Source organism: Clostridium sp. LS (assembly GCF_002760435.1).
GTDB lineage: Bacteria > Bacillota > Clostridia > Clostridiales > Clostridiaceae > Clostridium.
Map to the genome: position 1 here is coordinate 1 of NZ_AUUU01000001.1, position 44473 is coordinate 44473.

Consider the following 44473-nt stretch of genomic DNA (forward strand, 5'->3'; position numbering starts at 1 on the left):
AGACTGTAAATCTGTTACGTTTCGTTTCGATGGTTCGAATCCATCTTCCTCCACCAAAAAGAATAAACTATGTTTATTCTTTTTATTAAATATAAGCAGAATAGTAGTTAGTTATAATATTGACTAATTATGGGTGCTGTGATAAAATATTTTTGAAAATTAAATTATGTAACTCTTATCAAGAGAGGTGGAGGGATAGGGCCCTGTGAAACCCGGCAACCTGTATTAATATAAGGTGCCAATTCCTGTAGATATATGATTCTACAAGATAAGAAAATGATTGTTAAAATCGCGCTCTTCTTATCGAAGAGCTTTTTTATTTTAAGTATGCGCATACTTCATTGAAAAAGTGAAATATTTTGATGGCTATTAATTTAAATAATATTTTTATAAAATTAAAGTTTCATTTATTTAATAGTTTGATAAATAGATGTATAGGTTTCAGGATGAGTAGAGTTATATAAAAAAATATTAGTAAATATTTAAGTTAAGGAGAGAAAAAAATGAGAAGATTATTTACTTCAGAATCAGTTACAGAAGGACATCCAGATAAGATGTGCGACCAAATTTCAGATGGTGTATTAGATGCCATTTTAGCACAAGACCCAAATGCCAGAGTAGCATGTGAAACTTGCACAACTACAGGAATGGTTATGGTAATGGGAGAAATTTCAACTAAGTGCTATGTTGATATTCCTAAAGTAGTTAGGGAAACAGTTAGAGAAATTGGTTATGATAGAGCTAAATATGGATTTGACTGTGATACATGCTCTGTTATGACAACAATAGATGAACAATCAGCAGATATCGCAATGGGTGTTGATGAAGCTCTTGAATCTAGAAAAGGTGAAAAAGATGATGTTGAAGCTATAGGTGCTGGGGATCAAGGTATGATGTTCGGTTTCGCTACAAACGAAACAGATGCATATATGCCATTACCAATTTATATGGCTCATAAATTATCAAGAAGACTTACAGAAGTAAGAAAGAATGGGACATTAAGTTATTTAAGACCAGATGGTAAAACTCAAGTAACGGTTGAATATGAAGATGAAAAGCCAAAGAGAATAGATACTATAGTAATATCTACTCAACATGATGAACATGTATCCTTGGAACAAATTGAAAAAGATTTGAAAGAACAAGTAATTAAAGCTGTTGTGCCAGCAGAATTATTAGATGATAAAACTAGATATTTCATAAATCCAACAGGAAGGTTTGTTGTTGGGGGGCCTCAAGGGGATTCAGGGTTAACAGGAAGAAAGATAATTGTCGATACATATGGTGGATATGGTAGACATGGTGGTGGAGCTTTCTCAGGAAAAGATCCAACTAAGGTTGATAGATCAGCTGCATATGCTGCAAGATGGGTAGCTAAAAATTTAGTTGCTGCTGGAGTTTCTGATAAATTAGAAATTCAATTAGCATATGCAATAGGAGTTGCTAAACCAGTTTCAATAGAAGTAGAAACTTTCGGAACAGGTAAAATAGGAGAAGATAAGATAGTTGAAATAGTAGAGAAAGTATTTGATTTAAGACCAGGAGCTATAATTAGAGATCTTGACTTAAGAAGACCTATCTACAAACAAACAGCTGCTTATGGACATTTTGGTAGAAATGATCTTAATTTACCTTGGGAACAATTAAATAAAGTAGAAGAAATAAAAAAGTATATATAGATACTTAAGTGAAAACTATTCTTATGTGCATGCTGGCCGAACTTCGCCACATATTTGTTTCATAGGATCATGAAAATTTCACTGGAAGTTACTAAAAGGTAGGTTATTCTATTTATGCATGTTCTCGATATTTATCGTGGCAGGCAAAATAGAACAACCTACCTTTAAATTACTTCAGCAGGTTATTTTCAAATTCCTATTATTCAAAGGTGTAGCGAAGTTCTCTGTTTGTATATTATGTAAATACATTTATGATATAATTAAAGATAGATAAACTTGAATAGGTCATTAAATAAATATACATAAAAGATTTGGAGAGATTCTATGGAAGTTCTAAATGGTTTTGTTGAAAACATTGTTTTTAAAAGTGAGGATACTGGTTATGTCGTTTGTAGAATTAGGAATGATAAAAATTTAATTAGTGCTGTTGGCACAGTTCCTTTTTTGAAGGAAGGACAAAATGTAAAATTAACTGGATACTGGACTGTACATAAGCAATTTGGAAATCAATTTAATATTCAAGAATATGAGGAACTTCTACCAAATTCATTAGATGGAATAGAAAAATATTTGAGTGCAGGAATAATACATGGAATAGGCCCTGTCACAGCTAAAAAGATAATAGAAAAGTTTGGTGAAGAAACTTTAGATATAATGGAGAATAATATTGAAAGGCTAATGGAGATAGAAGGTATAGGAGAGAAAAAATTTCAGATAATATATGAGTCATATATTGAACAGCAAGGATTAAAAGATATAATTCTATATTTTCATAAACACGGGGTAACAAATAATCAATGTGTCAAAATTTATAAGAAATTTGGACCAAACGCAAGGCAGATAGTATGTGATAACCCTTATATATTATGTGATGAAATATCAGGTATTGGATTTAAAACAGCGGATAGAATTGCTATGAGCATAGGAATTGAAAAGAATTCTGATTTTAGAATTCAAAGTGGAATTAAGTATGTAATGAATCAATTTTGCGCTGCAGGTAACACATTTATGCCTAAAAACAATATAATAGAAGAGTGTGAGAAAAACTTACTGGTTTTTAAAGAGTTAATTGAAAAAAATATATATGATATGGCAGCGAAGCAAAAAATTATTGTGGAAAACGTTGATGGCAGTGAAGTTGGATTTTTACTTCAATATTATTATTGTGAACTTGGTGTAACAAGCAAAATAATAACTTTGGGATTGCAGCAAATACAAACTATAAATTCAGATGTTGATTTTGAAATTGATGTATTTGAAAAAGAGCAAAATATTAAATTTGCAGAATCTCAAAGAGAAGCAATAATTGGCGCATTTAATAATGGGATAGAAATAATTACAGGTGGTCCTGGTACAGGTAAAACTACAATAATAAAAGCGATAATACATATTTATGAGAATAATGGTATGAAAGTAATACTTGGAGCACCAACAGGGAGAGCAGCAAAGAGAATGACTGAATCAACTGGCCGGGAAGCTAAAACAATACATAGGCTATTAGAAATGGGGGTTTCAGAAGATGATGAATCAGTTTTTGAGAGAGGAGAGTCATCCCCTTTAGACTGTGATGTAATAATAATTGATGAAGCATCCATGATTGATATCATTCTAATGCAGAATTTACTTAAAGCTGTAAACTTAGGTACAAGATTAATAATTGTTGGGGATGTCGATCAATTGCCATCTGTTGGCCCAGGAAATGTATTAAAAGATCTTATAGAGAGTGAATATATAAAAGTAGTAAGGTTAAGAGAAATCTTTAGGCAGGAATCAGAAAGTTTAATTGTAGTAAATGCACATAAAATTAATCAAGGGGAGATGCCGGTATTAAATCAAAAGGATAAAGATTTCTTCTTTATTAATGAGGAAAGCCAAGAGAGAATTGTAAATACCATAATAGATTTAATAAATAGGCGATTGCCTAAATTTAATAAATCCTGGGATAAGTTGAAAGATATGCAGGTTCTAACACCTATGAGGAAAGGAATACTTGGGGTTACTAATTTAAACACTAAACTTCAGGAAATGTTTAATCCGCCTTCAAAGGATAAAAAAGAAAAAACTTCTCGAGATATAATTCTTAGAGAAGGAGATAAAGTAATGCAAACTAAGAATAACTACACTTTAAAATGGATCAGGGTTAGCGGCTTTGGCGAAAGTGAAGGTGTTGGGGTTTTTAATGGTGATTTAGGTTTTATAGAAAGTATAGATGAAGAAAGAAAAATTTTAACTATTATATTTGATGAAGAAAGAAAAGTACTTTATGATTTTAACTTTTTGGATGAATTAGATTTGGCGTATGCAACAACAATTCATAAAAGTCAGGGAAGTGAATTTAAGGTTGTTATTATTCCTGTATTTATGGGATCTCCTTTTCTAATGAATCGTAATTTACTTTATACAGGAATTACAAGGGCTAAACAATTAGTAGTTGTTATTGGATTTCAAAAGGCATTAATGTATATGGTTAATAATACAAATAGTATAGAAAGATATTCTGCTTTGAAATATAGAATTAGGGATATAATAACAAAAGATGAGTTTGAAGATTAATTGAAAGGAGATAAGGGTGTATGAGGAATATATGTAAAGTAACTCTAGAAGATTTAAAATACGCTTTTGATAAGATAGATTATTGGTATAAGAAAAACATAAAATTTTTAACTATAATTACAGTTCCGTTTAATACATCATGTATTTTTTCAAATATAATATATAAACTCACTCAAAATGACAATAAAGTACTATACGTCTGGGGAAAAAATGGAGAGAACAAAGAGCTGATAAATGTAGTAAGAGAATTTGATTCGAATATAACTCATTCTTACATTGAAAAGGGAAACTCAAGTACAAATCTTACTTTTACACATTATAATAATCTGGTAAAGATTGATGATCAATATGATTTAGTTATTTTTGATGACATAACATATTTTTCAAATCTAAGCAGTGTAAGTGTAAGGGAGATGCTAGAGAATTGTGGAAGTCTTGGGGAAAGAGTGTTGTTATACAGCATAGAAAAGATGGCATTAATTGGTGACAAGTTTGAATTGGCAGCATATAATTACAAAAAACCTTTTGTAGAACCTAGAATACTAACAACTAGAATAGATTTGAATTCAGATATACCATTTACTCTTTATGATTATCTTAAGTGGTTCAGAGAAAATAATCACAAAGTAGCTATCTATGTACCTAGTAGAGAGAAGCTTAATATAGTCAATGATTATTTTATTAATAAGTTAAAGCTTTCAGATGTAAGAATAATAAAAGTTTCAAGTAACGATGATATTAAAAAATGTGAAAAAGTATCAAAATACAAGGATAAGGCAATATTTATAATAACTAATAAAATAGAGGAGTTACTTGAAAATTGTTATATTGATGATGCTGTGGTTTTATTTTCTGATAATGAAAGGTATAACTATAAAAAGTTTATATATATTTGTGGCCAAATAAGAAATATAAATTTAAAGTTACCAGAGGTTCTTTTAGTATCAAATGAAGTATCAGAAGATATGGAAAAGGCAAAAAGTATGGCAAGAGATTTCAATAAAAAAGTATGGGAAAAACGTTTAATAGAATTATAAGAAAGTTATGGGAAGGATTAATTGAAGTAATATACCCAAGGGAAAATTACTGCATTATATGTAAAGAGGATGATTGTTTTGGGATATGCAATCACTGTAAACAGAGTATAAAAATTATAAGTGATTTATATCAGGATGAGATAATAAGCTATGGATATTATGGAGGGGTGTTAAAGGATTTAATACTTAAATTTAAATATAAGAGCAATTTTACAGCAGGGGATATACTCACGGAATTATTAGAAGAATATATTATTAAAAACTTAGATTATAAAAAATATTTAATTACATATATACCTTTATCAAAAAAATCTAAAAAAATTAGAGGATTTAATCAGTGTGAGTACATTGCGAGGAAAATAGCGCGAGATTTATCTATTGAAGCTCTGGAAGTTTTAGTAAAGGATAAAGAAACAAAAGAACAAAAAACACTGAAAAGAGACGAACGATACGAAAATATAAAAAATGCTTTTAAAGTGAAGAAAGGAATAGAATTGAAAGGTTGCAGTATTATACTAATAGATGATGTGACTACTACGGGAGCAACCATTGGCGAAGCATATAAATTATTAATAAAATCTAAAGTAAAAGACATAAAACTCTTGACCTTAGCTAAAAGTCATATATAATATTAATGTAAAGCTAGGTTTGTGGTTGAAAGTCGAAGCTAGTCGCAGGCAAAACGATCCACGTAATTTAGACAAAATGTCTAAGGAGCATGGTGCGGTATAGAAGTAAGACCTGCCAGATTGTATTCTGAGAGGGTTAGTAGTGAGGGATTAAATTCTAATAGCGAAAGCTCCAGCAGGCGAGTGTGGGGTCAAAAACCAGGTCAACTAGCTTTACTTTTATTTAAACATAAAAATTATAAGTAAATTTGTAGAATATCTCTAATCTAGTACCTAAGATTAGAGTCATTTTTTGTACATAATTTTCAGAATTTACTGATAACTCTCTTGTTAAGTTTGCAAAAAAGTGATAGAATATTAATAACTTAAACATATTAAGTTTAAAAAACTTTTTCATATGAGAGGGGCTGGAATTGATGAAGGTTACAGTTATAGCAAAAAATATGGAGCTAACAGATGCACTAAAGGAAATAGTGCAAAAAAAGGTAAGCAAATTGGAAAAGTATTTTGAAGTAGAAGTAGAAGCTAAAGCTACATTAAGCGTTCAAAAAAATAGACATAAAATCGAAGTTATGATTCCATTTAATGGGGTAGTATTAAGAGGAGAAGAGGCAACTTCTGATATGTACAAGTCATTAGACTTGGTAGAAGATAAATTAGAAAGACAAATTAGAAAGCAAAAAACTAGATTGTCTAGAAAACATAGTGGATCATTAAAATTTGGTGAAATAAATAATATAGAAATTAATTCACCTGAAGAGGAACATGGTAATTTAGTTAGAGTAAAGAAATTTGGAGTTAAACCAATGAACTCTGAAGAAGCAATACTTCAAATGGATTTATTAGGACATAATTTCTTTGTATATCAAGATGCAGATAGCAATAAAGTAAATGTTGTTTATAAAAGAAAAGATGGAGACTACGGTTTATTAGAACCTGAGTTTATATAAAGAAAATTAAGAAATAACTGTCTAAGGTGCACAGTTTATGTGTGTACCTTAGATAGTTTTTTTGTTCGTTAAGTATGAATATTAATAAATCATGATTAATTTATTAATAAAAAATTAATATTAGTCATTTTATTTGGGAATTAATATAAAAATGATGAGTTTTATTGAAAATAGGATAAGTAAAATGGTATAATTATAGAATATGTAGTTTATAAAAAAATTAAAGATATATTTTGGAATAAAGATGAAATATACAATTTTGAAAGGATGACATTATGGGACTATTAGATGCCTTATTTGGAACATATAGTGAAAGAGAAGTCAAAAGACTTAAACCAATTATACAAAAAATAAATGATTTAGATGAAGAAATGCAAAAGCTTTCAGATGAGGAATTAAAAGCTAAGACTTCTGAGTTCAAGGAAAGATTAGCAAATGGAGAAACTCTAGATGATATTTTACCAGAAGCATTTGCTGTTATAAGAGAAGCGTCAACAAGAGTTTTAGGGATGAAACATTATGATGAACAGCTTATGGGAGGAATGGTACTTCACCAAGGAAGAATATCGGAAATGAAAACAGGTGAAGGTAAAACTTTAGTTGCAACATTACCAGCATACTTAAATGCTTTAAGTGGAAATGGTGTTCATATAGTAACTGTTAATGATTATCTTGCAAAAAGAGATATGGAACAAATGGGTCAATTATATGGTTTCTTAGGATTGACTACAGGAGTTATCGTACATGAGCTAAATAATGATCAAAGAAGAGAAGCGTATGCTTCAGACATTACTTATGGAACAAATAATGAGTTTGGATTTGACTATTTAAGAGATAACATGGTGGTTTATAAAGAAGAAAGAGTTCAGAGGCCATTAAATTTTGCCATAGTCGATGAAGTTGACTCGATTTTAATAGACGAAGCTAGAACTCCACTTATAATTTCTGGTCAAGGAGAAAAATCTACTGAATTCTATAAGGTTGCTGACTATTTTGCGAAGAAATTAGTTGCAGAAAGAGATTTTACAAGAGATGAAAAAGCCAATGCAGTAATGCTAACTGATGAAGGCGTTAGAAAAGCAGAAGCAACATTTAAAGTTAGTAACTATGCTGATGCTGAAAATATAGAATTGCAACATTATGTAACTCAAGCTTTAAAAGCAAACTTTGCCATGAGAAGAGATAAAGATTATATGGTTAAAGATGGCGAAGTAATAATTGTTGATGAATTTACAGGAAGACTTATGGAAGGTAGAAGATATTCAGATGGTCTTCACCAAGCAATAGAAGCAAAAGAAGGAGTTAAGATCGCAAGAGAATCAAAAACCCTAGCTACTATTACATTCCAAAATTACTTCAGAATGTATAAAAAGTTATCTGGTATGACAGGTACCGCATTAACAGAAGAAAATGAATTTAGAGAAATTTATGGATTAGACGTTGTTGTTATTCCAACACATAAACCAATAGCAAGAAAAGATAATCCAGATTTAGTATTTAGTACAGAGCTTGGAAAAATAAAAGCAGTTGCATCAGAAGTAGAAAAAGCTCATGCTAAAGGTCAACCAGTGCTTGTTGGGACAGTAAGTATTGAAAAGTCAGAACTTGTTTCAAGCATGCTCAAGAAAAAAGGAATACCACATCAAGTATTAAATGCTAAGTTCCATGAACAAGAAGCTGAGATAATAAGCCATGCTGGTGAAAAGGGAATGGTTACTATAGCTACTAATATGGCTGGTAGAGGTACTGATATTAAGCTTGGTGAAGGTGTAGTTGAGCTTGGTGGTCTTAAGATTATTGGTACTGAAAGACATGAATCAAGAAGAATAGATAACCAATTAAGAGGACGTTCGGGAAGACAAGGAGACCCAGGTGAATCAACATTCTTTATTTCATTAGAGGATGATTTAATGAGAATATTTGGATCAGAAAAGATTCAAGGTGTTGTTGAAAGATTAGGTCTTCAAGAAGAAGAAGCCATTGAAAGTAAAATGGTTTCAAAGGCTATAGAAAACGCTCAAAAGAAAGTTGAAGGTAATAACTTTGATATAAGAAAAACATTATTAGGTTATGATGATGTAATGAATATACAAAGAGAAGTTATTTATAAACAAAGATCAGAAGTTCTTGAAGGTGAAGATGTAAAAGAAGAAATATTATCGATGACAAAAGATATTATTGCAGAAGCTGTTAATATTCATATTACAGGTGAAGCAGAAGATTATAGGGAAGAATTCTTACACTTAATGGTGGCGCTACAAGATATTTGCATAGCACCAGGTACAGTTAATTTACCTAGTCTTGAAAATATGTCTAATGAAGAAATAATTGAAAATCTTTATGAAATTGCAAGAAAATTCTATGATCAAAAAGAAGAAGAATTTGGTGCAGAAAGACTAAGAGAAATTGAAAGAGTTGTACTTTTAAGAGCGGTTGATACTAAATGGATGAATCATATAGATAATATGGACCATTTAAAACAAGGTATTGGACTTCAATCATTTAAGCAAATTGATCCAGTTCAGGCGTATCAAATGGAAGGTAGCGAAATGTTTAATGAAATGATTAAAGCAATCAAGGAAGAAACAATTAAGCTATTATTCCGTGTTAAGATAGAAGTTGCTCCTGAGAGAGTAAGAGTTGCTCAAGAAACTGCAGCTATTCATGCAGATGCATCAAGCGCAGCTGTAGGACCAGGAGGACCAATAGGTCCAGGGAATCCAGGAGAACCTGGAGCTGGACCTTCAGGTGGACCAAGTGCAGGACCAGTGGCTCCTGTTAGAAATCTTGAAAAGCATGGAAGAAACGAATTATGTTCATGTGGCAGTGGAAAAAAATATAAAAATTGCTGTGGAAGAGAAGTTTAATTCAGTTAACAATTGGCAGTTAACAGTTAAGGTGAAAAACTCTAAGGAGTTTTTTTAAAGAATAAATAATGGTATAATAAATTCCGTAGAGATTTAAAAAATGTTGTTATTAATTAAGTAGCAATTAAAGTTAGATTTCTGCGGAATTTTTATCAACGTGAATTATTTATTGAATAGGATTGCGATAAGTATGATATAATTACAAAATAGTATGTAACGATTTTTATTATTTCATGTAATGAATAAGCATCTTGTTAGAAATTTTAAGAATAATTATAAATTAGAATTAAGGAAGTACTAAAAGGATTTCTTTATAAACTGTTAACTGCTACTTGTTAACTGTAAACTGATAGAATGGGGTGATTAGATGATTATCGAGCTTGAAAAAGAATTAGTAAAGCTTCCTAACATAAAAAAATCTATAGAAGAAATGGGGGCTTCACTTTGACAGAGGAGGTTTAGAAAAAGAACTTCATGAATTAGAATGTCAAATGCAAGAGCCAGGTTTTTGGGATGATACCAAAAGAGCAGAGGAAGTTACAAAGAAAAGTAAAGTCATAAAGAGCAAAATTGACAATTATGATAAACTGAAATTACAAGTTGAGGATGTTGAAGTATTGAAAGAGATCATGGAAGAAGATGATGAAGAGTCTGCGAATGAGATAATTGATACAATAAGGAACATAGAAACTCAAATTGAAGATTATAATATGAAAGTACTTCTATCTGGAGAATATGATAAAAATAATGCTATTTTAACATTGCATGTTGGTGTCGGTGGTACTGATGCTAACGATTGGACAGAAATGCTTTTAAGAATGTACACAAGATGGTGTGAAAAGCAAGGTTATAGTGTTGAAACCTTAGATTTACTTCCTGGAGATGAGGCTGGAATTAAGAGTGTTACGCTAAAGGTTAATGGAGAGTATGCATATGGATATCTAAAAGCTGAAAAAGGAATTCATAGATTAGTTAGAATTTCGCCATTTAATGCTAATGGTAAGAGACAAACATCTTTTGCTTCAATGGAGGTACTTCCAGAGCTTACAAAAGAGCAGGATATAGATATAAAAGCTGACGATTTAAAAATAGATACGTACAGGTCAGGAGGTGCTGGAGGACAGCACGTTAATAAAACTGATTCAGCAGTTAGAATTACTCATCTGCCTACCGGGATAGTTGTACAATGTCAAAACGAAAGAAGTCAATTTGCTAATAAGGATACAGCTATGGAAATGCTTAAATCTAAATTAGTTGAGTTAAAAGAAAGAGCGCATAAGGAAAAGATTGAGGATTTAACTGGAGAATTAAAAGATATGGGCTGGGGAAGTCAAATAAGATCATATGTATTCCATCCATACAGTATGGTTAAAGATCATAGAACTAATGTGGAGACATCAAATGTCACAGCAGTAATGGATGGTGAAATAGATATGTTTATTAATGCATATTTAAAATATCAATAAAGAATCAAATAATAAATTTAAGAGTTAAGCGGATAAACTTAGCTCTTAAATTTTTTTACTTTTTTCATAAATTTATACTGCTTTATAAAAGATATCAATTAATGAATATATTGTTATTAGAATTACGCAAACATATAAGAATATATTTAGTCCAGGTTTTAGTATTGACATAACGCCGCCAGCCACTAGTGCTGCCATAATAACTACACTGACAAATTTAAAAAAACCGGACTTGTTTGTCAAAAGCGTCGTGACAGATGAAAACATAATCAAAATTAAAGTTATAAAGTAAAATATATTTTTAAGGTTACTAGAATAGCTCATTATTTGAAATTCATTCAAAGCAATAACTGAAAGTAAAAATAACAGTGAAAAAGAGCATATTTTACTAACATTTTTAATCATAACTCCACCACCTCTGGTAAATATTTACATAATAATTATACAGTTAGTTTTTTATTAGGGCAATACATTTGTTGTATACCCATTGATAAAATTGAATGAAAATAATTCCTAAAAAAGTATAAATATATGATAAAATATACTCATAATTAAAAGAGGAGTTGAGTTTATGAATATTCTGATAGTTGAAGATGAGAAAGATATTAGGAATCTTATATCCCTGCATATGAGAAAAGAAAATTATGAAGTTTATGAAGCGTCTGATGGAAGAGAAGCTTTAACTATATTTGAAAATGAAAAGATAGATTTAATCTTATTAGATATAATGATGCCTAATGTTGATGGTATTTCGGTTATACAAAAGGTACGAGCTGTTTCTACTATTCCTATAATTTGCATTACTGCAATGGGAAATGACTCAGACAAAGTTTTAGCCTTAGGACTTGGTGCTGACGATTATTTAGTAAAACCTATAAGTCCAATTGAATTATCGGCTAGAGTAGCTTCTAATCTCAGAAGATGTTATAAGTATGCTGAACATAAAGATATAATATATTCAACAGGTGATTTAAAGTTATTTACTGAAACTTTTGAAGTTTATAAAGGAAATAAAAAGATAGATTTAAATCCGAAGGAATTTAAGATTTTGAAGTTGTTAGTTTCTAACCTAGGTAAGGTGTTTACTAAGAAACAAATTTACGAAGAAGTATGGGAAGATGCTTATTTCGGTGATTCCAACAATATAATGGTTCATTTAAGCCATATTAGAGAAAAAATAGAGGACGACCCTAAGAACCCTATATACATAAAAACCATAAGGGGAATAGGCTATAAGATCGAAAGGGTTACTATAAATGAACGGTAAAAAAATTAAACGAAGTGTTACAACTGAATTATTTTTTACATATTTTCTAGGATATATTGCAATTAATGTAATACTATTAATAACTGTTATAGGATCTATTGTTGCATATGAGGTTGTATGTAGTCCGCGCACATATAATTCGTATTTTGCAGAATTAGAAAACAAATTAACTAAAGACTATAGAAGCATAACAGATGAAGATTTGTCAGATATAAATGGTTTTATCATAAAAATAAATAGCAAGAATAACATTACCTATTTAAGAGGTAATGTTATAGAGGAATTCCGAACTTTAAATTTACAAAGTTACATGTATTTATTTGGAGTAACAAAAGACAATAAAAGCTCATTAAACGATGATCTTAGAACAATGTTTGCATTATCAGATTTTAATAATTCTATTATTGAGACCAAAGATAATACAAAATATTCATTATATACTAAGTATTTAAAAGAAGAAGATTCATTAGTTGTGGTAGGATTTCCTTACTCTGAAGTAACAAAACCAAATATAATTACTAAGCTAGTTCCACATAATATAATTGTAAAGATAATGAGTTTTCTTAATATAATGTTAATACTTTCTATTGTATACATTCTAGCGAAGGCAACTTCTAGTGCATTTATAAATCCAATAAAAACATTATTGAATGGAGTTATAGAAATATCCCAGGGTAACTATGATGTACGTCTTGATATTGACAAGAAAAATGAATTCCTTGAATTAGCTAATGGGTTTAATAGGATGGCAGAGACTATTCAAAATGAAAAACGACTAAAAGAGAACTTAGAAAAAGCTAGAGAAAGCTTAATTTTAGATATTTCACATGATTTAAAGAATCCCCTTGCATCTATTTTGGGATATAGTGAGACCTTAATTAATAATAGAGATTTAGATGAAGAAGAAAAATTAGAGTATCTAAATATTATAAATAAAAATTCCCAAAGGGCTAATAAATTAATAACAGATTTATTTGAATTTTCACTGTACGATAACTCTGATTATAAAATGGTTACAGTAAAAACAGATATGTCTGAATTTATAAGGCAGATTATTGCTAATTACATTCCTGAATTTGAGCATAAGAAGTTTGAATATGATTTTGATATAGCTGAGGAGCCTTATTACGTAATGATAAATGAAGAAAAATTATCTAGGGCTATAAATAATATTTTAGATAATAAAGTAAAATACAATACTGCAGGTAATAAAATTAGTATAAAGACTAAAGTTAAAAATAATTGCTTCTGCATCATTTTATCAGACAATGGTGAAAGCATTCCCGAAAAGTATAGGGAAACTATATTTAACCCATTTGTTAGAGTAGATAAATCAAGAAATTCTAAAACCGGAGGTACTGGACTTGGATTATCTATAACAAAGAAAATATTAAATAAGCATAATGGTAGTATAAGTATCATTAACAGCGAAGAGGGGACATGCTTTGAAATAACTTTGCCTCTTGTTACATTTAAAGCTAAGATGTAAGATATAAAAGTTAGTCAGTAACAGGAATTTATTATATACAATATTTAAGGTTATTTTAATATTATTATAAGAAGTATTTAACTAGGTATATTTATACTAGATATAATAAGTGATTCATAAATAAATCGGGATTAGATATACCTTGTTAACATAAAAGGAATTTACTAAAGAAAAGAATTAAGAAAGGAGTTGAATTTTTTGAAATCTGACAACGATTTAGATGAAGTTAAAATTAGGCATGTTATTATAATATACTTGATTAACTGTGTAGTTCTAATCATAACAGCAATTGCAATAATATTTAATTCGGGCGGAGAAATTAGCGGTAGCAATATGAATAACTTAAGTTTATTGTCAGGAATTTTACTGTTGGCTATGTTGTCCTATAAGCTTAAATTATCTAGAGAAAAGATAGGCTTTTTATATAAGGATTTTAAAAATAAAATCAACATTAAGGAAAGTATATGGATTGTCGCATTCTTTGTGTGTCTTAATCTAGGAGCAATCAGGCTTTTAACTTATATAATATACTTAATTAGTCCAACTTTTGCAAGCGATTTTGTAAATAATTTTTCACTAACTATTAATTCAGTAACTGATTACCTAATATGCTTTATAATTTCAGTTATATTATCACCCATAGTTAATGAAATTATATTCAGATTTGTGTTGTTTAAAAGACTCTCAAAGAAGTTTAATGTTTATGTTGGTATAATTGTATCTTCTATAATTTTTGCAGCTTTTGATTTTAGCCCGGAAATTATAGGGGCTTTAGCTTTAGGAATAATTAATTGCATTTTATATATAAAATATGAGAATATACTTATGCCTATGCTTATATATTTTATGAGCAATCTATTTGTAATGCTGCTTTATATTCCAACTACTGGATTTAAAACTGATAAAGTTACTTTAACTTTAAATAGTGTTTCAACTGATGCAATACTAGGAACAGTATTGTTTACTATAGGAATTATATCTTTTATCATATTTGTAATTAAAGGTAAAGTTTATTTAAAGTCAGGTTTTTGGGAGAACAAATGTATAGATGGTACAAACAAACTTTATAAATGATTATTGAAAAGGGGAAGTTATGGATAATAATGAAAATGAAATAGAGAATTTGAATTTAAGTGAGGAAAAAGAAATTCCTATTGTAAATCAAGAAAATGAGAAGGAAGATTTTATAACAAAGTTAAGAAAGAAAAAAGGGATATGGGGAATTTTGGGCGCTTTGCTTTTAGTTCTTGTAAAATTTAAGGCTGTTATCCTTTTCGTTTTGATGAAATTCAAATTTTTATTAATACTTTTAAAGTTAGGCAAATTTGCTTCAACTCTTATATCCATGCTGTTAATGATTATAGTATATGCGAAGATGTATGGATGGGCATTCGGACTTGGTTTTGTGCTATTACTGTTTGTGCATGAAATGGGACATTATTTAAGCGCAAAAATTATTAAGTTAGATGTAACACTTCCAATCTTTATTCCGTTTGTAGGAGCTGCAATTAGGATGAAAGAAGAACCAAAGGATGCGGCAACAGAAGCAAAATTAGCTATAGGAGGTCCATTACTTGGAAGTTTAGGGGCATTAATTTGTCTAGTATTATATTTTGTATTAGAAGAAGATTTTTTGATGGCTCTTGCATATTCAGGTTTTATATTAAATTTATTTAACCTTATACCACTTCATCCTCTTGATGGAGGGAGAACAGTTTCAGCAATATCTCCTAAACTATGGCTTATAGGAATACCAATAGGTATAATTGCACTTATAAAATTTTTTAATCCAATTATATTAATATTGCTTGTATTAGGTATTATCCAAGTTGTCACTGCATATAAAAATCCTGATAAATCGTATTATGAGGTTAAACCGCTAACGAGATTAGCATTTGCAGGAATTTATTTTGGATTAATGCTATTACTTGGTATTGGAATAACATATATTCATGGAATTCATTCTTCTATGCTTATTCAATAAATGACGGAGGCAATAAATATGTACTTTAGTGTTCCAGGTGCAAAAGATGTACTTATTAAAAACTTGACAGGTGAAGAATTGAAAGACATTTATTTAACTTATGAGGGATTAGATACACATCCTTTAAGAATATCGAGTATAGGTAGTAACAGTCAGGTATCTAAAATTTTGCTTCTAAATCATCTATATAGGACAACAGAACTTAGATTATTTTATTATAAGAATAATGAGAAATGTGAAATTGTAGTGTATAATGATTTGAGTAGAAATGATTTAAGAAAATTAATATTAGAAATAAGTAAAGAGAATGGTAAACTAAAGGTTAAGAGTAGTATAGAGGAAAAATAAATATAGTTTTGGGTTGAAATTTAATGAAGCTATAAAATAAATAGTATTACGAGATTATTGCCATTACTAAAAAATAGTAATGGCAATAATAATTTATGTGGTAAAATATTATTGTTATGTTAATTACAATCTATAGCATAACAATTAAAAGCATATGCACCAACACAGGATATGATAAATTATCTATAAACTTATTGTGTTTTATATGCTTAATACAAATCAGGAGGAAATTATGAATTCAATTGAAGAAATTATTGCAAAAGAGCTAGAAATAAAATTAAGTCAAGTTCAAAATGTTATTGGACTTTTGGATGATGGTAATACAGTTCCTTTTATTTCAAGATATAGAAAAGAAGCGACGGGGGGGCTTTCAGATGAAGTTTTAAGAAAGTTATCTGAAAGACTTACGTACCTAAGAAATTTAGAAGAAAGAAAAGCAGATGTAAAAAGATTAATACAAGAACAAGAAAAATTTACAGATGAAATAGGAAAGGCTTTAGAAAATGCAACGACCTTAACAGAGGTTGAGGATATATATAGACCTTTTAAACCTAAAAAGAGAACAAAAGCAACAATTGCTACAGAGAAGGGATTAAAACCTTTCGCAGAATTAATTTTAGAAGGCAAATTTAGTGGTGATTTAGAAGAAGAGGCAGCTAAGTATATAAGTGAAGAAAAGGGAGTAGCAAGCAGTGAGGAAGCTATACAAGGGGCATTAGATATAATAGCTGAAAATATATCAGATGAAGCTAAGTATAGAAAATATATAAGAGAATTTGTAATAAGAGAAGGAAACATAGAATCAAAGGGAAGCTCTGAAGAGCCAACTCCATATGAAATGTATTATGAATATTCAGAGGCAGTAAATAAAATACCACCTCATAGAATACTAGCTATAAATAGAGGAGAAAAAGAAAAAATATTAAGTGTTAAAATTACTGTTAATGAAGATAAAATAATTCAATATTTGGAAAATCAAATATTAAAAGGAAATGCTGTCTTAGATGAAAAATTAAAACTTGCTGTTAGAGATTCGTTGAAGAGATTAATTTATCCATCAATAGAAAGAGAAATTAGAAGTGAATTAACTGATATTGGCGAAGAAGGTGCTATTAAGATCTTTAAAGAAAATTTAAAAGCATTATTATTACAGGCACCTATTAAGGGAAAAGTAGTAATGGGATTTGATCCTGGATTTAGAACAGGATGTAAAGTTGCAATATTAGATGAAACTGGCAAATTCTTAGAAAACACAGCTGTGTATCCAACGTTACCTAAAAAGGATATTGAAGGAACAAAGAGAACTTTAAAGGCACTTATAGCTAGGCATAATGTTGATGTTATTTCTCTAGGAAATGGAACTGCTTCAAGAGAATCTGAAGCAGTAATAGCAGAAATGATTACAGAAATAAAAAATGAAACTGGCAGGGAATTAGCATATGTAATAGTATCAGAAGCAGGAGCATCAGTTTATTCTGCGTCAGAACTCGCAACTAAAGAATATCCAGATTTAGATGTTACAGTAAGGGGTGCAATTTCTATAGGAAGAAGACTGCAGGATCCACTTGCCGAACTGGTTAAAATTGATCCAAAAGCAATAGGAGTAGGACAATACCAACATGATGTTACGCCTAAGAAATTAGAGGAATCTTTAGCAGGAGTAGTAGAAGATTCAGTTAACACTGTTGGAGTTGATTTAAATATAGCAACACCATCACTTTTAACACATATTTCAGGAATAAATGCTTCAATAGCTAAAAACATTGTTGACTATAGAGAAGAAGTTGGACATTTTACCTCAAGAAAAGAGTTATTAAAAGTAAAGAGATTAGGACAAAAGGCTTACGAACAATGTGCAGGGTTCTTAAGAGTTGATGATAGCAAGGAGCCCCTAGACAATACAGCAGTGCACCCTGAGTCTTACGATATAGCTAAAAAGCTAATAGAAGTGCTTGGATATAATAAAGAAGACCTTAAAAACAATAAATTGGGCGATATTGATGAAAGAGCTGAAACTCAAGGCTTAAAGAAGTTAAGTGAGACTTTAGAAGTTGGAGAGATGACATTAAAGGATATAATAAAAGAGTTAAAGAAGCCAGGAAGAGACCCTAGAGAAGAAATGCCAAAGCCAATACTTAAAACAGGAATAATTGAACTTAAGGATTTAAAACCAGGAATGGTACTCGCTGGAACTGTTAGAAACGTATCAGACTTTGGTGCTTTTGTAGATATTGGAGTTCATCAAGATGGGTTAGTTCATAAGAGTCAATTGGCTAATAGATTCGTTAAACATCCTTTAGATATTGTTAAAGTTGGAGATATAGTAAAGGTTGCAATACTTGAAGTTGACGAAAAGAGAAAGAGAATATCATTAACTATGAAAGACATTGATGAATCTGTAGAAGTATAATGAAATACAAAGTTAAGGCCGTGTCTTAAGAATAAAATTAGTTTATTCTTAAGACATTTTTTTTATATAAAAATGAGTTTTTGTTTGAATTTAATAAAAACTTACATTGAAATTATTGACATACTAGCAAAATAGTTTTAAAGTTATTATAGTAGTACATAGTGTACTACTATAATATGAATAAGATATGGGGGAGATGTATGATTGAAAAAGTTTTAAAGAAAAATTCATATTTAAGTGCTATGCTAGGAATAGCAATACCAATTTCTATTCAAAGTTTATTCCAAGCTTCATTAAGTATTGTAGATCAATTTATGGTGGGACAATTGGGAGGAGATGCAATTGCAGCAGTAGGTCTTGGATCACGATATCCCAATATTTTTATAATAACTTTAAATGCCATTGGTGCATCAACTTCTATTATGATATCCCAATTTTGGGGTAAAAAAGATAAGGAGAATATAGGACGCTCATTTGGTGGAAATTTATTTTTTGGACTTGCGATAACTTTGATCTTTTTATTGATTTCATTACTGATACCAACTGAAGTACTAGAATGCTATACAAATGATCCTAAAATAATTGAACTTGGAAGTGAATATCTTAAGATTATTGCAGTTGGATATGTACCAATTCTTTTAATAACTATGTATTCTTCAATTTTAAGGAGTACAGATCATGTTAAATTACCTATGTTTGCAGGTATGTTCGGAATAATGATGAATACTTTATTAAATTATATTCTTATATTTGATAAATTTGGATTTTCAGGAATGGGGATGCAAGGCACAGCTTACGCCACAACTATAACTAGATATTTAGAAGCCTTAATACTGTTTGGATGCATTTATTTTAAGAAATATCCGGGAGCTTTTAAAATAAAAGAAATTTCTAATCTATCACTTGAATTCATTAAAAAAATTATGATAATAACTACTCCAATATTAATAAATGAATTCTTTTGGGCATTTGGTGAAACAATGTATTCTATTGTATATGGAAGAATAGGTACGATTGAAGTTGCGGCTATGACATTAACATTTCCACTACAAAGCCTAAGCATTGGGGTATTTTCAGGGGTTAGTGTTGCAGCAGGAATTATGATAGGAAATAAGCTTGGGAAAGATAAAAATAACGAAGCATTCAGCTATTCAAGAAAGTTTGTTCACCTTGGTATTGTTGGTGCAGTAATACTTGGAGTTATATTAATTATACTATCTAAAGTATATGTAGCTATATTTAATGTATCAAATGACTTAAAAGATTGTACAATCAAATTAATAATAATGTTTGCATTAGTACTATGGATTAAAGTTTCAAATATGATTATAGGTGGTGGAATTTTAAGAAGTGGTGGACAAACTAAATACACCTTATATTTAGATATGTTTGGAACATGGGGAATAGGAGTTCCAATTGGGTTTGTTTCAGCATTTATATTCAAACTTCCAATTGAATGGGTTTATTTATTATTATCAAGTGAAGAACTTATAAGATTAATAATTGGATTGAAATTAATGTATTCAAGGAAATGGATGGTAAATATTACAAAAGAATGTGCTTGAATTTTCATTAAATCTTTTAAAAATATATTTCTAAATACTTATTCCCAAAACCGCATTTTATTTTTTGATTTAGACAAAAATAATTGTAGATTTACGTATATACAATAATCAAAAGTTTGATATAGAGGATATTTACCTATATAATAAGGAGTGTTGAAAGTTATTTAATTTAGATTATAGGAGAGTTGAGACAATGATCAAATGGGGAATTATTGGGCTTGGAAATATTGCTGCACGTTTTGCAAAGAGTTTATCCAATTCAAGCGAAGGCATACTATATGCAGTCGCTTCAAAAACAAAAGAAAAACGTGATGAATTTTATGAACAATATAGATGTAAGAAAGTTTATGAAGATTATAATGAATTGCTAAATGATGATAATTTAGATGCAGTTTATATCGCATTGCCTCACGGATTTCATAAATATTGGTCAATACAAGCCTTAAGATATAAAAAAGCTGTGTTATGTGAAAAGCCTGTAGGTTTAAATGCAGAAGAGATGAAAGAAATAAAAAAGGAAGCTTTATTGAATAACACATTCTTTATGGAAGCCATGAAAACAAGATTTATTCCATTAATTCATCAGATTAAAGAAATAATGGGAAATAAGGAAATAGGGGAAATCACATCTATTAAAGCTAATTTTTGTAATCATGTTAAAGATATTAAAGAAGGTTCATATCTTTTAGATAAAAATCAAGGCGGGGCTTTATTGGATGTTGGAATTTATCCTTTATCTTTTGTTATGGATATGATAGATTCGGAAGTTAAGGACGTTAAGTCTGAGATGAAAATCAATGAGTGGGGAGTAGATTCATATTTTAAAGCTACGCTAACTTTTGAAAATGGAGTAATAGGAACTATTGAAGGAGCTATTGATAGAGATAAAGAAAGAAACGCTATTATAAAAGGAACAAAAGGATATATGGAAATTCCGATTTATAATAGACCTAATAGAGCTATGATTTATTTAAATAATGATGAGGTTTATACAATCGAGGAAGAATTAGAATTTGATGATATGTATGCAGAAATTAAGGAAGTGCATGATTGCCTAATGCAATCAAAATTACAAAGCGAGAACTTAACTTTAGATGAGTCAACTCGTGTAATGGAAGTATTAGATGATATTAGAAGGAATGCAGTATTAAGCTAGACTTACCATACTAGTCAGGAGAGAAATATACAAAATGGATAAAACTAAATTTTATACGGATAGAAAAAACATAGTATTTTTGGCAGCTTTATGTTGCCTTTTATGGGGAAGTGCCTATCCATCTATTAAAGTAGGATACTCATTATTTAACATAAATGATTTAGGTTCTAAATTGGTTTTTGCAGGATATAGATTTACTCTTGCAGGCATTTTTATACTTGTATTTGAGCTTATAAAAAATAAAACTTTATTTAAATTTTCTCAAAAGCAGCTTTGCCAAGTTACATTATTAGGACTAACCCAGACTGCACTCCAATATATATTTTTTTATGTAGGAATGTCGTATACTACTGGAGTAAGGGGCTCCATAATAAACGGAACAGGTACCTTTATAAGCATTATTTTAGCTCATTTTATTTATAAAAATGATAAACTTAGTCTTAATAAAATAATAGGATGCATTATAGGTTTTTTAGGTGTAATAATTGTAAACTTGAACGGAGAATCCTTGGGCGGAGCATCGGTGACTCTTAGGGGGGAAGGCTTTATAATGATAGCTGCGACTATATTTGCTGTAACAGCAATATATGGGAAGAGAATAACTCAGACCCAAGAGCCGTCAGTAGTAACTGGGCTTCAATTATTTATAGGAGGAGTTACACTAACAATTTTAGGGGGTGTTTTGGGTGGTACACTAAAAGGGTTTACAGTGATATCTACAGGCCTTTTAATATATATGGCATTATTATCTTCAGTGGCTTTTGTTGTGTGGACGCAGTTACTTAAATATAATAAGGTTGGAATTATATCAGCTTTTAACTTCTTAATACCTGTGTTTGGAACATTGTTGTCAGGTATAATTTTAGGAGAAAATATATTTGATATTAAAATATTAATAGCATTAATTTTAGTTTGTTATGGAATATTCTTGGTTTATAGAGAAAGAAAGAAAAGTTATTCAATATAATCAAATAACATGAAGTAAAATCGATATCTCATAAAATTTAGAATACAAAACAATTACAACCATAAGAATTGAAATATAAGCTTAAAATATAAGCTAATTTGGATAAACATTGATTTGAAAGAATTTCTTATATGAAGTATTATTAACTTAGAAAAAGAGAAGGTTTCGAAATATTAAATAGTTTTTATATATGGAGGTAATAAATGAGAGTTAAATGTATTGATAATAATCTTTGTTCAACACTAACATTAAATAAAGAATATCAAGTAATTGAAGAGGCACCTGAATATTATGTAATTGTTGATGATGTAAACAATGAAACAACTTGCAGAAAAACAAGATTTGCAGTTGTTGAAGATGGCGGCATAACAAAAAAAGCAAAGGCTACAATTACAGAATTAAATTATCAGTTAGAAAACGAGTTTAGAGATATAAAGCAATTTACTATAAGAAAAAATTCTAAAGGTGAAATGAAAGAGATATCTATAAAATTTAAATATGATATTTAGCAGATTTTATAAAGGAACTAGAATATATGCCCATACCTTGAATCACTCACTAAATCTAAATTTGGAGTTATGTATCACAGTTTTTTAAACAGAAGCAAGGAATCGCCTATACTAATTATCATAGAGAAAAAGTAATATAATTAAAATTATAAATGCATTAGTTCATAGAATTAAAATTCTCGAACTAATGCATTTTTATTTGTACTCTGGATTTTAATGGATGAAGTCAGTACTTGTAGGACAAAATTAGATAAAATATACAAGAATTTAACATAATTTTAAAGAGAAGTAAAGAAATGATGTATATAATATTGAAATATGAGGGGATAGTGTTATTTAACTGATAAAGAGAAATTAGGGTCAATTATTAAGTTTTGGAACTGTGAAAAATTCTCATTATTTGGGCACCTTTGAGGATTTTGAGTTAGTGGTGCAACCGACCAACTTAATCTTAGTGCAATTATTTGAGTTACTAAGTTTAATTGGTCTTTTATTCTTTTTAATTTGTTTATAAAAATAATTTTACTTACAATTTAAATTTAAAATAATATATAAAATATGTGAGGGAGATTGAGAATGATAAATAATTTAAGGGTTAAAAAGAAAATATTCACGCTTTCACTTATAATGATGCTATTGATTATTATAGTTGGATCGATAGGTTACTATTATAATTCAAAAGCAAATAAGGATATGTCCTCATTATATAAGAATAGAACTTTTGCAATAAAGTATTTAATGGATAATAGAAATCAGGCAAGAGCAATAGAGGCAGATACTTATAATATTTTTCTGAATGTAGGAGATACAGAAAAGCAGAATTTATTAATTAAAGACATAAATGATAGGAAAAAGATATTTGATGATAATTTTGAAAACTATAAGAAAAATGAACTTGATTCCTATGAAAAAGATATTGTCCCTGTGCTTGAGAATAATTTAGCTAAGTATCGCTCAGTAAGAGATGAAGCAATTAAATTGGCGTTAGAAGGGAAGCAAAATGAAGCTATTGAAAAATTTACTACAATTCAAAATACCATAACTGATTTTCATCAAAACTTAAAAGATTTAGGCGCTTACAATCAAAATGCGGCAGACGAGATTAACAGTCAGAACGATATAGATTATGAATATAACATGAAAATATTTTTATTAGTTATAGGTTTTTCAATTATACTTTCATTTTTAGGGACACATTTTATTTCAAAAAATATTTCAAATGCGTTAGAAGTATCAGTAAATCATTTAAAACTTATAGCTAAAGGAAATTTGAGTATGCAAGTACCTGAGAAGCTCATGAAGAGAAAAGATGAGATGGGGGAAATTTTTAATGCAATTCATGTAATGCAAAACGATATTGGTAATTTAATAAAAGAAATAATCAATGAAGCCCATGATATGAGTGCCTCTAGTAAAGAATTGTCTATTGTAGTGGGTGATCTTACATTAAAATCGGAAGACATAAAAAAGGTAGTAAATAGTATATCAGAAGATGTACAGGAAACAAGTGCGGCTTCAGAAGAAATAAGTGCATCTATACAAGAAGTAGATTCAAGCATTAATGTTCTTTCAAGCAAAGCTATGGAAGGAAGTAACAATGCTAACGAATCTAAAAATAGAGCTTTAGATGTCCAAAAAAAAGGCAAATCATCAGTGGAAGAAACAAGAAAATTGTACGAGGAAAAAAAGGAAAAAAGCTTGAAAGCAATTGAAGATGGAAAAGTTGTCGAAACAATTAAAGTAATGGCTGATACAATCGCAGATATATCGGAACAAACAAATTTACTTGCTCTTAATGCGGCAATTGAAGCAGCAAGAGCCGGAGAGCAAGGAAAAGGGTTTGCAGTAGTAGCAGAAGAAGTAAGGAGTTTAGCAGAACAATCATCGGAAGCAGTTACTAATATAAAAGATACAATAGTAAAAGTTCAGACAGCATTTAAAAATCTTTCTGATAATAGTAAGGATGTATTGAACTTTATAAAGGATACTGTAGATCCTCAGTTTGAAAGCATGAAAGATATGGGAGATCAATATCATAGTGATGCAGAGTTTGTAACTAATATGTCAGAAGAGATCGCTTCTATGTCAGAGGAACTTACAGCTACAATAAATCAAGTAAGTGAAGTAATACAAAACACTGCTATTACCGCACAAAAATCATCTGAAAATACAGAAACTATAAAAAATAACATTGATGAAACAACAAAAGTTATAGAACAGGTTAAAGTAGCAGCACAAAATCAAGCTGAACTTTCCGAAAAACTTAGTAACATGGTACAAAATTTTACAATTTAGTAATTAAGATTATTCAAAAAACAACATACCATTGTCAATACTATTAAGAAGAGGTAGGAACACAAATAAAAAAGTGTTCCTACTTTACTTTTGGTGATATTCTTTTTATACAATCTTTAATCCAGTCTATGTAACTTTTTTCTCTCATAATGGCACCATTTAAAACAATATAATCACCAAAGCCAGGAGAAGAAACTTTAGATATATCTCTTTTCTTTAAAAGTTCTTCCATAGAATTTTCTAGATATTCTAATCTTTCAGAATGCTTAGTTAAAGCACTTTGGAATTGGGTTAACAAAGTATCTATATCCATTTCATCACAAAAATAAGCCTTAAGTCTAAAAATATCTTTTGGAGTTGGCTCGAGAGGGTCGTCTTTAGCAAGCCATTTTTGTAAATTCTTCTTTCCTTTTTCAGTTATTGTATATAATTTTTTTTCTAGTTTTTCACCTTGTATAACTGTTTCGTAGGAAATCAGGCCTTCATCTGTCAGTTTTTTTAACTCGGGATATATTTGACTATGTTTAGCGTACCAAAATTCTACTAAACCTTCGTTAAAAGATTTAGTTATATCATATCCTGTTAATGGGCTTCTATTAATAAGCCCCAAAATTGCATATTTTAAAGTTCTCATATACTATTAGCACCTCATTTTTAATATATAATCATTTTACCATGGTTAAATATAAAGTAAAATAGAATATGATTAATAAAACATGTCGATATTGACATGTTTTATTCACTAAGAATATAATATAAGAGTAGAAGTTAGTGTAATTACATTATTATGTTAAACGTTTAAAGAAATTTTGACTTTGGGAGGATATGTATGAACAAGTATAAGAAATTATTTGAACCAGTTATGATTGGTAAATGCGAAATAAAAAATCGTTTTGCATTAGCACCAATGGGGCCACTTGGACTAGCTGATAGCGAAGGCGGGTTTAACCAAAGAGGAATCGATTATTATACTGAAAGAGCTAAAGGTGGGACAGGTCTAATTATTACAGGAGTAACTTTTGTAGATAATGAAGTTGAAGAACATGGTATGCCAAATGTTCCATGCCCTACGCATAATCCAGTTCAATTTGTTAGAACAGGAAGAGAAATGACAGAAAGAATACATGCATATAATGCAAAAGTATTTTTACAAATGTCAGGTGGATTTGGAAGAGTTACTATCCCAACTAACCTTGGAGAATTTCCTCCAGTGGCACCATCTCCAATTCAACATAGATGGCTTGATAAAACTTGCCGTGAAATTACAGTAGATGAAATTAAATCAATAGTTAAAAAGTTTGGAGATGGAGCTTTCAATGCAAAGAGAGCAGGTTTTGACGGAGTACAAATTCATGCTGTTCATGAAGGATACCTTATAGATCAATTTGCTATTTCATTATTTAACCACAGAACTGATGAATATGGTGGAAGTTTAGAAAATAGACTTCGTTTTGCACGTGAAATAGTTGAAGAAATTAAAAATAGATGTGGAGAAGATTTCCCAGTAACACTTAGATATTCACCAAAGAGTTTTATAAAAGATTTGAGAGATGGAGCACTTCCGGGTGAAGAGTTTGAAGAAAAGGGAAGAGATTTAGATGAGGGAATAGAAGCAGCTAAATTGCTTGTATCATATGGATATGATTCATTAGATACAGACGTCGGATCGTATGATTCATGGTGGTGGAGTCATCCTCCAATGTATCAAGAAAAGGGACTATATAGACCATATGCTAAATTAATGAAAGAAACTGTAGATGTACCTGTTATATGTGCAGGAAGAATGGACGATCCAGATATGGCATTAGAAGCCGTTGAAAATGGGACATGCGACATTATAAGTCTTGGAAGACCACTTCTTGCTGACCCTGATTATGTAAACAAACTAAGAGCTAATAAAATTAAGTCTATTAGACCATGTATATCCTGCCAAGAAGGATGTATGGGGCGCATTCAACACTACTCATTACTTAATTGTGGAGTAAATCCTCAAGCGTGTAGAGAAAAAGATAATGCACTTACACCTATATTAAAGAAAAAGAAAGTTTTAATAGTTGGTGGTGGAGTAGCAGGCTGTGAAGCAGCAAGAGTTTTAGCACTTAGAGGACACGAACCAGTTATTTATGAAAAGAATGATAGATTAGGTGGAAACCTTATTCCAGGTGGAGCACCAGATTTTAAAGAAGATGACATTGCACTAGCTGATTGGTATACGTATTCTTTAAAAGAATTAAATGTTGAAGTTCATTTGAATACTGAAATTACAAAAGAACAAATTCTAAATTCTAAAGCTGATACTGTAATAATAGCTACAGGATCTACTCCAAAGATATTCTCACTTGGAGATGATGATAAGGTGTTTACAGCAGCAGATGTATTAACAGGAAAGAAAGACTGTGGAGACAGTACTGTAGTAGTAGGTGGAGGACTAGTTGGATGTGAAACTGCACTTGATCTTGCTAAAAAAGGTAAAAAAGTTACTATAGTTGAAGCCTTGCATAAAATTCTTGCATTAAATGGTCCACTATGTTCTGCAAATAGTGAGATGCTTGAAAAGTTAATTCCATTTAATAATATTGATGTAAAGACAAATTCGAAAGTTAAAACATATAAAGATGGCATTCTTGAAATAGAAACAGAAACTGGAATAGATAATATTAAATGTGATTCAGTAATACTTTCAGTTGGATATAAAGAAGAAAATTCTTTATATAAAGAATTAGAATTTGAAATTCCAGAAATTCATCTTTTAGGAGATGCGCGTAAAGTATCTAATATCATGTATGCTATTTGGGATGCTTATGAAGTAGCTAATCACATATAGTTCTTAAACTAATACTAATAAAGTGTTATGTAAATTATATACATTATATAGCACTTTATTGATAATTTTGATCAAAGCGTGTAAAAGGAGAATTTATATGAGTAATGATGAAAGAACTTTGGAAATGGTAAAGAACATGAGAAAAGAAAATAAAGTAAGAGTAGAAAAGTCAACAATTTTAGGGGAAGAAATTTTTATTCCAACAAGAGATGGTAAGACCCGCTCTTTAATTTATAAAGCTAAAAATAATTCAAAGGCACCAGTATTGTTTGATGTTCATGGTGGTGGTTTTGTAACAGGACTTCCTGAAGATGATGATAGATTTTGTGATTTAGTTAGAAATGAGCTTGATATAACTGTTATTTCAATTGATTATAGACTTGCTCCCGAATATAAATGTCCAACAGATAAAAATGATGTTTTTGATGTAGTGGATTATGTAAGTTCTCATAGCAGAGAGTTTCGAATTGATTCGTATAGCATGGCAATCGGCGGGCATAGTGCTGGAGCTAATATTTCAACTGTAGTATGTATGATGGCAAAGGAAGCAAAGAAGTTTTCATTTAAATGTCAGATTCTTGACTATCCTCCACTTGATTTAGCAACACCAGCAACAGAAAAATTCTATACGGAAGGTGCAATTCCACCTGAAATAGCTGCGATTTTTGATAAATGTTATAGACGAGAAGAAGATGCTAAAAATTCGTATTGTTCCCCTGCATATGCAACAAATGAAGAACTAAAAGATTTACCACCAGCAATTTTAATTACGTGCGAAATAGATTCGCTTAGAGACGAAGCAGAAAACTACGCCCAAAAATTAATAAAGGCAGGTGTTGAAACAACTGCAAAAAGATTCTATGGAGTAAGGCATGGTTTTACAATTGGAGACTTTGAACTACCAGAAAGTAAAGAAGCTCATAAGATGATGATTGATGGATTAAGAAAATATTTATTTAAATAATATCTTTAAGACTTAAATTCCATAGTGTATCAAAGGAGCAGGATACATTATGGGATTAATCTTCAATTAGTTTATCAATTTCTATAATAGTGCTATAAATACTAAAAGGGTATAGAAAATGAATGCGATATTAACTAGTAAATCATGTATGTTTGCCGATTTAGGCTAATTTATATTACAATTCTTGTATAAACAAAGTACCGTCACTTTGAATTTCAGCATAGAAAATATCTTCAATAGAAGATATATTTTGCAGTTTTAGTTGAGTGTTTAACCAATTTTCGCTTAAATTCAATTCCCTTAAGTTATCATATATGATTTTTCCATCAACAATAATTTCAGAGGGTATATACTTTAAACCAGGTGCAGAAATTTTCATATCTGATTTAGTTACTTGCTGTTCTTTAGGTTTTTTCATTACACTTACCTGCCCATTTGGCTCCAATATTGCATATTCTACCTCTGCAATAGAAAATACGTTTTGTACTCTAAGAGCCATTAACAGATCATCCATGTTGATATGACTTGATTTTAATGATGATTTTATAATTTTGCCTTTTTTTATTAATATTGATGGCTGACCATCAATTATACGTCTTAGATTTCCTGATTTTAATCCAATATATCCACTTAAATAAGTGAGCAAACACCACCATATCAATCCAGCAAAATCATCCATAAAAGGTTCAGTGGATTCGCTAATCATATTAGCAGCAATTGAACCAACAGTAATTCCAGTTACATAGTTAAAGTATGTTAAATGACTCACTTGCTTTTTTCCTAATATTCTAGTCAAAATCATTAATACCACGAATATTATTGTTGTTTTATATAATGCAAAAAATGCATTTGTTAAGTTCATGATTTTTCTATCTCCTTGATTAAAATTTAAATAATTATAAATTATATATTTATTAGTGCTAAAATATATATAATTTATATTTTTCCCAGAATTAACTCGTATATTCATTTCTTTTAATGAAGCCTCAAGATCAAAGCGTAGAATGTTTTTTACTGGGCTTTGGATCTCTGTGGAGTAATGGCAGGTGCAATTTGTGATACACTTGCTTGTAAACTTTTGTGACGGTATAATATTGTGTTGATTTTAGTATTACATTATGCTAAAATCCATTTATATTTGCAGATTATAATGATATATAATTTAGTTTTCTAGGGTTCCGCAATTTAAAGTTGGCAGGTCCGAGAGAAGACGCACAGTTGACTGTGTACACGGAAGGATAAAAGCCTGGGAGATATTGAAGAATATTTCCATAGGCTTTTTTATTTATTCAATTAACTTTTATTACTAAATCAGTTTAAAATATAAATATAGTTGGGAGAATGGAATATATGGAGAATTTATTGATTAAAGAATGCAGTTTAGAAGACATAGAAAAAATTAAATACATAAGTGAAAAAACATTCTATGAAACGTTTTCTAATGAGAATACAAAAGAAGATATGGAAAATTATTTGAAAGAAAATTTTTCTTATGAACAGTTAGAGAGCGAAATCAAAAATAATGGTTCAAGATTTTATATAGTACAAAATAATGACGAAGTAGTTGCATACATGAAAGTTAATTTTGACAAAGCACAAACAGAGATAGAACATGATAATACATTAGAAGTTCAAAGAATCTACATATTGCAAGAATATAAAGGTAAGCATATCGGTAAAAGGTTAATACAAAAAGCTATAGAAATTGGAAGAGATAGAAATCTAAATTATATCTGGTTAGGTGTATGGGAACACAACTATAATGCGATAAAATTTTATGAAAAGCAAGGATTTGAGAAATTTGATACGCATATTTTCAAGTTGGGTGAAGATGAGCAAACAGACAATTTGATGAAATTAATATTGTAAAAATCTTGTTTATGATAAATAAAATAACACATAATTTTAATAAATAAGATGTCATTTCTTATTTATAAAAAACAAGGTGTATTATAAAAAAACAAATAACTACTAATAAGCATGTGTCACTAAATAACCTGAATAACACAAATATAGAGTTTATTATGATATATTATGGATAAAGAATGAAAAACAATTTACTAACTCTTATACTTCATTTACTTAAGTGAGTAAGTAAATTAAATATAAGGTGTAATGGAGGTTATTATATGTTTCATAAGAATTTAAAAAGTTTTCCACAGGATTTTTTATGGGGAGCTTCAACATCTGCTTATCAAGTTGAAGGAGCTAACTTAATTGATGGTAAAGGGCCATCTTGTCAGGATGTAAAAAAAGTACCGGAAGGAACTTCAGAATTAGACGTTTGTTCAGACCAATATCATCGTTATAAAGAAGACGTTGCTTTAATGGCCGAAATGGGCTTTAAGGTTTATCGTTTTTCTATTTCCTGGTCAAGGTTAATTCCGGAAGGAACAGGGGAAGTAAATCCAAAAGGAATAGAATATTATAATAATTTAATAGATGAATGTTTAAAATACAATATCATTCCCTTAGTTACTATGTTCCATTTTGATATGCCTGCAGCATTAGATAAACGTGGGGGATGGTCTAAAAGAGAATCAATTGATTGGTTTGTAAACTTTGCAAAAGTTATGTATGAAAACTTCGGTGATAGAGTTAAGTACTGGCTAACTATCAATGAACAAAATGTATTAACATTAATGGGTGACGTTATTGGTACTACAATGATACCTGAAGGATGTACAAATATAAGAAAAGAACTTTACCAACAAAATCACCATATGTTAGTTGCTCAAGCAAAAGCTATGGCATTGTGCCATGAAATGATTCCAGATGCTAAAATTGGACCAGCACCTAATATATCGGTAGTTTATCCTGCAAGCTGTAAGCCAGAAGATAATCTAGCTGCTCAAAATTTAAATGCAATTCGTAACTGGTTATACTTGGATATGGCTGTGTATGGAAAATATAATAATTTAGTTTGGGCATTTTTAGAAGAAAATGATGCTGTCCCAGAAATTCAAGAAGGGGATATGAAAATTCTTGCTTCTGGAAAACCAGATTTTATTGGATTTAATTATTATAGTACAGCTACAGTTGAAGCCTTTAATATTGAAGGCGGTGTAGGTAGTACAAAGGATCAGCAAAAAGCCTTGGATGAACCAGGTGTATGTAAGGGCTTTAAGAATCCTAATTTACAAACAACTCAATTTGGATGGGAAATTGACCCAGAGGGCTTTAGAGCTACCGCTAGAGAAATTTATTCAAGGTATAGATTACCACTAATCGTAACTGAAAATGGTTTGGGAGCTTATGATAAATTAGAGGAAGATGGTTCAATTCATGATCCATATCGTATTGAATACTTAAGAAAACATATTGAACAACTTCGATTAGCTATTACAGATGGAGTAGAAATGATGGGATATTGTCCGTGGTCTGCTATTGATTTAATTTCAACTCATGAAGGTATGGTTAAACGTTATGGATTTATTTATGTAGATAGAGACGAATTTGATTTAAAGACATTAGATCGTTATCGCAAAGACTCTTTCTATTGGTATAAAAAAGTTATTTCTACTAATGGGGAAGATTTAAGCAATTAATATAGAATATTGCTGTAATTTGGTTCATTGAATTTAGGGGACTGCTGCGCTAAATAATTAGTGCACAGTCCCTTTAGTAAGAAAATAAATATCAAGCTCTAATGAATTTGATGTTTGAGGAATTTTGATTTTTCAGTTCTCAATATTCCAATTTTCTTCTGTTGCATATATTGAAACTCCATCTTTTTCGCTTGTTTCGTATATTTTAACGCCATTTGAAATTAAGTTACTGTAAGCAGAATTTTCATTTATATTTTTAGAGGTATCAGCAGTTATGTTTTCTGCTGATCTGCTTATAACTCCAAATACTGGTTTAACATATCTAATAAAATCTAGTGTCGATGATGTATCATATCCATGATGTGGAACTTTTATCACATCAACTTTGGCTCCATTTAATAGTTTATTTTCAACAAAATCTTTTTCAGATCTCCATTCCATATCACCAGTAAATAAGGCTTGCAAGTCTCCATAATTTAAATATACAATTGCAGATCTATCATTCCAATAATCTATTAAACTTTCACCTCTTATAGGCTTAGGTTCAAACTCCTTATCAGATTGAATAAATTGTAAGATATTATTTTCATCTATAAATTGATTTTTTGAAATAGTTGCAGTATTAATCTTATTTTTATTAATATAATCTATTATATCTTTATACATATCATAATCTTTTTTTAGTGATTCAATTATATAAGGAGTTTCTTTAGTTAAATCCATGCCAGCGTACCAATCTTTTGTTTCCGGAATATTAGGAAGATAAACTTTCTTTACTTTAAAATTATCAAGAATTGTGATCAATCCACCCATATGGTCTCCATGAGGATGTGTAAGTATAACATAATCGATTAATGGTTTTCCATCATCATTTTTTAAATCTTGTTCCTTCAAGAAACTTACAACTTTAGCTGAATTATTAAAATCCCCAGTATCAATTAATACTTTTTCTCCATTTGGAAGTTTAATATATGTGCAATCTGCATTTCCTACACTTAAGAATTTTATAAATAAGCTATCTGTCATTTTTCCAGGACCTTTATATTCACCTGAAGTATCGAAACTTTCCACTTTACCATTGATGATTATATTTCCAACTGCAAGAGAACTATCCGCCTTAACATAATATTTTTTGTTATCAACTGTAATCCATTGATTAGCAACCATTATACCACTGTCTGTTGAGTAATATTTCTTATTATTATGTTCATAAATCCCAGTTTGAAGAATTCCATTCATATCAAAGTAATACCAATTATTATTTATGAAGGTTTTACCTGATATAAATTTTCCATTAGCATTAATATTGTTTTTTATTATATAGCAATCGACTCTAATAAATGAAAAAAATAAAGCAAACATAATAGTAATTAGTATTGGCTTTTTTATTATATTTTTATTCATGTTACTGTTGTCCTTTATACATGGATTTATTAGTAATATTATTCTTTAAATATAAGAATTTTTCCGATATTAATTGAAATCTAACACAACATTAACATGAGCTTAAAAAATTGATTTTGTGAGCAATCATAATGCGTCATTTCCTATGAGGTGTAATACCAGTATGAAAGTCAGTGGGAAATAAAGAAAGAAGAAAACTTAAAAGTTTTAAATTTATAATTCCATTTAATGCAACTGCAAAACTAGTCCTTCCCGATGCAATAATAGAGAACATGAAAGTAAACGGCAAACTATTAAAAGATGCCTAGCTTAGTTCAAATCAAAGTGATAAAAATGTAATTTTAGAATTAGTTAGCGGCTCATATAAATTTAACTGCTTACCATAAGACAGCTTGCATTAAATAAAAAAATGGAGTACTTCATTTAAGAAGTACTCCATTTTTGTTATTAGAAATCTTATATTAAACGTTGAATATCATATCGCTGTAAGTTGGGATTGGCCAGAATTCTTTATCAACTAAAGTTTCTAGTTTATCAGCGTCAGCTCTTAAAGTATTCATTTGTTCGAATACTTCGTATCTGTACATCATTCCTAAATCGAATATATCACCTTCAAAGTTATCAGCTTTTTCAACTGCTTTTTCAAGAAGAGCTACATTTTTGTTTAATGAAGCTGTTAATGCTGAAACTTCAGTTAATAATTCAGTTTGAACTGATATATCTGCTGCTACACCAGTAGCTTTTATAGTGTTAATTGATTCTGCAAGCTTTGTAGTAAACTTGATTACAGCAGGTATAATTTGACGTTTTGCCATTTCAAGTGTTGTTAAAGCTTCGATATTTATAATCTTGTTGTAGTTTTCAAGAGTAATTTCATAACGAGATTCAGCTTCTACTTTAGTTAAAACTCCATGTTTTTCAAGTACTGCTTGGTTCTTTGGATTAACCATAGCTTTAGCAGATTCTACAGTAGACTTAATGTTTGGAAGTCCTCTTCTTTCAGCTTCTACAACCCATTCGTCAGAGTATCCATTTCCGTTGAAGATAACTTTCTTGTGGTTTTTAACTATATCAGTTAAGATTGCTTGAACTTCAGCATTTACATCAGAAGCTTTCTCAAGCTTATCTGCAATTTCAGATAAAGTTTCAGCAACTATTGTATTTAATACAAAGTTACATCCAGCGATTGAAGCTGAAGATGGAACCATTCTGAATTCGAACTTGTTTCCAGTGAATGCAAATGGAGAAGTTCTGTTTCTATCAGTTGCATCTTTTGGAAGTGGAGGTAAAGTATTTACTCCAATAGTTAATTCACTTGCAGCTTTAGAGCTTGTAGCAGGACCTTTTTCAATTTGTTCTAATACATCTTCTAATTGATCTCCTAAGAAGATAGAAATTATAGCTGGAGGAGCTTCGTTAGCACCTAATCTATGATCATTTCCAGCATTAGCAGCTGATACCCTTAATAAATCTGGATATTCATCAACAGCTTTTATTACAGCACAAAGGAATAAAAGGAATTGTTGATTTTCGTGTGGTGATTTACCTGGTTCAAGAAGGTTCATTCCATCATCAGTACCCATTGACCAGTTGTTATGTTTACCTGATCCGTTTACTCCAGCAAATGGTTTTTCATGAAGTAAGCAGTATAATCCATGTTTTTCAGCAACTTTCTTCATTAATTCCATTGTAAGTTGGTTGTGGTCAGTTGATATATTTGTTGTACTAAATATTGGAGCTAATTCATGTTGAGCAGGAGCAACTTCGTTATGCTTAGTTTTAGCTAATATTCCAAGCTTCCAAAGTTCTTCATCTAATTCTTTCATGAAATCAGAAACTCTTTCTTTAATTACTCCGAAGTAGTGATCTTCTAATTCTTGACCTTTTGAAGGTTTTGCTCCGAATAAAGTTCTTCCTGTTAAGATAAGGTCTTTACGAGCATCGTACATTTTCTTATCGATTAAGAAGTATTCTTGTTCTGGACCAACAGTTGTAATAACTTTTTGAGTAGTAGTATTACCTAATGATCTTAAAACACGTAGAGCTTGCTTGTTTAAAGCTTCCATTGAACGTAATAATGGAGTTTTCTTATCTAAAGCTTCCCCGTTATAAGAACAGAATGCAGTTGGTATGCATAAAGAACCATCTTTAATGAATGCTGGTGAAGTACAATCCCAAGCAGTGTATCCTCTAGCTTCGAAAGTAGCTCTTAATCCTCCAGATGGGAATGAAGATGCATCAGGTTCACCTTTAATTAATTCTTTTCCTGAAAATTCAAGAATAACTTTTCCATCAGAAGTTGGGCTGATGAAAGAATCATGTTTTTCAGCAGTGATTCCTGTCATTGGTTGGAACCAGTGAGTGAAGTGAGTAGCTCCTTTTTCTACAGCCCAGTCTCTCATTGCAGCTGCAACAACGTCAGCAACATCTGGCTCAAGAGCAGTTCCTTTTTCAATTGTCTTCTTTAAAGCTTTATAAGTAGCCTTTGGAAGACGTTCCTTCATTACTGCATCATTAAATACATTTGAAGCAAAAATTTCATTGATTTTGTTCATTAATAAAATCTCCTTTCAGAATACACAACATAATTGAAGTGGTATAATTTGAATTGATATTATTTAAATTGTTATTAACTAGTTGAAAACATTAATAATTTTAAAAAAATTTTAGAGTATAAATGCTAAATTGTCAATATAAAAATATATAGCAAGACAATATAAAACTACTTATAAATACAAATTTGGAACAAATTACATATCAAAAAATAAAAAGCTAAAGAAATAATAAGGTATTCTTTAGCTCCGTTGCCAAAAATTGTATTTAAAAACCTAAATCTAACCTTGTTAGATTAGCGTTAAAACTGCCATAGTCTTATATCTACGCTACGTTAATTATACTATATTGTTTAGGCTTGTTCAATATAGTAATTCGATTTTTTCTATTAAAAAATTAATAGAAATTTATATATTTTTATTAAAACAAAGAGTTTTTTGATGAAGTAGAAAAATTCTCTTTGTTTTAATGAATTTATTTCAGTTTAATAAAACCTTAGAAAAGTTAAGGATATAGAATAAGTATTATATTTGACACTATAATATAATTATGAAATAATTTGATTTAGGAAAACAATTACATAGATTAATAAAAATATATTTATCGTAGTTAGGTAATTAAAAGGAAGGGATTGAAATGCAAATAGAAAAAATTAAACTATGGGGTAATAATGAGGATGTTACATTAACATCATATATTCTTGATAATTCAGAAGAAATAAAAATTAAAAGACGTCCAACTGTAATTATATGTCCTGGTGGAGGTTTCTTAATGACATCTGACAGGGAAGCAGAACCAATAGCAATGAAGTTTGCTGGGGAAGGATACAATACTTTTGTACTTAGGTATACAACCTATTACAATAGACAAAAAATAGATTTTAATGATTTGCCATGTGGAAATAAGGAATCAAAATATCCACAGCCTCTATTTGATTTGGCAAAAGCCATATTAACAGTAAGACAAAATGCAGATGAATGGGCAGTAGATACAAATAAGATTTTTGTTTGCGGATTTTCAGCAGGAGGACATTTGACAGCTAGCTTAGGTGTTCACTGGCAGGATGACTTACTTAAAGAAAAATTTAATGTAGAAAGTCAATTATTTAAGCCAAATGGAATTATATTAGGATATCCGGTATTAGATTATATGTTAATGGAAGAACTTAAGTTAGAAAAAAATGATGAATTTTTGAACCAATTTTGGGAAGTTTCCAATAAAGCTCTTTTTGGAGAACCAAATCCATCTCAAGAGTATCTTAAAGAGTTAAGTCCAGTGAATTTTGTAACCAGTGATACACCACCAACATTTATGTGGCATACAGCAAATGATGGACTAGTAAGTGTAAGAAATTCAATAAATTTTGCTACAGAATTATCAAAAAAAGAAATTCCATATGAACTTCATATATTTGAAAATGGCGTACATGGATTATCACTTTGTAATGAGGTAACTGCAAATGAAGATGCACATATTAATTCAGATGTAGAAATCTGGTTTGATATGGTTTTAACCTGGCTTAAGAAATACACATTGGTTTAAGAGGAAAAATAAGATGGAAAATGTAATTGAAGTTATTAAATCTAGAAGGAGTATAAGAAAATATAAAAGTGAACAGATAAATGATGAAGATTTATATACAGTTTTAGAATGCGGAAAACGCGCACCAAGTGGAGGCAATTCTCAAACATGGCATTTTACAGTTATTCAAAATAAAGAAATCTTGCTAAAGTTAAATAAGTATATAAAGTTAGCCTTTGAGAAATTAGAAGTAGATGAAAATACCTATAAAAGCAAGAAATCGGGTAAGGTTGCTTCTCAAAACGATAATTATAGCTTTTATTATAATGCTCCAACACTAATAATAGTATCAAATGATATGAATTATAGTAATGCTATGGCAGATAGTGCTTGTGCTATCGAAAATATGCTCTTAACTGCAAACTATTTGGAGCTTGGAGCATGTTGGATTAATCAAGTGACATGGTTTGATAGGGATGAAAATGTAAGAAAACTTCTATCTAGTTTAGGAATACCAGAAAATTATAGGGTTTGTGGATCAATTTCTATTGGGTATATAGATGGTGAAAAGCCAAAGGAAAAGATATTAAAGGAAAATACGGTGACTATAATAAAATAGAAATGAAGTAAAGCTATTTTATACAAAATAAAAAATGCTTCGTTAAAGGAAATGTGATATGCTCCCTTTATAGTAAACAGTTGAAATAATAAAACTGTTTATATAAAGGAGGCATTTTTTTATATAGATTAAGCATTAGTTTGAGAAGATGATTTGAACCTGTTTTCGATCTCCAAAAGTATATTTTTATCATAGTAAAAAAAGATAGCACAGATTATGCTAGGTACAAAAATCAAAAATATAATGGTAACTGATTTTAGTAAATAATATCCTAAAGTTAAAACAGCAATTTTTAGTATAGTTATTGGAAACTTTTTAATCATATAATATAGTGATAAAACTAATAAATCCTTTAATTTAAGCTCAAATCTAGAATTAATAGAAAAAGCATATAATCCCATAATTAATGAAATTACTATAAGTAAAGCAAAAATTATATGTATACCTGTTTGTGGCATATTCACATAGAAGTATTTAAAATCAACGAAGAATATTGCAATAAGAATAAGTTCAATCAACCAAAGTTTAAGGTTAGATAAAAAGTTCTTTTTGTAGGAATGCCAGAAAAATGAGGAAAAATATATATCTTTTTCACGGATTATTTTACCTATAGTGCTATATAATGCTCCTAAAGATGGTCCTAAGGGGATTAGACAGATAAATAAAAGAAATAAGTTAAAATTATCTGGTGATAAGGCAACGAAAATAAAGAATACAATAAGAAGTATATTACAAATAGCTAAGTATATACTGCTTAAAAAAAATCCGATTATATAATTTGTTATTGAATAAATTGGTTTATCATAAAATTCTTTCATCGTAGTTCCTCCTGAATTATAGATAGTTTGATAGTAACTGTGCTCCCTTTTCAGTAAATGCTGCTGAAGGAAAGACCGTAATTATTTTCTAATATCCTCTAATAATTATTATATCTTCCACATCATCTTTTGCAAAGATTATATGATTTATTGAGTTTTCCACAATTTTATTATTTCTAAAAGTATTATAATGACGATTAATTTTAGATTGTACCTTCAATTATACCTTTTTAGAATATTAAATTTTAATAATATCACAGATATTAAAACTAGAATTTATACTAGATTTTTACTATATAATTATTTTATAATTATATAAATCATTAAGCCAAGATACAGGGGGGGTAAAAAATGAATTGTAATAATAGTACGGTAAATGAGGTTAAATTTAAAAGAGCTACAGAAAAAGACATTCCTATTATATTAGATTTCGTAAAACAAATAGCAATATATGAGAATATGCTAGATAAGGTTACTGCAACAGAAGAATCCCTAAAAGAATCAATTTTTGATAATAATAGAGCAGATGCATTATTTATAGAACTCAACAACGAAGTTATAGGATATATGGTATATTTCTTTAATCTTTCAACATTTGTTGGAAAGCAAGGTATATATATTGAGGATTTATATATAAAGCCAGAATATAGAGGAAAAGGTATAGGGAAAAAATCCTTCGAAGTATTGGCAAGTGTTGCAAAAGAAAATAAATGTGAAAGAATAGAATGGACTTGTCTAAATTGGAATGAACCATCTTTAAAATTTTATAAAGGCCTTGGAGCTAAGCGAATGGATGAGTGGATAATTCATAGATTAGATAAAGAAGCAATTGATAAAATTATTAATAAAGGAAGAGAATAATGAAAAATATTTTTTATTATGATACAAAGATTGGACGAATAAGCATAGAAGAAAATGGGACAGCAATAACAGAAATAAATTTCATTAATGAAAAATTAGAAAATAAGACAATAGAAAAAAATGAAACAGAGTTGCTAAAAGCGGCTATTTCACAGTTAGAAGAATATTTTGAAGGGAAACGCTATTTTTTTGATTTACCACTAGATCCTAAGGGAACAGAATTTCAAAAAAAGGTGTGGGATGCTTTGAAAGAAATTCCTTTTGGTGAAACAAAAAGTTATGGTGAGATAGCAAAAATAATCGGGAATGAAAAAGCATCAAGGGCTGTGGGTATGGCTAATAATAGAAATCCAATTCCTATTATAATTCCTTGTCATCGAGTTATTGGAGCTAATGGCAAGTTAGTAGGATATGCTGGTGGGCTTGGCATAAAGGAGACGCTTCTTAATATAGAAAAAAGTTATGTGAAGTAATTAATAAAAGATTAGAAAATATATATTATTAAATAGTAAAGAGGAATTAGAGGGGAAAATTTAAATGACTTTAAAGAACTTAATAAGAAGATTTGGGAGTAGTTTTTATAATGAAAAATAAAAACTGCTCTTTTTGTATTAATTTAGTGATAAGTTGAAACGGATTTTGGAGGCAATGGTTTTGGGTTCCATTGTTATTGGAGTTAAGAAATCAATATAAAAATAAATGAAAAAGTTTTCTTGAAATATATTGACTAGTGCTAAAAAGCGAAGTACAATATACTTATTAAAACACATTTAAAAAGTGTTTTTAAAATAATGAAAATAATGTTTAAAAAATTATAAATACGAATATATATTTGGAGGTTTACTATGAGATATTTATTAGGGTTAGATATTGGGACATCTGGAACTAAAACGGCTCTTTTTGATGAAAATGGACAAACAATAAAGACTGCAACTTATGGTTATGATTTATTTCAACCACAAGCAGGATGGGCAGAGCAAAACCCAGAAGATTGGTGGCAGGCATGTGTTAGCGGAATAAAAGCTGTTATTGAAAAAAGTGGTGTACAAGCCTCTGATATTAAAGGTATAGGATTAAGTGGTCAAATGCATGGACTCGTTTTAGTTGATAAAGACCATAAAGTAATTAGAAATTCTATAATATGGTGTGACCAAAGAACTGAAAAAGAATGTGAATACATGACAGAAGTTATTGGAAAAGAAAGATTGATTAGAATAACTGGTAATCCTGCTTTAACTGGATTTACGCTTTCTAAGCTATTATGGGTTAGAAACAATGAACCAGATAATTATGAAAAAATATATAAGATATTACTTCCAAAGGATTATATAAGATTTAGATTAACAAATGTATTTGCTACAGAAGTTTCAGATGCTAGTGGTATGCAAATGTTAGATATCAATACTAGAAACTGGAGTGAAGAAATACTTAACGAATTAAATATAGATAAGAACATATTAGCGGATGTTTACGAATCAGTAGTTGTCAGTGGACATGTTACAGAAGAAGCTGCTGAATTAACAAACTTAGCAGTAAATACACCAGTTGTTGGTGGTGCAGGTGACCAAGCAGCTGGTGCTATAGGAAACGGAATAGTAAGTGAAGGAATAATATCAACAACTATAGGTACTTCAGGAGTAGTATTTGCAGCAACTGATACACCTAGATTTGATAAAGAAGGAAGAGTTCATACTTTATGTCATGCAGTACCTGGCAAATGGCATATAATGGGTGTTACGCAAGGTGCAGGTTTATCACTAAACTGGTTTAAGAGAACATTCTGTGCTAAAGAAATTGAAGAAAGCGAAAATTTAGGAAGAGATATATATGATTTATTAACTGAAAAAGCAGCAAAATCAAATCCAGGTTCTAACGGAATAGTTTATCTTCCATATCTTATGGGAGAAAGAACACCTCATATAGATCCTAATGTAAAAGGTGCATTTTTAGGAGTATCACTTATAAATAATCATGATGATTTTGTACGTAGTATTTTAGAAGGTGTTAGTTTTAGTTTAAAGAACTGTCTTGATCTTATTGAAGGTATGAATGTAAATATTGATGAAATAAGAGTAAGTGGTGGTGGTGCAGAAAGCAGCATATGGAGACAAATATTAGCTGATATCTTCCAATATTCATTAACTACAGTTAAAGCATCAGAAGGAGGAGCTCTTGGGGTAGCAATACTTGCAGGCGTAGGAGCAGGAATTTATGATTCTGTTGAGGATGCTTGTAGCAAAATTGTAAAAGGAAATGAAAAAGTAGCTCCAAATGAACAATTAAAAGATGTATATTTAAAAGTATATGAAAAATATAATTCAGCTTACCCTAGAATTAGAGATATCTAAAGAAAAAATAATAAAATTACTTATTATAAATATCTAATTCCTATATTGATAATACGTAGTTAAAAAATATTAAATTATTACTATAAAACTTTTAGTTAGACATATTAAACTATAAATACTTTAATAATAATAGTAATAGTGATATTATTTAAGAAAGCTACTATTGTTTATCTGATAGCTAGCATCCATAACACCCTATTTCTAAAAGTATGATATAACGGATGCACGATCTTAGACATTGTGCCCCTTGTGGGTACATTGTGACCCCTGCGGTTATAAGTTCAACTAAGATTCAGTTAGGGATAAACTCACCTGAGTCAAGTTTCACATATAAGATAGATGAGAGGAGTATTATCAAATTTGATAGAGGTAAATCACAGTAAAATAAAAGAGACTAATAGGAAAAAAATAATAGCATTATTACTAGAAAAAAATGAAATTACAAAATTAGATATTTCAAGAATTTTAGATATAAGTATAACAACTGTTTCTACAAATATTACTGAATTAAAAAATGAAGGCATTGTGGAAGATGTAAGGTCTTTAGAGTCTACAGGTGGAAGAAAAGCTATTGCGATAAAGCTTGATGAAAATTGCAGATACTCAATTGGTGTTGCATTAACGCCAAATCATATTAAAATAGCATTAGTCAACTTAAAGAAAGAAATTATTGAAAATATAAGAGTTAGACATAAAAATAATGGAATAGAAAATTTAATAAATCTAACTAAAGAAAACATAGATATATTAATGAAAAAATATAACTTGGATTCTGAGAAAGTACTAGGAATAGGTTTCTCTTTGCCTGGAACAGTAGATTTTAAAGAAAGCATAGTAAAATATTCATATCTTCTTGGCATTAAAGATTTTAATTTAAAGGAAAAGTTTGAATACTTAAATGTTCCGATATATGTAGATAATGAAGCGAATTTATCAGCATATTATGAATTTTTAAATAGAAAAGATTTAGTGAAAAATTTACTTTATGTATCTATAACAGATGGATTAGGTCTTGGAATAATTATAAACGGTAAAATCTACAGAGGTGATAATAATTCATCTGGAGAATTTGGACATATAAAAGTATCTATAAATGGGAAGAAGTGCAAATGTGGAGCTAAAGGGTGCTTAGAAGCATATACGTCTATGAATGCTTTAGTTGATAGTTATAATGAAGCATCTTTAGAAAATATATCAGATATAGATGAATTTGAAGAATTGTATCTACAAAATGACATAGCAACTAAAAAAGTTTTAGACAAGTACCTAAAAATATTAGGAACTGGCATATCAAATTTAATTATGTTATTAGATCCTAATACTATAATTATAGGTGGAGATATAAATAACTTATTAAGTGATAAAATGGATGTTTTGAAGAAAAATATCTACAAAGATAACTTATTTACTGATGAAAACAGCTGTACTATTGGCATGGCAGGTTTTAAAGAAGCTTATTTGTTAGGGGCAGCCATGATGCCTATTGAAGAATTTTTAGAAATTAAATAATGGAGTAGTGAATAGCTGCTCTATTAATTTCAAAACTTATTAAATAAATTTTGAAAACATATTTTCAAAGTTGTGTTAATAAGATTATTAATTAGGAAAGTCTTAAATCTTGATGAGAACTTCGGATTTGGATAAACCTTTTAAATAATAATAGATAGTTGATGATGAGCAATTTAAGAAATAATATAGAATACCCCTTAAATAGCCTTATTATATAAATCCAGCTATAAATATTTTTATTTAGAATGCTTATTGTCAACTACTACTCATTAAAAACAAGAGGAGATGTTAAGGAAATGAGATTTTTTTTAGACACAGCAAACGTAGAACACA

Annotated in this window: 35 protein-coding genes and 3 riboswitches; of the genes, 29 read left to right on the forward strand and 6 right to left on the reverse strand. The window is 29.7% G+C overall.

Features of this window, described 5'->3' with window-relative positions:
* The first annotated feature begins 172 nt into the window (after positions 1-172).
* Positions 173-275: riboswitch (SAM riboswitch) on the forward strand.
* Between the two features lie 228 nt (positions 276-503).
* The 7 genes from metK to prfB all read left to right on the forward strand — a co-directional run bounded on the left by metK (position 504) and on the right by prfB (position 11181).
* The gene (gene metK / locus COL3_RS00005) at positions 504-1679 is read left to right on the forward strand and encodes a methionine adenosyltransferase (protein WP_008428799.1); all 1176 of its coding nucleotides are present in this window, start codon (positions 504-506) and stop codon (positions 1677-1679) included.
* Between the two features lie 324 nt (positions 1680-2003).
* Positions 2004-4232: an ATP-dependent RecD-like DNA helicase gene (locus COL3_RS00010; protein WP_008428797.1), complete on the forward strand. Its 2229-nt coding sequence runs from the start codon at positions 2004-2006 to the stop codon at positions 4230-4232.
* A gap of 20 nt (positions 4233-4252) precedes the next feature.
* Entirely contained in the window at positions 4253-5269 is a 1017-nt protein-coding gene (locus tag COL3_RS00015) for a hypothetical protein (protein WP_008428795.1), read from the forward strand.
* Positions 5242-5898 carry a ComF family protein gene (locus COL3_RS00020; RefSeq protein WP_008428792.1) on the forward strand — a complete coding sequence of 219 codons (657 nt, stop codon included), beginning with the start codon at positions 5242-5244 and terminating at the stop codon, positions 5896-5898. The genes COL3_RS00015 and COL3_RS00020 overlap by 28 nt, the downstream gene beginning before the upstream one ends.
* 416 nt (positions 5899-6314) lie before the next feature.
* Entirely contained in the window at positions 6315-6848 is a 534-nt protein-coding gene (gene raiA, locus COL3_RS00025) for a ribosome-associated translation inhibitor RaiA (protein ID WP_008428790.1), read from the forward strand.
* 275 nt (positions 6849-7123) lie between these two features.
* Positions 7124-9715, forward strand: a complete 2592-nt coding sequence (gene secA, locus COL3_RS00030) for a preprotein translocase subunit SecA (RefSeq protein ID WP_008428789.1) — start codon at positions 7124-7126, stop codon at positions 9713-9715.
* Positions 9716-10082: 367 nt separating this feature from the next.
* Positions 10083-11181 (forward strand): peptide chain release factor 2 gene (prfB, locus tag COL3_RS00035; RefSeq protein WP_099716531.1). Its coding sequence is split into 2 segments (ribosomal slippage): positions 10083-10160 and positions 10162-11181, totalling 1098 coding nucleotides; the frame shifts between segments, so codons are not numbered across the junction.
* A 72-nt stretch (positions 11182-11253) separates the two neighbouring features.
* Here prfB and COL3_RS29475 read toward each other — a convergent pair.
* Positions 11254-11379: a hypothetical protein gene (locus COL3_RS29475; protein ID WP_278286603.1), complete on the reverse strand. Its 126-nt coding sequence runs from the start codon at positions 11377-11379 to the stop codon at positions 11254-11256.
* Between the two features lie 373 nt (positions 11380-11752).
* Here COL3_RS29475 and COL3_RS00045 point away from each other — a divergent pair, with 373 nt between their 5' ends.
* From COL3_RS00045 to COL3_RS00095, 11 genes are all read left to right on the forward strand, one after another.
* The gene (locus tag COL3_RS00045; RefSeq protein WP_008428781.1) at positions 11753-12448 is read left to right on the forward strand and encodes a response regulator transcription factor; all 696 of its coding nucleotides are present in this window, start codon (positions 11753-11755) and stop codon (positions 12446-12448) included.
* A complete protein-coding gene (locus COL3_RS00050) occupies positions 12438-13937 on the forward strand; it encodes a HAMP domain-containing sensor histidine kinase (RefSeq protein ID WP_008428779.1) in 1500 nt (499 codons plus the stop codon). Before COL3_RS00045 ends, COL3_RS00050 begins: the two co-directional genes overlap by 11 nt.
* Positions 13938-14135: 198 nt before the next feature.
* A complete protein-coding gene (locus COL3_RS00055; RefSeq protein ID WP_008428777.1) occupies positions 14136-15011 on the forward strand; it encodes a CPBP family intramembrane glutamic endopeptidase in 876 nt (291 codons plus the stop codon).
* Between the two features lie 19 nt (positions 15012-15030).
* A complete protein-coding gene (locus COL3_RS00060; RefSeq protein ID WP_008428776.1) occupies positions 15031-15921 on the forward strand; it encodes a site-2 protease family protein in 891 nt (296 codons plus the stop codon).
* 18 nt (positions 15922-15939) lie between these two features.
* Entirely contained in the window at positions 15940-16269 is a 330-nt protein-coding gene (locus COL3_RS00065) for a hypothetical protein (protein ID WP_008428774.1), read from the forward strand.
* A 232-nt stretch (positions 16270-16501) separates the two neighbouring features.
* The gene (locus tag COL3_RS00070; RefSeq protein WP_008428772.1) at positions 16502-18679 is read left to right on the forward strand and encodes a Tex family protein; all 2178 of its coding nucleotides are present in this window, start codon (positions 16502-16504) and stop codon (positions 18677-18679) included.
* Between the two features lie 200 nt (positions 18680-18879).
* Complete coding sequence (locus COL3_RS00075) at positions 18880-20244, forward strand: MATE family efflux transporter (protein ID WP_008428771.1); 1365 nt, start codon at positions 18880-18882, stop codon at positions 20242-20244.
* Between the two features lie 193 nt (positions 20245-20437).
* Complete coding sequence (locus COL3_RS00080) at positions 20438-21400, forward strand: Gfo/Idh/MocA family oxidoreductase (protein ID WP_008428769.1); 963 nt, start codon at positions 20438-20440, stop codon at positions 21398-21400.
* Between the two features lie 34 nt (positions 21401-21434).
* Entirely contained in the window at positions 21435-22367 is a 933-nt protein-coding gene (locus COL3_RS00085) for a DMT family transporter (protein WP_008428768.1), read from the forward strand.
* Between the two features lie 203 nt (positions 22368-22570).
* Positions 22571-22876 (forward strand): hypothetical protein, encoded by a 306-nt coding sequence (locus COL3_RS00090; RefSeq protein ID WP_008428767.1) that lies wholly within the window; start codon positions 22571-22573, stop codon positions 22874-22876.
* Between the two features lie 367 nt (positions 22877-23243).
* Positions 23244-23325, forward strand: a riboswitch (cyclic di-GMP riboswitch).
* Between the two features lie 127 nt (positions 23326-23452).
* Complete coding sequence (locus COL3_RS00095) at positions 23453-25171, forward strand: methyl-accepting chemotaxis protein (protein WP_008428766.1); 1719 nt, start codon at positions 23453-23455, stop codon at positions 25169-25171.
* Positions 25172-25250: 79 nt separating this feature from the next.
* On the opposite strand, the gene COL3_RS00100 is transcribed toward COL3_RS00095, so the two are convergent.
* Positions 25251-25805, reverse strand: a complete 555-nt coding sequence (locus COL3_RS00100) for a PadR family transcriptional regulator (protein WP_008428765.1) — start codon at positions 25803-25805, stop codon at positions 25251-25253.
* Positions 25806-26000: 195 nt separating this feature from the next.
* Here COL3_RS00100 and COL3_RS00105 point away from each other — a divergent pair, with 195 nt between their 5' ends.
* Positions 26001-27995, forward strand: a complete 1995-nt coding sequence (locus COL3_RS00105) for an FAD-dependent oxidoreductase (RefSeq protein ID WP_008428764.1) — start codon at positions 26001-26003, stop codon at positions 27993-27995.
* 97 nt (positions 27996-28092) lie between these two features.
* The gene (locus tag COL3_RS00110) at positions 28093-28959 is read left to right on the forward strand and encodes an alpha/beta hydrolase (RefSeq protein ID WP_008428763.1); all 867 of its coding nucleotides are present in this window, start codon (positions 28093-28095) and stop codon (positions 28957-28959) included.
* 175 nt (positions 28960-29134) lie between these two features.
* Here COL3_RS00110 and COL3_RS00115 read toward each other — a convergent pair whose 3' ends face one another.
* Positions 29135-29821, reverse strand: coding sequence for a DUF421 domain-containing protein (locus COL3_RS00115; RefSeq protein ID WP_035284431.1), 687 nt, complete (start codon positions 29819-29821; stop codon positions 29135-29137).
* A 297-nt stretch (positions 29822-30118) separates the two neighbouring features.
* Positions 30119-30214, forward strand: a riboswitch (guanidine-I (ykkC/yxkD leader).
* Positions 30215-30309: 95 nt separating this feature from the next.
* Between COL3_RS00115 and COL3_RS00120 the strand changes: the two genes are divergently transcribed.
* Both COL3_RS00120 and COL3_RS00125 read left to right on the forward strand, forming a co-directional pair.
* Complete coding sequence (locus tag COL3_RS00120; RefSeq protein WP_008428761.1) at positions 30310-30828, forward strand: GNAT family N-acetyltransferase; 519 nt, start codon at positions 30310-30312, stop codon at positions 30826-30828.
* Between the two features lie 260 nt (positions 30829-31088).
* Complete coding sequence (locus COL3_RS00125) at positions 31089-32507, forward strand: glycoside hydrolase family 1 protein (protein ID WP_008428758.1); 1419 nt, start codon at positions 31089-31091, stop codon at positions 32505-32507.
* 132 nt (positions 32508-32639) lie between these two features.
* On the opposite strand, the gene COL3_RS00130 is transcribed toward COL3_RS00125, so the two are convergent.
* Positions 32640-33911 carry an MBL fold metallo-hydrolase gene (locus tag COL3_RS00130; RefSeq protein WP_008428755.1) on the reverse strand — a complete coding sequence of 424 codons (1272 nt, stop codon included), beginning with the start codon at positions 33909-33911 and terminating at the stop codon, positions 32640-32642.
* A 173-nt stretch (positions 33912-34084) separates the two neighbouring features.
* Between COL3_RS00130 and COL3_RS29480 the strand changes: the two genes are divergently transcribed.
* On the forward strand, positions 34085-34219 hold the full coding sequence (locus COL3_RS29480; RefSeq protein WP_278286604.1) for a hypothetical protein: 135 nt from the start codon (positions 34085-34087) through the stop codon (positions 34217-34219).
* 153 nt (positions 34220-34372) lie between these two features.
* On the opposite strand, the gene COL3_RS00135 is transcribed toward COL3_RS29480, so the two are convergent.
* A complete protein-coding gene (locus COL3_RS00135) occupies positions 34373-36466 on the reverse strand; it encodes a glutamine synthetase III (protein WP_008428753.1) in 2094 nt (697 codons plus the stop codon).
* Positions 36467-37100: 634 nt separating this feature from the next.
* On the opposite strand from COL3_RS00135, the gene COL3_RS00140 reads away from it, so the two are divergent.
* Positions 37101-38006: an alpha/beta hydrolase gene (locus COL3_RS00140; protein WP_008428751.1), complete on the forward strand. Its 906-nt coding sequence runs from the start codon at positions 37101-37103 to the stop codon at positions 38004-38006.
* A gap of 13 nt (positions 38007-38019) precedes the next feature.
* Complete coding sequence (locus tag COL3_RS00145) at positions 38020-38604, forward strand: nitroreductase family protein (RefSeq protein WP_008428749.1); 585 nt, start codon at positions 38020-38022, stop codon at positions 38602-38604.
* Between the two features lie 128 nt (positions 38605-38732).
* Here COL3_RS00145 and COL3_RS00150 read toward each other — a convergent pair whose 3' ends face one another.
* The gene (locus COL3_RS00150) at positions 38733-39422 is read right to left on the reverse strand and encodes a YesL family protein (protein WP_008428747.1); all 690 of its coding nucleotides are present in this window, start codon (positions 39420-39422) and stop codon (positions 38733-38735) included.
* Between the two features lie 351 nt (positions 39423-39773).
* On the opposite strand from COL3_RS00150, the gene COL3_RS00155 reads away from it, so the two are divergent.
* The 4 genes from COL3_RS00155 to COL3_RS00170 all read left to right on the forward strand — a co-directional run bounded on the left by COL3_RS00155 (position 39774) and on the right by COL3_RS00170 (position 44140).
* On the forward strand, positions 39774-40283 hold the full coding sequence (locus COL3_RS00155) for a GNAT family N-acetyltransferase (protein ID WP_008428745.1): 510 nt from the start codon (positions 39774-39776) through the stop codon (positions 40281-40283).
* On the forward strand, positions 40283-40756 hold the full coding sequence (locus COL3_RS00160; RefSeq protein WP_008428743.1) for a methylated-DNA--[protein]-cysteine S-methyltransferase: 474 nt from the start codon (positions 40283-40285) through the stop codon (positions 40754-40756). The genes COL3_RS00155 and COL3_RS00160 overlap by 1 nt, the downstream gene beginning before the upstream one ends.
* 372 nt (positions 40757-41128) lie before the next feature.
* A complete protein-coding gene (xylB, locus tag COL3_RS00165; protein ID WP_008428741.1) occupies positions 41129-42631 on the forward strand; it encodes a xylulokinase in 1503 nt (500 codons plus the stop codon).
* 360 nt (positions 42632-42991) lie between these two features.
* Positions 42992-44140 (forward strand): ROK family transcriptional regulator, encoded by a 1149-nt coding sequence (locus tag COL3_RS00170; protein WP_008428738.1) that lies wholly within the window; start codon positions 42992-42994, stop codon positions 44138-44140.
* Positions 44141-44473: the final 333 nt, after the last annotated feature.

Coding starts and splice junctions, on each gene's coding strand:
- COL3_RS00065 (WP_008428774.1), top strand. CDS start 15,940: ATGTACTTTAGTGTTCCAGGTGCAAAAGATGTACTTATTAAAAACTTG.
- COL3_RS00075 (WP_008428771.1), top strand. CDS start 18,880: ATGATTGAAAAAGTTTTAAAGAAAAATTCATATTTAAGTGCTATGCTA.
- secA (WP_008428789.1), top strand. CDS start 7,124: ATGGGACTATTAGATGCCTTATTTGGAACATATAGTGAAAGAGAAGTC.
- COL3_RS00150 (WP_008428747.1), bottom strand. CDS start 39,422: ATGAAAGAATTTTATGATAAACCAATTTATTCAATAACAAATTATATA.
- COL3_RS00070 (WP_008428772.1), top strand. CDS start 16,502: ATGAATTCAATTGAAGAAATTATTGCAAAAGAGCTAGAAATAAAATTA.
- COL3_RS29475 (WP_278286603.1), bottom strand. CDS start 11,379: ATGGCAGCACTAGTGGCTGGCGGCGTTATGTCAATACTAAAACCTGGA.
- COL3_RS00145 (WP_008428749.1), top strand. CDS start 38,020: ATGGAAAATGTAATTGAAGTTATTAAATCTAGAAGGAGTATAAGAAAA.
- metK (WP_008428799.1), top strand. CDS start 504: ATGAGAAGATTATTTACTTCAGAATCAGTTACAGAAGGACATCCAGAT.
- xylB (WP_008428741.1), top strand. CDS start 41,129: ATGAGATATTTATTAGGGTTAGATATTGGGACATCTGGAACTAAAACG.
- COL3_RS00015 (WP_008428795.1), top strand. CDS start 4,253: ATGAGGAATATATGTAAAGTAACTCTAGAAGATTTAAAATACGCTTTT.
- COL3_RS00090 (WP_008428767.1), top strand. CDS start 22,571: ATGAGAGTTAAATGTATTGATAATAATCTTTGTTCAACACTAACATTA.
- raiA (WP_008428790.1), top strand. CDS start 6,315: ATGAAGGTTACAGTTATAGCAAAAAATATGGAGCTAACAGATGCACTA.
- COL3_RS00115 (WP_035284431.1), bottom strand. CDS start 29,821: ATGAACTTAACAAATGCATTTTTTGCATTATATAAAACAACAATAATA.
- COL3_RS00045 (WP_008428781.1), top strand. CDS start 11,753: ATGAATATTCTGATAGTTGAAGATGAGAAAGATATTAGGAATCTTATA.
- COL3_RS00105 (WP_008428764.1), top strand. CDS start 26,001: ATGAACAAGTATAAGAAATTATTTGAACCAGTTATGATTGGTAAATGC.
- COL3_RS00160 (WP_008428743.1), top strand. CDS start 40,283: ATGAAAAATATTTTTTATTATGATACAAAGATTGGACGAATAAGCATA.
- COL3_RS00120 (WP_008428761.1), top strand. CDS start 30,310: ATGGAGAATTTATTGATTAAAGAATGCAGTTTAGAAGACATAGAAAAA.
- COL3_RS00100 (WP_008428765.1), bottom strand. CDS start 25,805: ATGAGAACTTTAAAATATGCAATTTTGGGGCTTATTAATAGAAGCCCA.
- COL3_RS00125 (WP_008428758.1), top strand. CDS start 31,089: ATGTTTCATAAGAATTTAAAAAGTTTTCCACAGGATTTTTTATGGGGA.
- COL3_RS00130 (WP_008428755.1), bottom strand. CDS start 33,911: ATGAATAAAAATATAATAAAAAAGCCAATACTAATTACTATTATGTTT.
- COL3_RS00155 (WP_008428745.1), top strand. CDS start 39,774: ATGAATTGTAATAATAGTACGGTAAATGAGGTTAAATTTAAAAGAGCT.
- COL3_RS00110 (WP_008428763.1), top strand. CDS start 28,093: ATGAGTAATGATGAAAGAACTTTGGAAATGGTAAAGAACATGAGAAAA.
- COL3_RS00135 (WP_008428753.1), bottom strand. CDS start 36,466: ATGAACAAAATCAATGAAATTTTTGCTTCAAATGTATTTAATGATGCA.
- COL3_RS00060 (WP_008428776.1), top strand. CDS start 15,031: ATGGATAATAATGAAAATGAAATAGAGAATTTGAATTTAAGTGAGGAA.
- COL3_RS00085 (WP_008428768.1), top strand. CDS start 21,435: ATGGATAAAACTAAATTTTATACGGATAGAAAAAACATAGTATTTTTG.
- COL3_RS00020 (WP_008428792.1), top strand. CDS start 5,242: ATGGGAAAAACGTTTAATAGAATTATAAGAAAGTTATGGGAAGGATTA.
- COL3_RS00010 (WP_008428797.1), top strand. CDS start 2,004: ATGGAAGTTCTAAATGGTTTTGTTGAAAACATTGTTTTTAAAAGTGAG.
- COL3_RS00080 (WP_008428769.1), top strand. CDS start 20,438: ATGATCAAATGGGGAATTATTGGGCTTGGAAATATTGCTGCACGTTTT.
- COL3_RS00095 (WP_008428766.1), top strand. CDS start 23,453: ATGATAAATAATTTAAGGGTTAAAAAGAAAATATTCACGCTTTCACTT.
- COL3_RS00140 (WP_008428751.1), top strand. CDS start 37,101: ATGCAAATAGAAAAAATTAAACTATGGGGTAATAATGAGGATGTTACA.
- COL3_RS00050 (WP_008428779.1), top strand. CDS start 12,438: ATGAACGGTAAAAAAATTAAACGAAGTGTTACAACTGAATTATTTTTT.